Source organism: Microcoleus sp. F10-B2, from assembly GCF_036704965.1.
GTDB lineage: Bacteria > Cyanobacteriota > Cyanobacteriia > Cyanobacteriales > Microcoleaceae > Microcoleus.
Genome location: NZ_JAUBTB010000015.1, coordinates 57,672 through 102,398, shown reverse-complemented (window position 1 = coordinate 102,398; position 44,727 = coordinate 57,672). Strand labels below are relative to the sequence as shown.

General features: G+C 46.3%; 23 protein-coding genes and 1 pseudogene (1 of these 24 cut by a window edge). 6 read left to right on the top strand and 18 right to left on the bottom strand.

The genetic code is table 11. The annotated features are described in order from the left end of the window. Nucleotides 1-471 precede the first annotated feature (471 nt). Nucleotides 472-1,527: an IS630 family transposase gene (locus QUA99_RS08555; protein ID WP_333235642.1), complete on the top strand. Its 1,056-nt coding sequence runs from the start codon at nucleotides 472-474 to the stop codon at nucleotides 1,525-1,527. Between the two features lie 711 nt (nucleotides 1,528-2,238). Further along, complete coding sequence (locus QUA99_RS08550; RefSeq protein WP_333235641.1) at nucleotides 2,239-3,843, top strand: alkaline phosphatase D family protein; 1,605 nt, start codon at nucleotides 2,239-2,241, stop codon at nucleotides 3,841-3,843. A gap of 225 nt (nucleotides 3,844-4,068) precedes the next feature. On the opposite strand, the pseudogene QUA99_RS08545 reads toward QUA99_RS08550, so the two are convergent. Beyond that, nucleotides 4,069-4,458: pseudogene (locus QUA99_RS08545) on the bottom strand (ester cyclase); the annotation flags it as partial. Nucleotides 4,459-4,661: 203 nt separating this feature from the next. Continuing rightward, nucleotides 4,662-5,021, bottom strand: coding sequence for a group 1 truncated hemoglobin (locus QUA99_RS08540; RefSeq protein WP_333235640.1), 360 nt, complete (start codon nucleotides 5,019-5,021; stop codon nucleotides 4,662-4,664). Nucleotides 5,022-5,660: 639 nt separating this feature from the next. Here QUA99_RS08540 and QUA99_RS08535 point away from each other — a divergent pair. After that, nucleotides 5,661-6,272 (top strand): 2OG-Fe(II) oxygenase, encoded by a 612-nt coding sequence (locus tag QUA99_RS08535; RefSeq protein WP_333235639.1) that lies wholly within the window; start codon nucleotides 5,661-5,663, stop codon nucleotides 6,270-6,272. Nucleotides 6,273-6,735: 463 nt separating this feature from the next. On the opposite strand, the gene QUA99_RS08530 is transcribed toward QUA99_RS08535, so the two are convergent. After that, nucleotides 6,736-7,137 carry a biopolymer transporter ExbD gene (locus QUA99_RS08530; protein WP_333235637.1) on the bottom strand — a complete coding sequence of 134 codons (402 nt, stop codon included), beginning with the start codon at nucleotides 7,135-7,137 and terminating at the stop codon, nucleotides 6,736-6,738. Then, entirely contained in the window at nucleotides 7,121-7,780 is a 660-nt protein-coding gene (locus QUA99_RS08525; protein WP_333235636.1) for a MotA/TolQ/ExbB proton channel family protein, read from the bottom strand. The genes QUA99_RS08530 and QUA99_RS08525 overlap by 17 nt, the downstream gene beginning before the upstream one ends. 119 nt (nucleotides 7,781-7,899) lie before the next feature. On the opposite strand from QUA99_RS08525, the gene QUA99_RS08520 reads away from it, so the two are divergent. From QUA99_RS08520 to QUA99_RS08510, 3 genes are all read left to right on the top strand, one after another. After that, a complete protein-coding gene (locus tag QUA99_RS08520; RefSeq protein WP_333235634.1) occupies nucleotides 7,900-8,043 on the top strand; it encodes a hypothetical protein in 144 nt (47 codons plus the stop codon). A gap of 487 nt (nucleotides 8,044-8,530) precedes the next feature. Beyond that, nucleotides 8,531-10,174: a TonB family protein gene (locus QUA99_RS08515; RefSeq protein WP_333235632.1), complete on the top strand. Its 1,644-nt coding sequence runs from the start codon at nucleotides 8,531-8,533 to the stop codon at nucleotides 10,172-10,174. A gap of 168 nt (nucleotides 10,175-10,342) precedes the next feature. Then, nucleotides 10,343-11,347: a hypothetical protein gene (locus QUA99_RS08510; RefSeq protein WP_333235631.1), complete on the top strand. Its 1,005-nt coding sequence runs from the start codon at nucleotides 10,343-10,345 to the stop codon at nucleotides 11,345-11,347. Nucleotides 11,348-11,877: 530 nt separating this feature from the next. Here QUA99_RS08510 and QUA99_RS08505 read toward each other — a convergent pair. The 14 genes from QUA99_RS08505 to QUA99_RS08440 form a co-directional block, all read right to left on the bottom strand. Next, nucleotides 11,878-13,020 (bottom strand): aldo/keto reductase, encoded by a 1,143-nt coding sequence (locus QUA99_RS08505; RefSeq protein ID WP_333235630.1) that lies wholly within the window; start codon nucleotides 13,018-13,020, stop codon nucleotides 11,878-11,880. Between the two features lie 73 nt (nucleotides 13,021-13,093). Beyond that, nucleotides 13,094-17,500 carry an amino acid adenylation domain-containing protein gene (locus QUA99_RS08500; protein WP_333235629.1) on the bottom strand — a complete coding sequence of 1,469 codons (4,407 nt, stop codon included), beginning with the start codon at nucleotides 17,498-17,500 and terminating at the stop codon, nucleotides 13,094-13,096. Between the two features lie 236 nt (nucleotides 17,501-17,736). After that, nucleotides 17,737-23,370, bottom strand: a complete 5,634-nt coding sequence (locus QUA99_RS08495; protein WP_333235628.1) for an amino acid adenylation domain-containing protein — start codon at nucleotides 23,368-23,370, stop codon at nucleotides 17,737-17,739. Continuing rightward, nucleotides 23,371-29,397, bottom strand: a complete 6,027-nt coding sequence (locus QUA99_RS08490) for an SDR family oxidoreductase (RefSeq protein ID WP_333235627.1) — start codon at nucleotides 29,395-29,397, stop codon at nucleotides 23,371-23,373. Nucleotides 29,398-29,418: 21 nt separating this feature from the next. Beyond that, complete coding sequence (locus QUA99_RS08485) at nucleotides 29,419-32,670, bottom strand: amino acid adenylation domain-containing protein (RefSeq protein ID WP_333235626.1); 3,252 nt, start codon at nucleotides 32,668-32,670, stop codon at nucleotides 29,419-29,421. Between the two features lie 29 nt (nucleotides 32,671-32,699). Continuing rightward, the gene (locus tag QUA99_RS08480) at nucleotides 32,700-33,743 is read right to left on the bottom strand and encodes a TauD/TfdA family dioxygenase (RefSeq protein WP_333235625.1); all 1,044 of its coding nucleotides are present in this window, start codon (nucleotides 33,741-33,743) and stop codon (nucleotides 32,700-32,702) included. 11 nt (nucleotides 33,744-33,754) lie between these two features. Beyond that, nucleotides 33,755-35,332, bottom strand: a complete 1,578-nt coding sequence (locus QUA99_RS08475) for a condensation domain-containing protein (protein ID WP_333235624.1) — start codon at nucleotides 35,330-35,332, stop codon at nucleotides 33,755-33,757. A 59-nt stretch (nucleotides 35,333-35,391) separates the two neighbouring features. Further along, nucleotides 35,392-36,462, bottom strand: a complete 1,071-nt coding sequence (locus QUA99_RS08470) for an HAD-IIIC family phosphatase (protein ID WP_333235623.1) — start codon at nucleotides 36,460-36,462, stop codon at nucleotides 35,392-35,394. Between the two features lie 4 nt (nucleotides 36,463-36,466). Beyond that, nucleotides 36,467-37,651 (bottom strand): acyl-CoA dehydrogenase family protein, encoded by a 1,185-nt coding sequence (locus QUA99_RS08465; protein ID WP_333235622.1) that lies wholly within the window; start codon nucleotides 37,649-37,651, stop codon nucleotides 36,467-36,469. A gap of 13 nt (nucleotides 37,652-37,664) precedes the next feature. Next, nucleotides 37,665-37,916, bottom strand: a complete 252-nt coding sequence (locus QUA99_RS08460; protein ID WP_333235620.1) for an acyl carrier protein — start codon at nucleotides 37,914-37,916, stop codon at nucleotides 37,665-37,667. 10 nt (nucleotides 37,917-37,926) lie between these two features. Further along, a complete protein-coding gene (locus QUA99_RS08455) occupies nucleotides 37,927-38,781 on the bottom strand; it encodes a 3-hydroxyacyl-CoA dehydrogenase NAD-binding domain-containing protein (protein WP_333235618.1) in 855 nt (284 codons plus the stop codon). 36 nt (nucleotides 38,782-38,817) lie between these two features. Beyond that, nucleotides 38,818-41,973, bottom strand: coding sequence for a beta-ketoacyl synthase N-terminal-like domain-containing protein (locus tag QUA99_RS08450; protein ID WP_333235617.1), 3,156 nt, complete (start codon nucleotides 41,971-41,973; stop codon nucleotides 38,818-38,820). 14 nt (nucleotides 41,974-41,987) lie between these two features. Beyond that, nucleotides 41,988-43,271 (bottom strand): class I SAM-dependent methyltransferase, encoded by a 1,284-nt coding sequence (locus tag QUA99_RS08445; protein WP_333235616.1) that lies wholly within the window; start codon nucleotides 43,269-43,271, stop codon nucleotides 41,988-41,990. 260 nt (nucleotides 43,272-43,531) lie between these two features. Beyond that, nucleotides 43,532-44,727: the final stretch of an amino acid adenylation domain-containing protein gene (locus QUA99_RS08440; protein ID WP_333235615.1), read on the bottom strand. The gene runs 2,044 nt beyond the window's last position; only the last 1,196 of its 3,240 coding nucleotides appear in the window; the start codon falls outside the window, past its right edge; the stop codon is at nucleotides 43,532-43,534.

Genomic DNA, 44,727 nt, shown 5'->3' with positions numbered 1-44,727 from the left:
TCCCCCTCGGATGTCGGTGGTCAGGTACTGATTTAATTGCTTCAATTAAATTCATTGTTGATGCACGGCTTAGGATAGTCGAGCGCGAGCGGACTCGCTCCGCTCGCGCTCGACTATTATAATTTACTTGGGGACAATTAATCTACCCTGCTTGCCCCCCCTTACTAAGGGGTTGATATATAATTTCTTCCCCCCCTTGCTAAGGGGGGGTTTGGGAACATTCGCACTCGGATTAAATTCGGCGCGAGGATGCTGATTTTGAGAGAGGAATTGGTACAGTTGAAGTGAATTGTGCGTGAAGCGCAGCTATCCCGTAGGGAATCGGTCTTATTGATAGATTGTACTGAGCCGATAATTGACCAAGGCTGTTCAGTAGTTTGGAGTTTTCCGAAGTAAGTAGGTAGGTACAAAAAAACCAAAGTATGTGAAAATATGTAAAGATGAAGGTGTATCTACCAAGGTAACTCAGACATGGGCGCTCGTTTAAGAATATTTTTGACCGACCAACAGGATCAAACCCTATTAAAACTTAGAACTGAGGATGTACCACAGAAAGTCAAAGACAGAGCTTCTGTAATCAGGCTAAATGCAGATGGCTGGTACGTTGAGAAAATAGCCGTTCATTTTAATTGGACTCCACAAACAGTGAGAGAGGTGTTACATAAATGGCAAAAGCTAGGCATGGAAAGCCTTTGGGAATTGCCAGGTCGAGGGAGGAAGCCTCGATGGAGTGAAGAAGACATCGTATTTTTAGAAAAATGCCTAAAACAAGAACCACGTACATATAACAGTTCCCAATTAGCTCAAAAATTAGAGAGCGATCGTAAAATACATCTAAGTTCCGACAGATTAAGACGGGTACTAAAAAAAAGGGGATCATTTGGAAATTCGCTTAGAAAAAGTCATAAAGGCAAACAAGACCCCGTAGTACGAAAAATCAAGCAAACAGACTTAGATATGTTGGAGTTAGCGGCGGCGGCGGGAGAAATCGACTTAAAGTATTTAGATGAATCAGGATTTTGTGCTTGGAGTGAGCCTGGTTATACTTATTATCAACGAGGTGAACAAAAAAAGATCGAACAAACCTTACGTCGTGGTCGTAGGTTAAGCATTATCGGATTTTTTCAACCATTAATCAGCTTTGTTTACGGTTTGGTGATTGGGGGAGTCGATCGAAAATCTTATATTCAGATGATGGAGAAAGAAGCCGAAGAGTCGGCTACTCTTGGACGAATCAGGGTCATAGTACAAGATAACGGTCCGATACACCGATGTCTTGAAGTACAACAATTATGGTCGAAGTGGGAAGGTCAGGGTTTATACATCTTCTTTTTGCCTAAATATTGTTCAGAAATGAATCCAATTGAATTGGAGTGGCAACATATCAAAAAAAATGAATTAGCCGGAAAAATGTTTGAGGATGAATTAGATCTGGCTTATGCTGTAATTCATGGGGTAGAAGTTAGAGCAGAAAGAGGAAACCATACTGCACAACGTGTTAAATTTAACTCGAATCAGGTTAGTTAATATTTTGTTACATACTTAGGATTTTTTCCACCGACTTACTTATTGTGGCATACACTCTGACTCAAAATATTATCGATTTTGCTTTCACGAGTTAAGGGTTGTCATCTGGCAAAAGGCTGAACTACCACGCTCGCTCTCATGCAGCAAAACCCCAATATCTCCGATCCGTCCGGTCCACCGCCTGATTAACCCGATCGCCTGCGAGTATTGTACAGGTGAGATCTAAAGAACCTCAAATAGATGTAACCTAAGCTTATTAAACCTTTAACTTATGCCTCTCACAGAAATTTTATCCCTCCTCAAATAGTTATCTCACTCCGATAAACTGTTGCTACTAAATTTCGTGTAGCCGAATTATGGAATGAATCAGGTTTAATCCCATTGGATGTTCAGAACAAAATAGCTAGTCAAGGTTTATATGATTCCTTTGAAGCTGCTGCTGGTTTAGCGAAAGCACTAGCAGAGGAAAAAGCGAAGACACATGGTTAATATCGTGCTTTGGTAGTCTAGGTGGTTGCTTTTTGATTGACCGCCTGCTACCTTTATTTTGGGTACACTAAAACTTCATAGAAAACCTGCCTTTGTCTGTGGGAGTTGTTTTCCTTGTCACAGTTCGGGGCGTCTCAGGAACAGCGGTGAATAGGCTGATTGTTGCCTACATCACAAATTAGCCGAAGTACAGTCTCGGTATTTTTAAACATGAGGGTAGCCATGAAACGTAAAAAACAAGACCAACTCAGCCGCCGCCATTTTCTACTCGGTTCGGCAATTGCAGGTAGCGGTATTGTTGCCGCAAACCTGCGATCGAAATCTGGGTTAGCACAATCTTCTGCACCGGCAATTATCACCTCGGATCGGATGCGCCCCAGCATTCCATACGGTGTTGCTAGCGGTGATATTACCGGCAACAGTGCGGTGATTTGGAGTCGGTGCGATCGCTCCTCCCGGATGATAGTCGAATATGACACCGCCGAGTCCTTCGGCAACGTGCAGCGCATCATCGGACCTGCAGCCTTGGAAACTAGCGATTACACGGCGCGTATTAACCTGATTGACCTACCAGCCGACCGGCAAATATTCTACCGAGTCAGCTTCCAGAATTTAGCCGATCCAAACATCTACAGCGTCCCCGTTACCGGGAGTTTCCGCACACCTCCAAACAGCAAGCGCGACATCTTTTTTGCCTGGTCGGGAGACACCGCCGGACAGGGTTGGGGTATCAATTCTGACTGGGGCGGCATGAAAATCTATGAAACTATCAGGCAGCTTAAGCCAGACTTCTTCATTCATTCTGGCGATTACATCTATGCAGATAGTCCGATTAAATCTGAGGTAAAACTTGACGACGGTAGCATCTGGAAAAACATCACAACAGAAGAAAAGTCAAAAGTAGCTGAAACCTTGACAGAGTTTCGCGGAAATTACATCTACAACCTGCTAGACAACAACATCCGGCGCTTCAACGCCGAAGTGCCTCAGCTAGTTCAGTGGGATGACCACGAAACTACAAACAACTGGTATCCCGGCGAGATGCTAATGAACGATGACCGCTACAAAGTCAAAAGCAGTTCTTTACTGGCAGCGCGAGGCAAGCAAGCATTTATGGAGTATACGCCGATCCGCTTCGATGCCAACGACCCAGAACGGATTTACCGTTCGTTCAATTACGGTTCTTCCCTGGAAATTTTTATGCTGGATATGCGCAGCTACCGAGGAATAAACACTACCAACCGTCAGACAGCAGCAAGTGAAGAAACAGCGTTTTTGGGTAATGCTCAAGTTAGCTGGTTAAAGAAAAAATTGCAGAATTCAAAGGCAAGGTGGAAAGTAATTGCTAGCGATATGCCAGTCGGATTGGTGATTGAAGATGGCAAAAACAGCGGCAAATTTGAGAACCTCGCCAATGGAGATGGTCCTGCATTAGGACGCGAACTCGAACTTGCCCAATTGTTGCGCTTTATCCAGCAAAACAATATCCAAAATGTCGTTTGGCTGACCGCTGATGTGCATTATGCTGCCGCGCACTACTACGATCCCGGTCTAGCTCAATTCACTGATTTTAAACCGTTTTGGGAGTTTGTTGCCGGGCCGCTTCACGCTGGAACTTACGGACCAAATAAGCTTGACAATACTTTTGGTCCCCTTGTTAAGTTCCAAAGTTTGTCACTGCCAGAAGTAGAAAATCTACCTCCTACAAAAGGTTTTCAGTTCTTTGGTACGGTTAAAATTAATGGCGATAGCCAGGTGATGACAGTGGCGCTGCACAACCTTGAAGGCAAAATTCTCTACAGCGTGGACTTGCCGCCGGAGGTTTAAAACAGCTTCAAGGGCGCTGGACAAGTCGATCGGCAAAATTACAAAATGTACGAGTAATATCAAATTCTATCATCTGCGAGCAATCGGGGAGTAGTAACGCGCTCAAAGCGATATCTACTTATTGATCGAAAATAATTTTCTCAATGCTAGTCAAACGATCCTGTTGGGCGGCGATCGAATCTAAGCGAAGCGCAAAGACTCTGCACCTTAGCTGCAACAGGATTGTTATGCTGCGCCGTCACTTTCCGAAGTAATTGGTAGACCGATTTGAGTGAACCACGTTAACTTGTCGAAGTATCCACGCTGAAATTGAATTTTACTATCTACAACGTGGAAGAACCCGCACCCGCGCAGAGTATAACTCTTACCAGTCGGAGTAAAACCAGCAAATTCGCCGACAAATGTACCGGTGCCACTCCACTCCAAAATCGCCCACTCACCGTCTTCAAACAGATTCTCAATATGGGTGCAGTTGTCTGGAAACGCCTGAAAGAATGAGATAAAACTCTCAAGCATCACTTCGCGCCCGTGAAGGGGATCGCCAAGTGCTACCTGGATGTTCGTCGCATCTTCGTGGTACATGGCAGCGAGGATATATGGATCTCGTGCATTGTATGCTGCTACCCACTATGTCAGAACCTGTTTGGGTGTTTTCATGAGAAATGGATGTTCAACAACGATGCTGCATTCACTAGATAAAAACTTACGCATCAATACCTTCACCACCTTAGTTTTTTACGGCGATTAAAAATCTTTATGCATTATTTTCGGACAAAAACTCGCTTATGAAGGTATCCATGCGTCCGGGACTGTAGATATTACTTGTACAAAACAGCCTCTTTCAAAGTCGCGATCTTACCTAGCGCTGCTTCGAGATCCTCTTGGGACGCGCCGTGGGCAATGATGGCATCGGTCAAATGCTTCACAATTGCATCAAAGTGTTCTGGCTGTAAATTCAAACCTGCGTGTGCTTTCTCCATGGAACGGCCTGAGTATTGCTTGGGGCCGCCGAGGGCATAAGAGATAAAAGCAGTTTGATGGCGGCGCTGCTTTTCCATATCTGTATGATCGAAGAAGTGGCTCACTATCTCGTCAGCCAAAACATCGCGGTAAAAATCATCCACCATCTCTTTAATGGCTGATTCTCCACCCATTTTCTCGTACAATGTTGTTGCCATATCGTTTCAGCAAGTTGTTTTTTTTCACTTACTCTTTAATTCTAGCTGGCACCTTTGCTTTTTTCACCCTGTGAAATATTAATTTAATCTGAAATAATTACTTAGTAACTGTTGTAACTGCTGGTATGTTTTAGACCACCTTCTATAATTGTAAACTTTATTAACGTTCTCTCGCCAGTTAGATATTGTCGATCGCCCTCCCAGCATTTTGACCTAATGCACGGATTGCTTTTTTTAGCAAGATGTTTCCTACACAGCACCAACACGCATTGGTTTTAAAGCTAGCAAACTCAAGAAATTAGTGATAAAACAGAGACCGGATGCGATCGCAATTTACGCGATCGCCCCTGCAATTGGACAAGTTAACATCAATGGGCGATCGGTTGCTGAGCGGCATCATCATGTATAATGGAATTGCAAATATAATCTTCTCACCACAACGATCGCCTGTATACTGATATTCGGCAGTTGCTAGTCGGTTGCGACACTTCCGGGCGATCGCCCGCAGTTAAGAAAAACCTTTGACTTAAGTACGCGGACACAAATAAACATTATTATGTCATTGCGAGGAACGAAACAATCGCAAGTCTGAGCGATTGCTGCATTCCTATCTGCTGTTTCCTTAAACTTTGACGATTTTTGAGTGCCTTGAAATACTACACCCAACATCCTAACGCTTTCTCGATCGACTACCTCAACGACTTGCGAGGAGCAATTCTAGCATCCCCTTATCTAGCTATCAACAACCTCAACCGCGATTTCATTGGCACAAAAGGGTTTTCCGTGGTGTTTCAACGTGCGGAAATAGCCGAAGTAGAACGGCGGTTTCCTTTGTTCAAACCCTATCTAGACCAAGCATTACAGCATGAATGCAATGCTTTTTACCTCAACCCTTTGTTGCTGGGTGAAGGTTCCCGCGTCGATCCGCATATCGATCGATCTTTGCGATCGTACTGCAAAACGGTTGAACCACCCGCAGCCGTCAGCGTTTTGTACGTGCAAGTGCCGCCGAACTTGCAAGGGGGAGAGTTGATACTGCGGCGCAACAAACAGCAAGTCGGGCAGATTAAGCCACAAGCGAACTCGCTGGTCTATTTTCAAGGAGATTTGACTCACTCTGTCAACGCTGTTAAAACTACCGGAACTCGTTTGAGTTTGGTTTGCGAACAGTACAGTTTGAGCGCAACAGAATTGCAAGATATTCCAGGATTCACAGTGGAATCTAGGGCCGTGAAAGCCAAAAGCAAGTAAAGTCTATTCGATAAAAAGAATCCCCTTATTTCAAGGTCAATATAGTAGCAAAAAATATATATCTTTACCAAACATATGATTTATTAATTGTGTAGATATCAACCGGGCTATCCACCAATTCTGGGTAATAAATTACCGGATTTATGCTGCACTATTAGGACGGTAACAGCAAGCAATAATACGTTGCTGATCAAATCAAATATGTGAGTCAATTGTCAACAACTCCCTTTTTCCATTCCTGGACGCAAAAACCCGGTTTCTTCACGTGACAACGAGAAACCGGGTTTTTTGGTTAGCGTGCGTCCAGGACTGATAATCTGAAATTACAGAGGTACTAAAACCCGGGTAGTAAAGCCTGTATTCATTTTTGAATAAGGCTTACAGGATTATTTAGCACCTCTGCACGAGGTAATTTCAGTTTAAAGGTATGAGGGAATTACAAATGAGTAATTATAGGAACTCTCTACTTGGTGGTAGCAATCCCTAACTTAGCTCCCTTAATTCGGCGTAATTTATCCATAACTTCCACAACATTTCCGTGATTGACGCTTGTATCCGCATTCAGCACAATTAATGAGGTCTGATTTGAACCCATCACCTGTCGCACCGTACTCTCAATCTGCTCTAAGTTGACTAACTTTTTATCAACCATTAACTTGCCATTAGCATCAATGGTGACGGTAATTTTAGCAGGCGAGTCCTGAACTTGAGACGTTGATGCTTTCGGTAAATTTACGGGCAGACCCTCGGATTTGGATAAAGACAAAGAGGAAACAATTAGAAATGTCAATATGGCGAAGACCACATCAATCATTGGCACGATGTTGATCTGGGGAATATTATCAGGTTCATCGGGTAGGCGCATAATTAGATTCTCTTAGTAGTTGTTCGTAGCGGTGACGGTACAGTAACTCTAGCTGACCGGAGGCTTCCTGAATAAAAGCTATCTGCTGTAAGTAAAACCCGCGAAACATATTGGCAAAGAAAAGCGTAAAAATTGCCACTACTAACCCCAGTGCCGTAGAGATGAGGGCTTCGCTAATCCCAGCGGTAACGCCTGCGGCATTGGTGCCCGTGGCATCCCCCAGTTTGAGGGAACCAAAGGTAGTAATTAATCCTAAAACTGTTCCGAGCAAACCAAATAACGGGGAAAGGCTGATAATGCTGTCAAATATTGTATTGAATCGCTTCAGGATGGGGATTTCTGCCTGAGCCCCACTCTCTAGGGCCAAACGAAATTCTTCGATATTGGGCGAGTCTAATTCTAAAGCTTCTAAAAAAATCCGGGCTAGGGGCAAATCGCCGTTTACTTGTAACTTTTTGATGGCTGAATCAGGGTTTTGACTGTATACCTGTAGCACTTCTCGCACGACTCGCCGCTGCCGCCGATTTACCTTAAACCAAAAGGCAAGACGCTCTATGATCAGCGCTACTGCTGCGATTGATGAGGCAAAGAGCGGCCAAGCAACAATGCCTGCGGCGCGAAAAATGTAAATGAGACTATCCATTGGTTTGTACTCTCGCTAGCTCTGTTGAACGATCGCAAGCTGCCTAATGCTGCAATTAGCCCGATCGAAGGCTGGTAGAGTTTCTGCGTCAAGTCGGCATAAGTGATTCAGACTGCGAATTGTTTCACTCAAGCGCGATCGCGATCGCACAAACGCACTACCTGTATGTGACTATCTTCGTCTGTACCCAAAATGCTGCTACTGTTATCCCGACCGATTTTTCTGCCAGTGCTTCCTTGCTAACTATTGGCGTTAGGACTTGATAATAATCTTCAATAATTTAAAAGATTCTCAACTAGGTTTCCACAAAATTCCATCCTTGTCAAGCCATGACCCGCAATTTTTAATAAAAAAGAGTGATTGTTTAACAAAAGTTAATCAGAAAATGTTATTAAATTCTTCTCTAAAAAGCTTGAGAATGTTAAAATTTGTTGGTTAATTCCGGGCTAGAGTATAGCATTTAAGGCATTTTGGAAGCTGGCCCTGCCAGAATCAGAACATTGACAGCGCCCATGAGAGCAACGTCGGCCCACCCAAAGGAAATGCTGCATGGTGGCGTCTACTCGCTCTATCAAAATTAAATAAATGAAAATTAATAGCAAGAGTCTTGAACAGTTGACAGTCTTCTTATAGGATGGGTAAGTTCATCATTGATAGCAAGCTCAACCCGCAGTTGGTAAGTTGTTTCGGGTTATGTGGGGGAGCCAGCAAGGATGTTGCCAACCCATCCATAAAGGAGTTTCACAAGGCATGAGTTTTTCAAATGTTTCGGCGACGCAAAGACAACAACAAGAAGAAGCTCTCAAAAAAGTTCTGGCGATCAGTCTGTTAGCCTCAACCTTACTGCACGGCGTCGCGCTGCCGTTGAGCCTCAAGTTGGTCAAACCTGCTGAATTTGAAGAGGATGCAATTGAAATTGTTGTGCTTGATGAGCCCAAAGTAGAGGAAACCCAGCCAGAGCCGGTTATTCCAGAAAAGGTATCTCCCCCACCTGAGACGTTCAAACCAGAACCGCCACCAGAGCCCACTCCCCCAGAGGAGTCACCCGCAGCCGCAACGCCCCCGCCGATTCCAGAGGAGCCACCGGTAGCGGTAACGCCCCCGATTCCCAAGGAGCCACCGGTAGCGGTAACACCCCCGATTCCCAAGGAGCCACCCGTAGCGGTAACACCCCCGATTCCCAAGGAGCCACCCGTAGCGGTAACACCCCCGCCGATTCCCAAGGAGCCACCCGCAGCGGCAGAGCCACCACCAGAGATTAAGAAAGAGTTGCCCTTAACAGAAACTCCGCCACCAACTCCAGTGGAGCCTTCCCCCCTACCTCAACAGGATTTCAATTCCCCAGAAACTCCTAAAACCCCGATCGCCAACGAACCCAAAAACCCCTTGCCCGCTCCAAAAATTGATAGCCCCAGCACAACGGCGAGCCAGGAATCGCCTCAGAGCGAACCACCCGTTACCGCTTCCCGCCCCAAGGGCGCTGGGAGTTCGGCAGACTTGACAAAAGATGCTGAAAATCCCAAGTCCTCCGACAGTCCTGAAAAAAATAACCCGCTCTCGCCATCTGCTTCGGCGGGTAGCGGGGAGCCTTCCTCAGAGCCATTAAATCCTTCTTCCGGGCCCATCCAGCGATCGCCCGGGGCTGGATCGCCCGTCACGGCTACTAGGCCAGGAGGCGGTGGCAATTCAGGAAATGCGATCGGGGATGCAGGAAACCTCGCCTCTTCTGGAAGCCCCGGAGGCGGAAGCCCCGGAGGAAGTGCGTCGAACTCACCCTCTGGCGCTAGCCAAAATGGCGACCTACCTTCCTCAGAGCCATTTGGGGATGGTTCGGGCCGATTGGGGGGATCGTCAACGGCTGGCTCACCAGTCGCGGGCGGAAGCCCGGGAGGCAGAGGACCTGGAGGCGGAGGCCCTGGAGGCGGAGGCCCTGGAGGCGGAAGCCCGGGAGGCGGAAGCCCGGGAGGCGGAAGCCCGGAAGGCGGAAGCCCGGGAGGACGTGGCTCGAACTCGTCACGCGGTGGAGGTGGAAATGGCGGCGGGGGTTCGTCAGAGCCATTTGGCAGCGGTTCGGGCTCGGTGCCAAAACCGACAAATCCAGGAGGAGGGGGAGGTTCTTCGCGCCCTTCGGGCCCGCCTCCAGGTACTTGCATTAGCTGCGGTAAACCTGATTATCCGAGCGCAGCCAGACAACAAGGGCGGCAAGGCCAAGTGCAAGTCAAGTTTGACGTTGACCCCAACGGCAAGGCATTCAACATCGCAATCTTGGTTTCTAGCAACTACGATGACTTCGATCGCGCAGCGATTAAAACAGTAGAAAAATGGAAATTCGCCTCATCAGAGACTGGCATTCAAGGAAAAACAGCGTCCATTACCTTCCGGCTCAATGATTAGGGAATTGCTGGAAACATCAGTAATTTGCCGGGAAATTCAGTACCGGAAACGGAAGTGCAAACTGAAAAATTTAATTTTTTGTCAATTATGAATTTGGGAATATCGCCAGCAAAATTAAGTAAACTTCCGCGAATTGGACTCGCTTTATTACTTGGTTCCAACTTGGGAATGATTCACTTATTTGCGAACCCTGACAGCGCAATGGCAGCAGTGATTACTTTACCCGATGGCGGACGTTGCGAGGGAGAATTGAGTGACGGAAAACTCAGCGGCCCCGCCACCTGTCAATATGCCAACGGCGATCGCTACGAAGGTCAATTTCTCAACGGTCAACCTCACGGTCGAGGCGTCTATACCTTTAAAGAAGAAGGTCGATACCAAGGAGAATTTGCCTCTGGTGAATTCAACGGTCAAGGTGTCCGCGAATTTGCTAACGGCAACCGCTATGAAGGTAGTTTCAAAAACGGTGAGTTCGACGGTACAGGAACTTTTACCTCAACTAACGGCATTCGTTATGAAGGCACTTTTACGAGTGGTTCTCCCAGCGGTAGAGGGGCTTTTACATTCAGTAACGGCACTCGTTGCGAAGGAGATATTAAAGAAGGAAAAGTTAACGGCAAAGGCGTTTGTCAATATGCTAATAAGAACCGCTACGAAGGAGAGTTGCTCAATAACGCGCCTCACGGGCAGGGAATTTATACCTTTGCTGAAGGAGGCCGTTACGAGGGGCAATTTAGTGAAGGACAATTTCACGGTAAAGGGGTTCGCGAATATCCGAACGGGAACCGCTATGAAGGAGAGTTTGTGAAGGGCAACCCTCAAGGTCAGGGATTGTTTACTTTTAAAGAAGGGGGACGTTATCAAGGGCCGTTCGACAATGGAGAATTTAGTGGTGAAGGTGTCCGTGAGTTCGCCAATGGAAATAGCTATAAAGGCACCTTTGTCAATGGTAAGATGAGCGGGAAAGGAGTTTACGTTTTTGCGAATGGCGATCGCTGCGAAGGCGAATTTAGGGAGGGTCAGTTCAACGGGAAAGGTACCTGCATTTACGCCAATGGCGATCGCTATGAAGGTGAATTCCTCGACGGCAAGAAACACGGTCAAGGTTCATACATTTATAAAGATGGAACTAAGCTAGAAGGAAATTGGCAACAAGGTCAACTTCAAAAATAATCATTTTTATTTTTCCGCGCCTTCTAAAAAAGCAGCGAACAAATTTTAACACAATTGGGCTAGGTTTTTAGGCAATTTGGGTCTCAGGCGGAGTTAGATACTCCGCTATTCCTTGGACTGAGATTCAACGAAGTTCTGATACCAACTGCGGTAGCATCAGAATTAATATTACCCACAGTCAAGACACGGCAGTAGCGTCTCCCTACCCCGATTAATTGCAGTCCAAGGGCAGTGCCGTGTCCTCGGTATCATTCCGATACAACCGGAAACGATATGATACCATGTCCGGTCGATTACCCTGATTTCTGTAGGGGCGGGTTCACCAATAATATTTGCCAAAAACGGACAATCTCACAAACCCGCCCCGGCAATTGTATTATGGGCGATCGATCGGAAACGATATGATACCAAATTGGTGATAAAACCCCGATATAAAGTTACGGTGCGTGACTCAAAAAGCCTTCAACACAAGCCAAAATCTATTCACAGTCACGCACCCTACTACATCGCTAAATTTGATGAGGTGTACTTCAGTTTCGCTTTAACTCTTTCGCAATTAAATGAGAAAGTTTATGAAAGTTTGCCCGATCAAGCTGCGGGATAGCAGCAATAGCTAGATTTTCTCTAATATGTTTTGGTGTTTTCATCCCGACTAGAGCACTCAGAAGGCCAGGGGCGCTGCGGGTATATTGGAGTGCCCGCTGGCAGTCCGTCTGCAGGCGATCGTCCCCAAAGGCAGAAGCAATGTTTTCTGGGATCTTACCAGCAACCTGTGCTTGACAGATCGACTTGCTGGCGATCGCAGCAATGCCTAAGCGATCGGCTGCTTCCACCGTCGAAATTTGTTCTCCTTCAAGCGTCTGAGTTCGAGACAGCAGCACTTCTGGCATCGCCATGTTCAAAGGAAACTGAATGAACCGGAAGCGATCGTCTCTATTGCCAGCCACTTCACGGGCAATCGATTTCGCCCGCGACAGATCGATATTGTCACTTTGAGTCGGAGGTACGCGAAAAGCATTCCAAGTTGCTAAACCGTAATTGGCAATTTTTCCAGCTAAAACGGCGTCTTCCATTACCTCAAAAATTGTTCGCAACTGCTTGTAAAAAATATCAGGATCGACTTTGGCAAGTTGCTTTTCTGGATTGTGAATATAGTAAACATCGATTGTTTGAATACCGAGATTAGCGAGGCTTTTGTTAAGCTGATCTTGAATGTATTCTGGGTGGATGCAGTAACGTTCTTCAGCCAAATCATCCATACTGACAGTAGAGTTATTTGGCTCGACATAATGCCGATAGAACCAGTCTGCCGGGTTCGGGTTTGGGCAAGGCAGAACCCCTCCTTTCGTACAGATAATTAATTCATCTCTTGAAACATCTCCCGATGCCACGAGTTGCCGAATAGCCTTTCCTACACTTAGCTCTCCATGCTGATATCGATAGTTGATTGCTGAGTCGATTAGGTTTGCACCCTGCTGGACGGATTCAATTACCGCTGCCGTGACCAGGGTATCAGTACACTCATCCGGTTCGCCAAGATAAGTGCCAATTCCAATAGAACTCGCTACAAGTGAATTTGCTTCTCGAAAATAATCGGCTGCACAGTTTTGATTGTGCCTTTGCTTGTAACGCTGTGTTCCTTCTGCGGTAGCTCTACCTGCGATCGCGATCATCGTACTTTACCTATATCAGAATATGCTGGTTTCTTCTCAATTCAATTTCTGGTTTCACCGACTAACGATCGATCTAACTCGATTCCAAAGCATCTAGAAAACCACTCCGAATCAAATACGAGAAATAGGTACTAAACAATTGCCTATCTACAGGCGGACAAGCGATCGAAGTTCCTGCGAGTCCGGTCAGCGTGTTTTGGCAGTCAAAATGTTGCGCTGCTAAGTTAGATATGGGTTTTGGCGATTCAATTGGATTGGCGCTAGTAGATGCCTGTTGAGTAAAAATTGGCACAAGTGGAGTTAATGCGTTTTCTTGCGATCGCCCAGCAGCATCAAGGAGTTTTGCTCGCCAAATATCGTAGGGAACTGGTTCTAGCGGGTAGCCAAATGAGTGAATCCAGGTGATAATTTCACTCCAATGAGCCGGGTGCGAATTAACTAAGTGAAACACCTTTCCTAGAGATTCTTTTTGCCTTGATAAATGAACGATCGCTTGGCTAGTATAGTCTACAGGGATTAGATTCACCATCGAGTTGCGATCGGGAACGCTTTTGAGTTGGATACAGCCTCGAATCGTTCTGAATGTATGATCGTCTGGGTTGCAAACTCCCGTCTTACTGTCTCCTGATATCCGTCCCGGCCTGTAAATAGTGATAGGAAAACCGCGATCGCGAGCAATTGTTACTAGCTTTTCGGCAACCCATTTACTCTGAGTATAGCCACTGGAGAGCGCGTCGGCGCGAGGCAGGCTATCCTGTTCTTTAATGACTTTAACCTCAGAACTATCAACAGATTCAATAACGCCAGTCGTCGATCCAACAACACCAATTGTGGAAATGAAATGTACCGGCTTTAGTTTAATTTGACTAGCCAACCTCAAGACTTCTTGAGTGCCGAAAACGTTAGCTGCTTTGAGGGCAGCGTAGGGATAAGTAAAGTTAACCAGCGCACCATTGTGATAAATAGTGTCAATCTTACTAGCAAGCGCTCCAAACTCTTCCTCGGAAAGCCCTAAAAGAGGCATTGACAAATCTCCTAAAACCGGAATAATCCTAGTGGTAAAAGATTCATTCCACAGTAAATAAGCTTCAAGGCTATTTTGCAGCTTCTTTTTGCCTAGTTCAATATTAGGGCATCGCACTAAGCAGTAAATATCAGCAGCAGTTTTATGCAACAGTTCATCAAGTAAAAAAGCTCCTAAAAATCCTGTTGCTCCCGTCAAGAAAATAGCATTTTCTGAAACCGGAAAATTACAAGTAGCAGCATTAGGGTTAATTTCTGGATCTAAGACAGCTTCAGCATTTAGATCGAAAGTTTCTACGCCAGTTTTGACAGGAGAGATTTTTGTTCCCAAAGTAGTCTCAAGGGTTTCAGCTAAGCCGGCGACAGTGGGCATTTCAAATAAGCTCCGCAAAGGTAAATCCACCTCAAAAACACTTCGCACTAGGGCAAGAAGCTGAGTTACGAGCAAGGAATGACCGCCCAATTCAAAGAAGTTGTCATGAATGCCTACCTGTTCAATATCAAGGACTTTTCTCCAAATCTCAGCCAGTTTTTCCTCTATCGGGGTACGCGCTGCTACATAGACAGCTTCGAGTTCCGGGCGAGATTGATCGGGGGCTGGTAATGACTGGCGATCCACCTTTCCATTGGGAGTTAGAGGCAGAGATTTCAAGATCGTAAAAGCTGAAGGAAGCATATATTCAGGCAGCTTTTCTTTCAAGAAAATTCGGAGTTCATTGGAGTTGAGTGCTAGTTTGTTGTTGGGAACAACATAGGCTACTAAGCGTTTATTTCCTGGCTCATTTTCCCAAACTGAAATCGCAGACTGCCATACTCCGGGATGTTGATTTAGTAATGCTTCAATTTCTCCCATTTCAATCCTAAAACCTCTAATTTTTACCTGATTGTCGGTGCGTCCTAAAAACTCAAGGTTTCCATCCGGTAAATAGCAGGCTAAATCCCCGGTTTTGTACAGCATTGTTCCGGGAATAAAAGGGTTGTCAATAAAACGCTCTATTTGTTCTTCGGGTCGGTTTAAATAGCCCCTAGTTAATCCCGCTCCGCCGATATATAATTCCCCTGGTAGATTTATTGGTACGGGTTGCAGTTGTTCATCTAGCACGTAGATTTGCGTATTAGGTAGAGGTAGTCCGAGGGGTACACTTTTGGAAAGAGAGGCTAACTTTTTAATTGAATAAGTGAGTACACCTACAGTTGTTTCTGTCGGGCCATAATGATTGAAAATCTGGCATTTAGGTGCTTGCTGATGGATAGTTTCAATTAACTCCCAGGTAGCAGCTTCACCGCCAAGGATGAGGTGAGTCTGGGGCAAGATAAACTGAGTTGGGGAAGAGGCTAAAAGAGCGGCGAGGTGGGAGGGAACAATCTTGAGACAGTCAATAGGATTGCGGTTAAAGTAATCTGCTAGTGCTACTGGGTCGGATGCCCGCTCCTGAGATATTATATGCAAGCATCCCCCCGTACATAAAGCTGGGAAAATTACCGTGTTTCCCAAGTCAGCAGCGAAGGTAGAAACGGTAGCAAAACTGTTAGCAATCCGCAAGTCTAATCTGTCTAAAATACCGTACAAATAATTGAGGAGTTGTCGGTGTTCAACCGCTACACCTTTGGGTTTGCCTGTAGATCCAGAGGTGAACAGTAAATAGACTAAGTTTTCGCATTTTACCTCGCTAGCTGGAGTGGCGTTGCTTTCTCGATCGATTACGTGCCAATCTGTATCTAAGCAGATTACTTGGGCGGGGCAATTTGGTAGCGTTTGAACAAGCGAATGCTGTGTTAAAAGTATCGAGACCTGGGCATCTTGCAACCGGTTTGCTAAACTTTCTGCTGGTAATGCTGGATCTAGAGGCAGATAAGATCCACCTGATTTTAGAATACCGAGTAAGGCGACGATGGTATCGAGCGATCGCTCTGCATATATCCCCACTGGCATATCTGGGACAACACCTAATTTTTGTAGGTAATGAGCTAATTGATTGGCGCGTGCATTAAGTTCAGCATAAGTCAACTGTTTGTCTTCAAAGACGACAGCAATTTTGTCTGGTGTTTGTTGTACTTGTTCCTCAAAAAGCTGGTGGATGCACTTACCTTGCGGGTAATCAGTCTGAGTATTGTTAAATTCGACAAGCAGTTGATGGCGATCGCGATCGCTCAAAATCTCTAATTCGCTGACTTTAGCTTCTGGGTTACTCACAGCACTTTCTACCAAAGTCTGAAAGTGTCCTGCTAAACGTTTGATATCTGCTATCGAGAATAATTTGGCATCGTAGTGAAACTCTGCGATCGTAAATTGTTCTCTTTGCAAGCAGGTTAGCTTAACTTTGAATGGCTCAAAGCAGGCGTATTGTTTATCAACGGAAAACACAATACCGCCAGCCTCATATTTATTCGCGCATTCTTCAAACTCAAAACTAATTGGGAAGTTAACACCGCTAACAGTTGTTTCTTGCTCTTCTTCCCCTACGAAATATTCTTCCCATTTGCGGTTATTGCCGATTGTTTCGGTAACTTGCCCCAAGATTTTAGTGAATTTAAAGTCTCGCTCAAAAGAACAACGCACAGGCAGGAATTTCGCAAGCAATCCCAGCATCTCATGCAGTTCATCATATTTTCTGCCATTACAGACAGTGCTAACGATAATGTCTGACTGTTTTGTGAATCGCCAGATTAAAGTCTGCCAACAAGCGAACAAAAATTCAGCAACTGTGGCATGATGTAAAGCTGCGACCGCTTCCATATTTGCCACTAAATCTGGCTCAATATTCAAAGCAAAAACATTAGGCTCAAATATGATCTGATCCTTTAGCTTGGCCTCAAAAGGAAGAGTCAGCGGTGGAAAATTGCAGACAGCTTGCTGACTCCAATAAGCTTTTCCCTGCTCTGTATCCTCTCCCTCTAGCAATTCATTCTGCCATTCGGAAAACTGGACATATTGTATCGGTTCCTCAGATAGCTCTTTGCCTTCCAAGCAAGCAGCATAGGCATTACCGATTTGGTAAAATAAATTCTTGAGCGTCCAACTATCTGCACAGAGTGATGGCACAGTCACTAGCAAAATGTGCTTGTTAGCTGACAAATAAATTAGGTTTGAACGCAACAGAGGCCCCGTCTCCAACTTGAAAATAAAATGCCTTTCTTCCTGAAACAATTCTTCTATTCTGATTGATTGTTCATTTGGGGATAAATGGGTGAGATTAACCTCATGCCAGGAAAGGTTACTGCGCTCGGTTACTACTTGAAGAGGAATTTTGATTCCCGGTCGTCTGTAAAAAATCGTGCGGAATATTTCATGCAAACTAACAACTCTTTCTAAAGCTGTTTTTAGGATTGCGATATTCAGCGAACCCTCAAGCTGGATAGCAGACTGGGCGCGATAAGCACAACTTTCTTTCTGCCACAGCCAAAGACGTTTTTGTTGGGGTGAAATCCGAAACCCTTCGACAATTGTGTTTTGCATTGTTGCTAGTTTAATATTATAGAATGGACTCGATTATTGAAGAGAAAAAACCAGGTTATATCAATTCCGGTTGCATTGGAATGATTAAACCGCAGAGTACGCAGAGAACGCAGAGGAAGAGAACAGAGAGATGAATAATTCCGATGAAGGGCGGATTTGATATTACAGGCTAGCGATATCCCTAAATTCCCCTTAAAAAAAGAAGTTAGAGAGTTGCTAGTTTTTTCCATTTGATATTAGATGTTTTGGCTGCAAATCATTTCTCCCATTGCTACTAAAATTTTGCGATCGCCCGCGTAAGGATTCCGACCGTGTGCTGCTAGCATATTGTCTAGCATCAGCACATCTCCTTGCTGCCAAGGAAAACTGATTTTAGCTTTCTCATAAACCGCTCCAACTTCTTCCATGACAGAATTTTCAATGGGAGAACCGTCTCCGTAATAAACATTCCGTGGCAGATTTTGCTCGCCAAATACTGACAGCATTGATTGGCGGCTATCTAAGTCTAGGCAGGAGATGTGGTGTAACTGAAGCTGATTAAAAAATACCCACTCTCCGGTTTTAGGATGCTTTGCGATCGCTGCTCGCACTTTGCGAGTTTTTAAGCTATTATCTTCCCGCCACTCAAAGTCAATATCTGCTTGCCGACAATAATCTTCCACCTCTTTTTTATCATTGGTACGAAAGAACTCTTGCCAACTGACATCTAAACCTTCAGTGTAGTTGCGGACATACATTAATTGCTTTTGCTCAAATCTTTCTCGCAACTTCGGATCGAGAAGTTGGTACATTTGCCGACAGTCAACAATTGGTGTTTCTCCGCCTGCTTGAGCTGGTTGTACGCAGAAAAACCAAATTTTTAGCGGCCATCGGTGTAAGTGGGAACTTTCATTATGAAACAAAATTGCGCGGTCGGACGGATAAGGAGTAGAACCGTAAACTTTACCGCTAGCAACTTGCCGAGGTAAATCGCCATACTCGCTAAACAACTCTGGACAAATCGCTAAAGCAAGGTTTTCAAAGTCTACTACTGATTTAATATGAAAGCCTCGAAACAGAATTGCTCCGTGTTTTAACAATTTTGTTTCGATAAGTTCCCGCTCGTTTTTAGCCCAGTCAGCTAAGTCCAGTTCAGGGACATCAGGTTGAATGACTAAGGGAAATGTTTGCCCGGGATTGAGGTAATCTGTTTTGATTAATTGTCCTTGGGGCAAACTTGTAGCCTTGGGTTTAGCCTGAATAAATTTTTTGAACTTAGTCTCCTCGCGTTTAACTGTTTCTGCAAGTTGTTTTTCCTTTTCAGTGTTCATAGGTATTTCCAGCGTATCGATTCCGGCGTCAGGCTGCCCGACAATGCTATTCAGCAGCGCTTCTAAATTATTTGACAAGTGAGCGATCGCTTGAGAGGAAAAAATCTCGGGATTATACTTCCATTTAGCGACAACTCCTTGCTTTGTTTCCTCCATAAATAAAACCAAATCAAACTTTGCCTTTCCGGTGTCAAACTCTAGGGGAGTCAGGGTTAGGTCGGAAAATTCCCAAGCCGGCATTGGGGTATTTTGGAGGACAAATAATACTTGAAATAGCGGCGTTGTGCTCGCACTGCGATCGGGCCGCACAGCTTCTACTAACTTGGCGAAGGGTAAGTCTTGATGAGCATAAGCATCTAAAGCAACTTGGCGCACCCGTCGTAACAGTTCCCGAAAACTAGGGTTGCCAGACAAGCTGGTACGCAAAACTAAGAGGTTGACAAAAAAACCGATTAGCGGTTCTGTTTCGGCTCGGTTGCGATTAGCAACATCCGTACCAACTACAATATCATCTTGATTTGTGTAGCGGTACAATAGCGTCTGAAAAGCAGCCAACAGCGTCATAAATAAAGTGACTTCCTCTTGTCTGCTCAAGGCCTTGAGTTTTTCTGATAATTTGGTGGGAAGTAGGAAGGAATCTCCGGTATTTTTTTCGGGCAAATTCGGCAATTTTGTTGCTATTGTTTTGAGGTTCAAAACAGGAGGAGCGCCGGCTAACTGTTGCTGCCAATAAGACAACTGAGTTTGCAATACTTCTCCCTGTAGCCATCGGTGCTGCCAGTCGGCAAAGTCGGCGTACTGGATCGGAAGTTCCGGTAACGGCGAAGGTTTATTGTTAGAAAAGGCTTCATAAAGCGTCGCTATTTCTCGGAGGAGTACGCCAGCAGACCAACCATCGGAAATAATGTGGTGCATTGCGAACAGTACCACATATTCGGCTTCGCTTAATTTCAGCAACGTTGCTCGCAATAGTGGGCCTTGGGCTAAGTCAAAAGGCTGCTGAGCTTCAACTTCTGCTAGTCGCAAAACTTCAGCGTTTCGCTGTGTTTCCGGGAGATGTTGCAAGTCGAGTACAGGTAACTTTAAGGTCAAAGTTGGGGCAATAATTGCGATGGGTTTGCCATCTATGGCTGTAAAGGTAGTTCGCAAGATTTCGTGACGCTGCACGATTTCGTTGAGAGATTGTAAGAGTACCGCCACGCTGAGGTTGCCGGCGATCCGCACCGCTGCTGGAATGTTGTAAGCGGCGCTGTTTGGTTCCAATTGATCCAAGAACCACAGCCGTTGTTGAGCAAAGGAGAGGGGTAGATGCCGATCGCGCGAAACCCTTTCAATCGGCAGGATTTTCAAGCCAGCTTTTGCTTTCAGCGCCACCTCAATCCGATCGCTCAACGAAGCAACAGTCGGCGACTCAAACAGCCACCGCATCGCCACATCCACCTGAAAAGCCGATCGCAGGCGCGAGATGACTTGGGTAGCCAGCAGTGAATGACCGCCCAACTCGAAAAAGCTATCATATATTCCCAGTTGGTCTAACCCTAAAATGTCCAGCCAGATAGCCGCTAACACTTCTTCTACAGGGGTGCGAGGCGCAACAAAAGCTTTTTCTAACTCAGGTCTAGCTGTATCGGGCGCTGGTAGGGCACGGCGGTCAACTTTACCGTTGGGTGTCAGGGGTAAGGTAGACAGCATTACGAAAGCCGAGGGAATCGTGTATTCTGGCAGTTTCTGTTTGAGAAAGTTCCGCAGTTCGGTAACGGTAGGCGGACGTTTGTAGTCAGGGACGATGTAAGCAACTAAGCGCTTGTTGCCGGCTTCGTCTTCTCTCGCTAAAACTGCGATCGCACTTACTCCTGGATGTTGGTTCAAAACTGCTTCAATTTCTGCCAACTCAATGCGGAAGCCTCGGATTTTCACCTGATGGTCAAGCCGACCGAGATATTCAATGTTACCGTCGGGTCTGTAGCGAACGAGATCGCCTGTTTTGTAGAGCACGGACACGGGGGCGGGCACGGGGGCACCGCCCCTACAAGGCGATCCTTTTGAATCAATCAAAGGGTTGGGAATGAATTTCTCAGCAGTTAGATCGGGACGGTTGAGGTAGCCGCGCGCTAGTCCGTCACCACCGATGTGCAGTTCGCCTGCAACACCGATGGGGACGGGTTGGAGATGGCGATCGAGAATATAAACTTGGGTATTGGCGATCGCGCGTCCAATCGAAATCGGTTTATCCTCAGAGTCAATCGGTTGAATCATCGACCAAATTGTGGTTTCTGTAGGGCCGTACAAATTCCAGAGAGCAGAGCCTTTTTGGTACAATTGACCAGCCAATTTCGGAGAGAGAGCTTCACCGCCACAGAGGATTTTTAATTGTTTGTTACCTTGCCATCCAGCGTCATGCAACATCTGCCAAGTCGCCGGCGTTGCTTGCATAAAAGTAGCGCCAGATTTAACCAGTTGTTCTGCTAAAAGAGTTCCTGAAGCAGCGACTTCCCGGCTGGCTACAACGGTGGAAGCGCCTGTAATAATTGGTAAGAAAAGTTCTAAGGCTGCAATGTCAAAAGACAAAGTAGTGACGGATAGAAGAATATCTCGCTCCGTCACTTCCAAAGAATGGCGCATCGAAGTGAGAAAATTGACGACAGCGCGGTGCCGAATTTGAACGCCTTTAGGCTTCCCAGTTGAACCGGAAGTATAGATTGTGTAAGCCAAGTGAGAAGAGTTAGTCTCGCTAATCGAGTTAAAATCGTTCTCACAAGCGATAGTTTCCCAGTCAGCGTCCAGATAGACGATCGCCAAAGGTAAGATTTCAGTCAAATTAGTAAATTCGGCTAACTGCTTCTGAGTCAGCAACACTTTAACTTGAGCGTCTTCTAGCATGAAAGCTAGGCGCTCTTGGGGATAGGCGGGATCTAAGGGAACGTAAGCACCGCCGGCTTTGAGAACGCCCAGCACTGCTACTAACATTGAGAGCGATCGCTCCACGCAGATGCCGACAAGTACATCGGGACCGACGCCTAATTTTCGCAAGCGGTGCGCTAACTGATTCGATCGCCGATTTAGTTCCTTATAGCTGAGGTGCGTATCCTCAAAGATTACCGCAGTTGCATCGGGCGATTTCTCCACTTGTTCCTCAAACAGTTGGTGGATGCACTTATCTTTCGGGTAATCTTTGTGAGTGTTATTCCATTCCACCAACTGTTGATGCAATTCTGCTGCTGTCAACAGCGAAATCAGCGCTAAGCGCTGATTTTGATTAGCCGCCATACCTTCGAGCAAAGTCTGAAAATGCCCTAGCATCCGAGCGATCGCAGCAGCATCAAAACGGCGGGTATCGTAGGCAATCTCCAGCTTTAACTGCGAACCTGGCTCTACCAAAACCGTCAGCGGATAGTTCGTTTTTTCATAAGTCTGATAATTGCTAGCCCCAATGCTTGCACTCAATTGCCATTTTGAAGCATCCATCGGATAGTTATTAAAAACTAGAATGCTCTCAAATAAAGGCTGACCGCTAGGAATCTCGCTCACTTGATGGATTTGTACCAGCGTACTGTATTCGTACTGTCGCGCCTCCACTTGTTGAGATTGAAGTTGCTTCAGCCAAGGCACAACAGAAAAATCGGGAAGCACTTGCACTCGCAGCGGTAGCGCATTCAGAAATAACCCCACCATAGATTCTACCCCCGCCAGTTCCGCCGGCCGGCCAGAGGTAGCCACTCCAAAAACAACATCTTCCTCACCGCTGTAGCGACTCAAAAGCAGCGCCCAAGCACCCTGGACGACGGCGTTTAAGGTAAGTTGATGCTGTCGCGCTAGGGATTGTAAGGCTACTGTCGCAGTTGCCGACAGCGAGATCCGCTGTTTATCATCTTCGCCCACCTTTGGTTGTAGGGGCGGTGCCCCCGTGCCCGCCCCCTCGGTCATCAGCGGCGTGGGTGCAGCGAATCCTTTGAGCTTTTGGCGCCAGAAGATCTCAGTTTTAGAGAAGTCTTGCTCCTGTAGCCAAGCAATATACTCTCTATAAGGTCGGGGTTGTTCCAAGTTTAAATCCCGATTTTGGGAGAAAGCTTGATAGAAAGCGTGAACTTCTTTCCAAAGCAAAGACCAAGACCAGCCATCAAGTAGGATGTGATGGTGGCTGCGGACAAATTGATAGGTATCGTCAGCTAGCCGGATTAAGGCTAAACGCATTAGCGGTGCTTGGGAAAGTTCAAAACCCCGATCGCGATCGCTTTGCAAGAAAAATTCTAGCCGCTCTTGTTGCTCGATCGCAGATAGTTCCCGCCAGTCTTGCTGGGCGATCGGCAAATCAACTTGCCGGTACACTACTTGATACGGGCGATCGAGATCCTGCCAATAAAAAGCAGTCCGCAAAATTGGATGCCTTTCTACAACTTTCTGCCAAGCGCTCTTAAAGGCTGCGACATCAAGATTGCCTTGCAAAGTGCAGCTTAGCTGCTCGAAATACACCCCCGAATTTGGGGCAGCAAGCGTGTGGAAAAGCAGGCCGTGCTGCATCGGTGAAAGTTCGTAAATATCTTCAATGTTTTCGCCGTTCATTTAAGAATTCCTCCGATCGAGTTGAGTGACTTGAGCGAGTAACTTACTAAAATCTTTTTGGCTGATTTTGGCTGCGGGAAAATCTGAAGGCGTGTAGCCGCCGGCCTCTTTTGACTGACTGCTGGCGATCAGTTCGCGCACAGCCTCTGCAAATCCTTGAGCCAAGTCCAGGACTGTATCGCGCCGGTGTACGTTCTCGCTGTACGTCCACTCCAGGCGCATTTGACCGCCAGTAACAAAGGCGGATATCTGTAGTAGGTGGGGGCGAGTACCGCGCGGGCTGCGATCGCCAACCTTAAACTCGCGGTTAAGCTTAAACAGAGAAGATAGAGGCAAACTATCTTCAAATTGACCGAGATAAAGGAAAACTACTTCCGCTTGGGGAAGCGCTGCCAATTTTGAGGTAATTGCCGAATCCCCGCTCAAGTAGCGCAATACACCGTAGCCAATGCCCTCATTGGGAATCCGCCGCAGTTCCTCCTTAACCGCCTTCAGCGTCTCTCCCGGAGTGTCAGATTCCCGTAACTCCAAAACTACCGGAGAAATAGTAGTAAACCAACCCACAGTCCGCGATAAATCAACGCCTTCAAAAATTACCTCCCGCCCGCGCCCTTCCAAATCGAGCAGCAGCGACGGTACGCCTGTCCATTGGGCAAAAGCCTTTACCACAGCAGCAAGCAGCACATCTTGAACCTGAGCGCGGTAAACTGTCGGCACCTCCTGCAAAAGTGCCTGAGTCTCTGCGGCGCTGAGCACAGCCGACACGGTTTGAGCCGAGGCTACAGTATTCGCGCCACCGGCACAGTCCACCGGCAAAGGTAATACCTGAGTGCGGTCTGCCAGCCAGTAGTCCAACTCTCCTTGTAATTTTTCTGACTGAACCCAGTTTTTTAATTGTTCTGCCCATTGTTTGAAGGCAGTTGTCTTAAGTGGAAGCTGAATTGCTTTACCCTGCGCGAGTTGGTGATAAGCCGTTTGGAAGTCTTCGAGCAAAATCCGCCAAGATGCAGCATCCACGGCTAGATGGTGGATAACAATTAGCAGGAGATGAGGCCGATTCATACCTCGATCGAACAAACCAACCTGCACCAGCGGCCCGCTTGTCAAATTTAAGCTGGCTTGCAATTCTGCTGCTGCTGCCTCCAGAGCTAATTTTTGGTCAATTTCTGATAGCGGCGACAGATCCCGCCGCGTCAATTTCACAACTAAATCATCAGCGCAACTGATTTGTTGCCAACCTGACTCAGAAGGGGTAAATCTCAGGCGCAGGGCATCGTGGTGCATCGCCAATTGCTGGAAAGTCTGCTCTAACAAGCTGGGATCGAGAGGTTGCATCACCTCCAACAAAACTGACTGATTCCAGTGATGCGGCTCGGGCTGATTTTGTCCGAAGAACCAGTGCTGAATCGGTGTCAGAGGCAGTGCTCCAGTCACTAAACCTTGTTCGGCTTGACTGATATTTGTGCCGGCGACTGCTGCTAATTCCGCGATCGTTTGGCGCTCAAAAATTAGTTTGCTGCTCAGTTGAATACCAGCTTTACTCGCTCTAGCAATCAACTGAATGCTGAGAACTGAATCCCCGCCCAACTCAAAAAAGTTATCGTCGATGCCCACTTCTTCAATACCGAGCAATTGTTGCCAGATTTCGGCAAGTGTTTGCTCAATTTGATTTCTGGGAGCAACATAACTATTGCTCAGTTGAGGTCGCGGGTGCGTTGGCTGAGAGCGGCGAGAATTCTCTACTTTTTCTAGGAAACTAGATACTGTAGATGCAGCATTTTCGTACTCGATTCGGGCGTGCAAATCTTCCGGCGATACTATTACTTGAGGCAGAGAGTTGCCAAGTATGCGACTGAAAGCATCAACACCTTCTGTCGATAACATTCCTTCTTTTAAGGCTGTTTCTGGTTGAAGATTAAGTCGGCGCAGTGTGTCTACTGACATCCCCACTTCTCGCCAAGTCCCCCAGTTAATCGATACGGTGAAAGTACCATTTCTGGAATTATTTTTGTGAGCGACAGCATCCAGAAAAGCATTGGCCGCGCAATAGTCTACCCGTCCCGGGCCGCCTAAAAGCGATCGGCATGACGAACAGAGTACAAAAAAGTCTAGCTGGCTCTCTTTGAAGATTGCCTCTAGCACTTGCGTTCCTTTGATTTTGGATGCAAAACTCTTGGCTACCATTTCTGGGGTTTGCCGTTGAATTAATCCGCCGCCCGCAATTCCTGCTGCATGAATTACACCGTGAATACTGCCAAAACGCTCGACCGCTTGTGCGACCTGTGCCCGCATTTCTCCTTCATTAGCAATATCGGCGCTGCCAACTAAAACTTCAGCACCTAATTCCTCTAATGCCTGCACTTTGCGGATTTTGCAGCTAATCTTATCCTCATCGCTGTGAGCAATCAGCCATTGCTCCCACTCTTCTCGATCGGGAATAGTAGAACGCCCTATCAAGATTAGTTTTGCCCGTACCGCCTCAGCGAGATATTCTGCCAGCGCTCCGCCAATCCCTCCAAGTCCGCCCAATATTAGATAAACTCCTCCTTCCCTCAACCGCGTTTTCCCAACATTTGCTCCCTCTAAGCGGACTGCTTCAAATGTCTGTAGCCAGCGATGTTTGCCCCGGTAAGCAATACATAAATCAGGTGTTTTTGCAATAAATTCCGCGAAAATTTGGTCGATTAGTTTCTCTTCGGGCGAAGTTTTGGGAGTAGGAGGAATAACAATATCAACGGTGCGGCAAGTGATATGAGGATATTCTTGGGGAATAACTTTGCACGGCCCTAAAACAGTAACTTGTTCGGGAAATAATTCCTCATCTCCGGTCACGTCGTGTATGTTACTTGTGACGACTAAGAGATCGACAGGATTGCTAATCTCGTGTTTTTCTAAAGCTTGTGCTAGGAATAGCAGGCTGTAAAAACCTATATTTTGAGCTGCTTCCGTTCGCGTTTGCTCGTAAGGCGCGAGGCTCCAAAAATGGGCAATATGCCAAGAGTGTTTGGCGATCGCATTTGGGATCTGATGCTGCGCCTGGATTTCTGCAACTAAAGTGTCGTAGTCCTCCCGCTGTTGGGGATTAATTGCGTAGGCCCGATCGCCCACAATAGCAAACTCTTTGCCAGCAGTTACAGTAATGACATTTTTGCCCTGAAGTTGCAAGCGTTTCACCACTTCGGCTGCGATCGCCCAAGCATCAATAAAAACTAGCCAGCACGACTCTTGTTCTGCTTCCGACGCCATAGATAGCCCCTTTTCAGGGAGAGGAGAACGCTTCCAAGAAGGCAGATAAAACCAATCTGCAAGATCCGGTTTTTTCTCTAACTTAGTTTGAATATCGCTGGCATTTCCGCCTTTCAAATGAGGTTCGATCCAGTAACGCTGACGCTCAAACGGATAAGTCGGTAGGGGGATGCGGAAGCGCTGTTCGCGGGCATAAAAACTCGGCCAGTCAATCTCAACTCCTGTTAGCCACAGCCGCCCCAGCGCCTTCAGCAAGAATGCGATATCTGATTGTTGCTCGTTTGGGTGGCGCATTGAAGTTACGATCGCGCGATCGCGATCGCGATCGCGAACCTGATGCCGTTTAGCGAAGGTACTCAAAACCCGCCCCGGCCCGACTTCCAGCAGAATTCGCTCTGACTCTTGCAGCAGTTCGGCAATGCCATCACTAAAGCGCACTGTTTGCCGCAGGTGTTTCACCCAATAAGTCGGATCGGTGGCTTCTGCATCTGCGATCCAAGTGCCGGTGACGTTGGAAATAAAAGGAATCTGGGGCGGTGTCAGTTTGACTTTTTTTACTTTCTCTGCAAACAGTTCCAAAATGGGATCGGTCATTTGGGAATGAAAGGCGTGAGAGGTATGCAAGCGCTTATAGTCTAAACCTCGCTCTGCTAAACGATTTTCTAGGTCATTTACAGCGCTGAACGAACCTGACACCACGCAGGAAGACGGTGCATTGCTGGCAGCTAGAGATAGTTCTTCGTTGAGTAGCGATCGCACTTCGGCTTCTGGAAGCGAAATGGAGACCATCACACCAGCGGGTAGCTGCTGCATCAGCCGGCCTCGAATTGCTACCAGTTCCAGTGCTGCTTCCAGGGGAAAGACACCAGCAAGACAGGCAGCTACATACTCGCCGATGCTGTGACCGATCGCAGCCACTGGCCGCACGCCCCACGCCATCCACAATTGAGCCAAGGCGTATTCAATGACAAACAAAGCCGGCTGAGCAAGATAAGTTTGTTTAAGCTGTTCGGCAGCCGTTTCTGCTTGTGCTTCACTGGGATAAAGCAGCGATCGCAAATCGAAATTGAGGTGAGGTTTGAGCAGTTGCGAACACCGATCGACTTGCTCGCGAAATATCGGTTCGGTTTGATAAAGTTCCCGACCCATGTCGATATACTGAGATCCTTGACCGGGAAACATAAACGCGATCGCCGGGTTGCACGGTTCTTGGTAGTGGGTCAAAACTTGTTGCGGTTCCAGGGTTTCCAGCGTTTTCACTGCACCGCTGAGGTTCTGGCAAATAGCGATTCGGCGGTGGTTAAAAGTGCGCCGGCCCACTTGCAAAGTATAAGCAACATCAGCGAGGTTGCCATTGGGCTCTTGTTTGAGGTACAAAGTGAGATTGGCTGTAGCCGCATCCAGTGCCGATTCTGTTTTCGCAGAAAGTACCAACAACTGCCAAGGGCGGGAAACTTCCGATACTTCGACTGTTGGCGCTTCTTTGAGAATAACGTGAGCATTTGTGCCACCAATGCCGAAGGAACTGACGCCGGCCAGGCGCGATCGATCTGCTTTCCACTCGGACAGGGAACTGTTGACGTAGAAAGGGCTGTTGGCGAAATCTATTTCGGGATTGGGCTGCTCGAAATGCAAGCTGGGTGGTATCAGCTTGTGTTTGAGAGCTAAAACCGTCTTAATTAAGCCGGCAACGCCTGCTGCTGCGCCTAGATGCCCGATATTGGTTTTGACTGAACCGATCGCGCAAAAGCCTTTTTTGTTGGTACGAAGTGAGAACGCTTGCGTGAGAGCGGCGATTTCCACTGGATCGCCTAAAGCAGTGCCGGTGCCGTGAGTTTCGATGTAACTGATTGTTTCAGGATCGATGCCGGCTATGGCTTGAGCTTCTGCGATCGCTTTTGCTTGACCCTCAACGCTAGGGGCCGTGTAACCAATTTTTAAAGAGCCGTCATTATTGATGGCAGAACCGAGGATGGTTGCATGAATGCGATCGCCATCTTCTAAAGCATCTTTTAATCGCTTTAAAACTACAATTCCCACACCACTACCGCCAACAGTTCCCCTAGCTTGAGCATCAAAAGCTCGGCAATGTCCGTCGGGAGATAAAATTCCCCCTTCTTGATATAAATACCCTGCTTTCTGTGGCACAGAAACGGAAACACCGCCAGCTAATACCATATCGCATTCGCCAAACAGCAAGCTTTGGCAAGCTAAGTGAACTGCAACTAATGAAGTAGAACAAGCGGTTTGAATGGTGATGCCGGAGCCTTGGAGGTTAAGTTTATACGCGGCTCGCGTAGTCAGCAAATCTTGATGGTTGCCAAATTTAATTTGGTCGAGTCCGACTGTTGCTAACAAGTCAGGGTTAGCAAAAAGATTGAATAGTAAGTAGGTGTTGACACTTGCACCGGCGTAAATACCAATCCGACCTTGATAAGTGTCAGTATTGTAGCCCGCATTTTCCAGAGCTTCCCAAGCAGACTCTAAGAAAATGCGGGATTGCGGGTCCATAATTTCGGCTTCTCTGGGAGAGTAGCCGAAGAATGAAGCATCAAAGGATTCAATGCCTTCTAGTACGGCTGTTGCTTTTACGTAATTGGGATTGTTCAGCAGATTTTTGTCTATATTTTGCAGTTCGGCATCTGAAAAGAATGAGATGGACTCAATGCCGTTTTGCAGATTTTGCCAATATTCATCGAGATTTTCGGCTTGGGGGAAACGGCCGGCCATGCCAACAATGGCTATTTCATTAATATTGTCAAGTGCTTCTAAGTTAGTCATTATTTTTGTTTTAATTGCAGATTAACGCAGGTTTTTTCTAGATTGCATTTGTTGTTTGATTAATTGTCTTCGCAAATCGGCTCTGTCTTGGCTTTGTTCGTCGAAAGTAGGCTGTAAATTTTGGTCTTGATTGAGATATTTAGCTAGAGAGTTGATGGTGGGATATTTAAAAATGTCGGTGATTGAAATAGTGCGGTGAAAGACTCCTTGCAATTTGCTGTAAAGTTGGACGATAAGTAATGAATGACCGCCGAGATCGAAGAAGTTGTCGTGGATGCCAACGCGATCGAGGTGAAGCATTTCTTGCCAGATGGTCGCGATCGCGCGTTCTATTTCTGTCTGGGGTGCGACGTAAGCGGCTGCTAGTTCTGGGCGCAGACAATCGGGAACCGGGAGCGATCGGCGATCGATTTTGCCGTTAGCTGTTAGCGGTAAACTTTTCAACAGCACGAAGGCTGACGGCATCATATATTCGGGCAACCGCTGGCGCAGAAAGCTTTGCAGGTCATTCGCAGCGAGGGATGCAGAGCGATCGCTATCGGGAACCGCGTAAGCGACTAGACGCGGGTTGCCCGGTTCATCCTCTCTAAGTGAGACGATCGCCTGTCTCACTTGTGGATGTTGACTCAGCACTGTCTCAATTTCTCCTAATTCGATGCGGAAGCCGCGAATTTTGACTTGGTGGTCAACTCGCCCCAAGAATTCTAGATTGCCGTCTGGTAAGTAGCAGGCTAAGTCGCCAGTTTTATACAACCGCTCTCCGCTGACAAAGGGGTTGGCAATAAACCGCTCTGCTTGTTCTGCTGGTCGGTTCAGATAGCCCCGCGCTAACCCAGACCCGCCAATGTATAACTCACCTGGTATACCGATCGGTACGGGTTGGTGCTGCCGATCTAGCACGTAGGTGTAGCAGTTGGGCAGCGCGCGTCCCAGGGGAACCGTCTGGGAACTCGGTCGATTCTGAACTGTAAAGGTTGTTGTGCCTACGGTAGCTTCTGTAGGCCCGTAGTGATTGAGGATGCGACAGTTGGGCGCGTGCTGCTGAACCTGCGAAATCAATTCCCAACTGGCTGCCTCACCGCCGAGAACTAAGCACTGGCGGGGCAGAATTTGCTCGGGAGGGGCAGCGGCGAGAAGGGCTGCGAGGTGGGAAGGTACAATTTTGAGGCAGTCGATCGCATGGCGGTTAAAGTATTCTGCGAGGGCGGCGGGGTCTGTTGTGCGATTGGAGGATACTACGTGCAAGCATCCTCCGCCACATAGAGAGGGAAAGATCGCTGTGTTGCCCAAGTCGGCAGCCAAGGTGGAAACAGTGGCGAAATTAGCGCCCGTTGGCAGTTCTAGTTTTTCCCAAATGCCGTTGAGGTAGTTGAGAAGTTGTCGGTGTTCGACGGCTACGCCTTTGGGTTTGCCGGTGGAACCGGAGGTGAACAGCACATATACTAAGTTTTTGGTTGTTACCTCGCTGTTGGGATTTCGATCGGGAAGCTTGGCGATCGCATCCCAGTCTCCGTCAAGACAGATTACTTGCGGCGGGCGATCGCTTAGGTTTGCCGCCAGGTGCGTTTGGGTCAGCAAAACTGGCGATCGCGCATCTTGCCACCGGAAAGCTAAGCTGGCGGCTGGTAAGGCCGGGTCTAGGGGTAGGTACGCGCCACCGGCTTTGAGGATGGCCAGCAAGCCGACGATCGCATCTAGGGATCGATCGGTGTACAGCGCTACCACAACTTCTGGCCCTACGCCCAGCTTTTGCAGGTAATGGGCTAAACCATTAGCTTTTTTGTTTAACTCTCCGTAGGTTAGTTGCTGATTCTCAAAGACAATCGCAATGCGATCGGGTGTTTGTTCTGCCTGTTTTTCAAATAATTGGTGGATGCACGAGTCATCTGGAAATTTAGGATTGGGGATTGGGGATTTGTTAAACTCGACTAGAAGTTGGTGGCGATCGCGATCGCTCAAAATTTCTAACTCGCTAATGGCAGTTTCTGGTTCGCTAACCGTGCTTGCTAATAAAGTCTGAAATTGTCCTGCCAAGCGCGAGATATCCTCGCTCTGAAACAAGTTTGAATCGTAGTGGAACTCTGCGGTTAGCGAGTCATTTTGGTGAAGGCAAGACAGTTTAACTTTGAACGGCTCCAAACAAATGTACCGCTTGTCAATAGAAAAAGATAAGTTTGCCTCAGAAAAATCTGCCTGCTGTTCCTCAAAATCAAAACAAACTGGAAAGAAGCATCCCCGATTTTTCTCGGTTAATTCTGTTACTTGTTCCCAAGTAAAAGACTCTTGCCATTTGAAAGCTTTGCGTACCGACTCGCTAACCTGCTTCAGGTTCTCAGAGAATTTAAGTTGTTCTTCAAAATGATTGTAAACAGGTAAGTATTTGGCAAACAGACCTAAAGCTGACTCCAACTGTTCATAACTCCTGCCGTCGCAATATGTGCCAACAACAATATCTGAGTTGCCAGTGAGCCGCCACAGTAGAACTAGCCAGCAAGTCAGAATAAATACAGAAGTTGAAGAGTTATATTTTTGAGCGACATTTTCAATTTTAGCTACAACTTGAGTGTCGAGTTTGACTGCAACAAAATTTGGTTTAAATTCTACCTTTACCTCATTTTTTTTCTCCCTTGGTAATGATAAATCTACCAAATTTAAAATATTATTTTTGCGCCAATACTCTTTACCTATTTCTGCATCTGCCCCTTCAAAAAGTTCATTTTGCCATTCGGCAATATCTGCATACTGCAAGGGTTGGTCAGATAATTCTTTGTCCTGCAAATTGGAGGCATAAAAACGGCTAATTTCATGCACAAAATTCTTGACAGTAACCCGATCTGCAACCAAAGCAGGCATCCCAACCAGCAAGAGGTGCAAATCTTGGGAAATAACAACCAGACAAATATCTAAAACATGACCGCATTCTAAGTCAAAAACGCGATTACTCACTTCAGCAAAAAGTGTCTCAATTTGAGCTGCTTGTGCTTCAGAATCTCTACCGCTTAAGTTGTGGTAAACCATCGCCGGCCCACTGCGATCGTTAATGATTTGCAGCGGCAGCGCCATTCCCTGTAAACATTGAAAATTCGTGCGAAGAATTTCATAGTTACTGACCAGGTTTTGCAAAGCTGTTTCTAATACTTTTAGATTTAGATTACCTGCAATTTTAACAGCGAAAGTAGCGCGATAAGGTTGGTTGGATGCAGATTGTTGCAACATCCAAAGGCGCTTCTGCTGAGGTGAAATCCGAAATCCTTCTAAAGACTGTTCTTGCATATTTTTTACTCCATCGATCGGGTTTTATTTTATTGATTTATAAAAGGTTCTGCCATGCCAACTACAACCTTCCGCAAGCCGGAAAAGGGCATCCGCCCGTGGGCAGTCAGCATATTATCTAGCATTAATACATCTCCCTCTTGCCAAGGAAAGATAACTGCTTCCTGCTGATACAATTCCCGAATTTCATCTAACACAGACTTTTCAATCTCAGACCCATCACCGTAATACGCATTGCGCGGCAAATATTCCTCTGGAAGGGCTGAAAGCAGTATTTGACTTGTCTCCTGTTCTAAACTCGATACGTGGAATAAATGAGCTTGATTGAACCACACTTTTTCACCTGTTTTAGGATGTGTAGCAACAGCTTGACAGACTTGGCGAGTTCTCAAATAATTGTTATCTTTCCACTCAAATTCAATGCCAGCTTTTCGGCAATAATTCTCTACTTCTAATTTGTTGTCTGTCTGAAAAACATTTTGCCATGTTAAGTCGAGTTGAGTGTCATAGTTTCGGACATACATAACCTGCTTTTGTATGAACTTTTCTTTGATTTTTGGATTGAGGCGCTGAAAAATTTTCCTGCTGTCGGCAATAGGCGTTTCTCCACCTGTTTCTGCTGACTTAACGCTGAAAAATCCTATCTTCATCGGCCAACTGCGAGAGTAAGCCATTTCGTTGTGCAAAGGAATAGATTGATCTGCTGGATATTCAGTTGAGGTATAGATTTTGCCACTTACTTGACTGCGTGGCGTTGAACGATAGGAATAGTCTAGTAAGTCGACAGAAATTGCCCTGACTAACTGCTCAAATTCGGTTATTTCTCTGATGTCGAAGTTACGAAACAAAATACCGCCGTTTTGACACAGCCATTTCTCGATTTGTTCTCGATTCTTGGCAGCCCAATCGACTAATTTTATACCTTCTACGGCGGGTTGAACTACTAAAGGCAGTGGCTGTTCTGCTTGAAGTAAATCAGTTTTGACTAGCTTGGCATCCGATAGCTTGACTGCTTTCCGTCTAATAGTTGTTAGCTGGTTGCTATTTGTTAGTTTTGACTCTATATTGCTCATATGTTTGCTGTTTAACTGATTTCTTGAATAGTGTTTGTAACTACCTTGCGCTGGATATTGCCGAGCTTTTGGCGGCGTGCTTCCTGAAACTCTTTTTCTTTAGACAACTGCTGTTGTTTTTCGGCGATCGCCAATGTTTCTGCTAGTGCATCCAACTGAATGTCTTGCTGTTCAACAACTCGATTGAGTAGAAGTTGAAAGAGCTCTGCCATTCGCGCGATCGTCGCTGCTTCAAACAAGTCTGTTTTGTATTCAAAAAATCCTTTAATTCCCTCCGGTGTTTCCGTTAAATCCAGCTTTAAATCGTTGCGTGCTTCCCCAATATCGAGTTCTGAGAGAGTCAAAGTCACGCCCGGAAGTTTTAGGGCTGGAACGGGTGAATTTTGGAGAACAAACCAGACTGGAAATAAGAGAGGATGACCGAGATTCCGTTCTGGCTGCATTTCTTGCACTAGCTTTTCAAATGGCAAATCTTGGTGGGCGTAAGCGCCTAAACACAACTCTCGCACCCGCTGCAAAATTTCCCGAAAAGTCGGATTACCTGATAAGTTAGTCCGCAAAACCAGCGTATTAACTAAAAATCCAATTAACCCTTCTGTTTCAGCTCGATTCCGATTAGCAATGGGCGAGCCTACTACAATATCTTCTTGACCTTTATAGCGGAAAAGCAGAGCTTTAAAAGCCGCTAACAAAGTCATAAACAGCGTGACACCTTCTTGCTGGGAGAGTGTTTTAAGTGCCTCAGTTAAAGCTGGTGATAGTGCTAAGAGTTGTTTGGCACTGCGTGTTGTTTGGGTAGCTGAGCGCGGTCGATCTGTGGGTAATTCTAAGATGGGGGGAGTGCTACCTAATTGCTGCTTCCAGTAAGCTAGTTGTTTTTCTAAAATGTCCCCTTGCAACCACTGTCGCTGCCAAATTGCAAAATCAGCATATTGGATGGGAAGTTCTGGCAGTGGGGAAGGTTGATTTTGAGAAAAAGCACTGTAAAGGGCTGCAATTTCTCGAATCAATACTCCGGCAGACCAACCATCAGAAATAATGTGATGAATGACGAACAGCAGCAGATGTTCTTGCTCGTCTAATTGTAACAGCTTCGATCGCAGTAAGGGGCCACTAGCTAAGTCGAAAAGCTGTTGGCACTCCTCAGTTACTAAGCGCTGAACTTCGCGATCGCGCGCAGTTTCTGGCAACTGTCGCAGGTTCACTACAGGTAGCTTCATTGCTAGCGCTGGGGCGATGTCTTGAACAGGTTGCCCGTCCACTATTTTGAAAGTAGTACGCAGGATTTCGTGACGGCGCACGATCTCGTTGAAGGTTTGCTCGAGCGCGGCTGCATCGATCGCACCTGTGAGGCGCACAGATACGGGTATGTTGTAACAAACGCTCTCGGGATCTAACTGGTGAAGAAACCACAGCCGCTGCTGGGCAAACGACACGGGTGCTGGGCCGGCGTTGGAACGGCGAGGAATACTTTGCAATGAGTGGGTTTCTATTTTAAATTTACCGCTCAACCGCTGTTGGAGAAGGGCTTGTTTTGCTGGTGAAAGCTGAGACTGTCGCTGCAAAATTTCGTCTTTTTTACTATTCATGATGCCGTTTTCTAGTGATGGTTATATGAAAAAAAAGTTCCGATCAAAAATGTTGTTTTTCAGTCAATTACCTGTACTTTCATATAGTCAGGCGGGGGTTGAATCCGCATAAAATTATTTTCCAGAATCACCAAATCGCCTCTCTTTTCAATTTCCTTAAAACCCGCAAACTTATAAGTGATATACATCATGCGATTTCTCTCAGTTGAAACAAAGTCAGCCAACAAGCGCACGTTTCGATCTTTAGCAAGGCTCGTAATATAATTAAGCAAGACTGCGCCTACACCTCTGGACATCACGCGACAAGACATTAGCAATAGTTTTAGCGTCCATACACACTCATCGCATTCCACAAGTGCTAACCCGATTTTTCCATAACTTCCATACTTGTCATCCAAACCTGCAATTAGCAGTTTGTGCTGGTTGGAGAGCCGAAATTGATTGAGTTCGCTGTAGGAGTAGGTGTAACCAGTTGCATTCAGTTGATTTGTCCGTACTGTTAATTCTTCGGCTCGCTGCAAATCCTCTTCTTTTGCATAGGAAATAGTCAAAGTCATGTTGAGTGTGGCTAAAAACTCTTCTTGAGCTCCGACAAATTCTTTCTCGGCATTTTGGCGTTCTATATCGTTGATATACATTAGCCTTCTCAGTTGTGAATCTTCTGTAATAAAACGGGGATTCATTTCCGGCATATCTAGCACTTCGTCTAGCTTTACTGCATCAATACACAACACTTCTGGTAGGGAAAAGTTGACTTCTTCTAGCTCAAATTGCCCGTCGTCAATAAAGGCGATCGCGTCGAGACCGATATTGAGCGATTTAGCGATTTCCTTAATTGAAGCCGCCTTTGAATTCCAGTTGATTTGGGGATACAAAAAATACTCGTCCAATCCCATCTCTCGGAGTTTTGCCATTGCTAAACTGCGTTCATTCTTGCTAGCAATAGATTGTAAAATGCCTCGACTGTCTAAGGTAGTGATGATGCTGATTGCATGGCTGTGCAGGGAAATTTGGTCATTTTCTAAGAGTATACCATTCCACAGGGTATTATCCAGATCCCAAACTACACATTTGATAGTTTTTTGATCTTGTTCTTGGCTCTCTATTCGTTCGGATGTTAGGTTGACCATAGCTTTATATTCTTGCCACTAAATTTTGCTGCGTAACGTTGCGTTCCGGTAATACTCCGTACTCTTGATAACCAGATTCGGCGATGGTAATTTGTTGAATTTGGGTACTGCCTTCAATAATTTCCATGATTTTTGCGTCTCGGAAATACCGTTCCACAGGGTAGTCGCTACTGCAACCGTTACCCCCGTGAATCTGTACGGCATCGCTTGCTACTTTAACTGCCATTGTGGATGCAAAGTATTTAGCAATTGAGGTTTCTGAAATAGATCGCGGATCGCCAATTTCTTGGAGATAGCCGGCTTGATAGCATAGCAATCTAGCTGCTTTCACGTTAACGATTGCATCGGAAATCATTTGTCTAATTATCTGGTGTTCTTTCAGATAAACGCCAAATTGCTGGCGTTGACTGGTGTACTGAAGGCAAGCTTCTAAGCAAGCTTGACCGATGCCTACGCAGCCCCACGCTACGCTGTACCTGCCGCGATCTAGGGCCGAGGAAGCGACATGAGAGAAGCCAAAACCATGCCGGCAAACGAGATTTTCCTGGGGAATTTTGCAGTCATCTAGGTGAAGTTCTGCTAGCATAGAAGCTCTCGTTCCCAAGATTCCCACAATGGGTTTTATTGAGAGTCCCGGTCTATTTTTTTCAACCAAAAAAGCAGTGGATTTTCCTTCACACTGGGTGAAAACTAAGAATAAATCCGCAATTTGTCCGTAAGTAATCCATTTCTTTTTGCCATTTAATATGTAGAAATTGCCTGCCGGAGTTGCAGTTGTTTCTACACTTTTAGCGTCGCTACCGGCGTTAGGTTCGCTCAGTGCAAAAGCTGCGATCGCTTCACCTGATGCTAGCTTGGGAATCCAATGTTCTTTTTGATATTGACTTCCCCACTTGCAAAGAACGTGAGCAACCATACTGTGAACTGTTAGCAAACTCCGCAATGAAGAACACCCCCGCCCAATTTCTTCGTTAAGCAGGCCATAGGCGATCGCATCCATACCGCTACCGCCGTTTTTTTCGGGTATTGAAGCACCCAAAAAGCCTCGCAGAGCTAGCTTTTTAATGAGTTGTGGGGGGGTATGCTCTTCGCGATCGCACTGGCTAGCATAAGGTATTATTTCCTCATTTACAAAAGCTCTGAATTCTGATTGAGCATCTTTTTGTTTGGCGGTTAATTCGAGTTTCATTGCATTCCTTAACTCAATTGCTTGTAAGTACAGCAGTTTTGCGTTCGACTAGATTAACCAGAGCATTTATGGTATTGAAATTATCAATTTCCAAATCTTCATTTTCAATGGAAACTTTAAACTCTTGCTCCACAAATAAAACCAGTTGCATTGCAAACATTGAATTGACAAAGCCCAGACCAAAAATATCTTCATTGTCCTGCAAATCGTAATCGCCGACAACGCGCGCCAAGAATGCTTTGATTTTTTCTCGATTTTCTTTCATCTTAAATAACTCACTGATAAACGTAGAAACCTTGTTTGCTTTTCTGACCGTATAACCCCGCCTCTACCATCTGCTTTAACAGAGGACACGGCCTATATTTGCTATCTTTGAAGCTTTCATACAAAACTTCGATAGACAGTAGAATCGTATCTAGTCCGATCAAATCTGCCGTTTCTAGCGGCCCCATTTTGTGACCAAAGCAGGTTTTGAAAATTTTATCCACGTCAGACGCTGAAGCTACTCGCTCTTGCAATAAGAAAATCGCTTCATTAATTGTCAACATCAACACGCGGTTAGAAACAAATCCCGGTGAATCGTTGACAATAATACATTCTTTGCCCATTTGGGCTAAAAAACTTTTGGCTATCTCAATTGTTGCGTCAGAGGTGTGATACCCGCGAATCACTTCTACCATTGACTTCATGGGTACTGGGTTCATAAAGTGCATCCCAATCACATTTTTAGCTCGCTTGGTCGCTGAAGCAATGCGGGTAATGGGAATGGCAGATGTATTAGCTGCAAAAACAGTTCTCTCTGGGCAAATGGCATCTAGCTGCGCGTACACCTCCTTTTTAATATCCCATTTTTCGGTGACATTTTCAACCACAAAGTCTGCACTGTCTAGCAACTTGTAATTAGTGGAAAATGTAATTTTTTTTAAGATATCGTCTGGACTGCCAACCTTTTTTTCTTTGTTGAAAAGAGTGTGAAACCGGATATTCTTTTTGATTTCCTGCTCGGCATTTTCTAGAATCGCTTCCGAAATATCTACAAGAATTACCTGATAACCAGTTTGGGCGAGGTTTTGCGAAACCCCAATTCCCATAACCCCTGCTCCCACAACACCGACTACTTGAATGTTCATAATTGATGCTTTATCCTTTGCAATTTCAGATGAAGTTTACCTTTCTCCAACTAAGACAAGCTTTTTAGCTTCCTCTTCGGTTAATTCTTCTAACTCTGCTACAATTGCTTCCTCGATCGCTAATGCAAATTCAGCAACAGTGGGTGCTGCAAATAGGTAGCGGAGAGACAGTTCAATTTGAAATAATTTGCGAATCTGGGAAAGTAACTGAATACCGATTAGAGAATTTCCTCCCATTTCAAAAAAGTTGTCATGGATGCCGACTTGCCCAATTCCTAACAGTTCTTGGTAGATATCGGCAATTGTCTGCTCGATTTCATTACTGGGAGAAATGTAGGCATTTCGCAGGTTTGGTCGAGCAAAGTTATGAATCTTTGACTCTACAATTTTGGAATTTTCCTGTTGCTGTTCGGTTCCTTTTTCCGAAGAAGTTAATACTTGTTTCTGTGGCTCAATCCAGTAACGCTGTCGCTCAAATGGATAGGTGGGTAAAGGGACTCGATGCCGATGTTCATCAGCGTAAAAACCTTGCCAATTTATCTGTACTCCCGCTAGCCAAAGTTGACCTAGTGTATTGAGCAAAAATGCTACATCGGATTGCCGATCGCAGGAATTTCGCAGCGTTGGCAGCACAGTCCAATCTACGGTTAAATCGCTCGGCTTGCACTGCACGGCCAAGCTGCTCAACGTTTGTCCGGGACCAACTTCTAACAGAATTAAATTCTGTTTTTTCCACAACTCTTGCACGCCATTTGCAAATAGCACCGGCTGGCATAAATGCTTAGCCCAATAACTCGGATCGGTGGCTTGACTAGCGGTAATCCAAGTGCCCGTAACGTTTGATAAATAGGGAATTTTGGGCGGCTGAAGATTGAAGGTTTTAACTAATTCGATAAATGGTAGCGCGATCGCATCCATCATCTGAGAATGAAAGGCGTGAGAAGTTGGAATCGGCCGACAAGCCAAACCGCTTTCAGTTAACTGGCGTTCCAATTTATCCACAGCATCAGGAACACCCGCGATCGCGCACAGGTACGGCCCGTTAACTGCTGACAAAGAAAGACCTTTTCCTAAAAGCGGTCGCACTTCCGCTTCTGAAAGCGGAACAGCAAGCATTTTCCCAGCCGGCAAACTTTGAATCATCAACGCTCTTTTGGCAACGAGAGCGATCGCATCTTCCAGAGAAAACACCCCCGCCAGACACGCGGCCACATATTCGCCGATGCTGTAGCCGATCGCCGCCCCAGGGCGAATTCCCCAGGAGATCGATAATTGAGCCAAAGCGTACTCGATCGCGAAAATAGCCGGCTGAGTGAGAAAGGTTTGATTTAGTTTTTCAGCAGCAGGATCGGGCTGTTCTTGGCAGCGACCGAGCATTTTTCGCAGGTCGAGGCCGGATTTGGAAGCTGCATTTGTCTCAGGCTGACTGGGATACAGCACCGATCGCAAATCGAGATCGAGGTAAGGTTGGAAAAGTTGGCAGCAGCGATCGAGTTGTTCTCGAAATACCGGCTCCACTTCGTAAAGTTCGCGGGCCATGTTGGGGTAATGAGTTCCCAGGCCCGGAAACATAAAGGCGACAGTGCGATCGCCGGCCTCGCGGTACAAAGTGAGAACTCGTTTCGGATCGGAAAGCGCGATCGCAGCATCTTGAATGTCTTTGCAAACAACCGCCCGTCGGTGGTCAAAAACTCGCCGGCCAACTTGCAGGGTGTAAGCAGCATCCGCGAGATTGAGATCGGGATTTTGCTTGAGGCGATCGCTCAAATTTACTGTAGCCGCATCCAGTGCCGATTCCGTTTTGGCAGACAGTACCAACAACTGCCAAGGGCGAGAAGGCCCTGAAATTTCGACTGTTGGGGCTTCTTCCAAAATCGCGTGGGCGTTAGTACCGCCAAGACCAAAAGAACTGACTCCCGCGCGACGCGGAGTGCCGTTTGCGGGCCATTCCGACAAAGCGGTATTGACGTAGAAAGGGCTGTTGGCCAAATCAATTTCCGGGTTCGGCTGCTGGAAGTGCAAGCTGGGCGGTATCAGCTTGTGTTTGAGAGCCAGAACAGTTTTGAGCAAGCCTGCGATCCCAGAAGCGACATCAAGATGCCCGATATTGGTCTTGACTGAACCGATCGCACAATGTGCAGGCGGCGCGATCGCTGTTTTTGTCTGAGTGCTAGCGCGAAACGCTTTTGTCAAGGCCTTAAATTCGATCGGATCGCCCAAAGCCGTTGCAGTTCCGTGAGTTTCTACATAAGTCACTGTTTCCGGCTCGATGTCGGCGATGGCAAAGGCTTCCGCGATCGCCTTTGCTTGCCCCTCCAAGCTGGGCGCTGTGTAACCAACTTTCCCAGAACCGTCGTTATTTATAGCCGAACTTTTGATCACAGCGTGAATGCAATCGCCATCGGCGATCGCCTCTTCTAACCGCTTCAAAACTACAATTCCTAAGCCGCCCCCCGGTACAGTGCCTTTCGCACCAGCATCAAAAGCACGGCATTGACCGTTAGGAGATAAAACCCCTCCTTCTTGATACAAATAGCCAGCTTTTTGCAAGGCATTTACCGTCACGCCTCCGGCTAAAGCCATATCGCATTGGTAACTTAACAAACTTTGGCAAGCTAAGTGAACGGCCACTAATGATGTCGAACAATTCGTTTGCACGCTAATGCTCGGACCTCTTAAATTTAACTTATAAGAAGTGCGCGGAGCTAAATGATCTTTCTCGTTTCCAATCAGAGTTTGATAATCAATAACAGTGCCTAGAAAACCCCGGTTTGAAGCTAAATTGAACAACAAATAGCTGTTCCAACCTACACCCGCGTAAACCCCAATCTGACCTCGGTATCTTTCTGAATCATAGCCGGCATTTTCCAGGGCTGACCACGCCTCCTCCAAAAATAAGCGGTGTTGGGGATCTGTAATCGCTGCTTCTCTGGGATTAAAGCCGAAGAATGAAGCATCGAATAAATCCATGTCTTCTAATATAGCGCCAGCTTTGACGTGATTGGCACTATGAAACATAGTAGGGTCAATTCCTGAAGAAAGCAATTGTGCTTCACTAAGAACAGAGATTGACTCCACTCCTTCTCGCAGATTCTGCCAAAATTTATCCAGATTTTTGGCTTGAGGAAAGCGACCGGCCATGCCGACAATCGCAATTCCTTCTATAGACTTGTCTGTTTCTGAATTACTCATTAACCTTTCCCCTTTTATACTGCCTGAATTGCCTTCAAATAAGGGAAGGCTGACGTAGTAAGTTTAAGCCGAAGTTTATTAACTTTCTGAAACTCAGTCTTTATGCCTTGCCGCTGAAAGTTGTCCCGCATGGAAACTTTGCTGTCGAAGGAATCGAGCATTTTTTTGACAGCAGTATCTAAGGTAGATTTTGGAAAATGGGAATTAGGCGCAAGTTTATATTTGCCATTACTTCCCATCAGATAACTTTGCTGCGTGGTACTGTTTTTTTGAAACTTGGTGTCGAGAAACTCTTCACATATCTGCTGTTCCGATTTTATAGGGCGATCGCAGTCTTTCCGCTGGACGTAGAACCACAGCATCGGGGATCTTTCAAGCTGCAAAAGGTTTGACAATTGCCAGCGAGATAAATCGGGCAGAGAATCGTAGCGTTCTTGCAAGTCAGGTTCGCTAAATTCCGTATTCCAAGAAAAGGTATCATTCGCCATATCAAATATATTAATACGAGGTGATACTAACTCTAAGCCACATTCGTTTGTTAACTCAGATAAAGATTCAACTGTATAGCTGTGTTCGACAGGTTGAATTAAAGTATCTGCTAACTTAGATTCCGAGCCATCTTTGTATTCATTTAAGAAACTCGTCATTAAACTTTTTGTAGAAAATCCCCCATTGACCAACTTAAGCGCCAGTGCTAGTTCTGACTCAAAATCCCCCAATGAATCTGTGCTTTTGCTAAAAATTCTCACAGCTTTTTGAAAGCTAGAGGTGATGATTCTATGGAACCGATTGTAAACCATTAATTCCATAATTCCCTGCGGTTTCAGAGCAGTGACTAATTTAGCTAAAGTTTCTTGAGGATGGGCGTTGTGGTGGATAACCCCCGTACAGATTATATAGTCAAACTGCTCTTTGTAAGTAATTTGATTGAGGCTTTCTTGTTTGAGCTGCAAGTTAGAGATTCCTAGCTCTTCAGCAGTCTGAGAGGTTATTTCTAGCGATTGAGCTGACAAGTCTGAGCCTAATACAGTAGCATTGGGAAATTTCAATGCGGTAAAAACTGCTTGGTTAGTTCCGCATCCCGCCACCCAAATTTTCGGCTGGTTAGGAAGAGTGTTGTGCTGCCAGTTACCGAGGTCTTGATTGAGCATGATGGTTTCAAAATCTGGATCGGAGAGCCGATCGAGCTTTAAAGGCCGCCAAGGATAAGGAAATCTGCCGTAGAATTGAGAGTTTAAGTCATCTACTGACTCTGTTGATGTTGCGAGAATTAGATTTTCGTCATCAGTTTTAATCATGTCATCCTCAAGTTGGTAGTTGGGCTTTATGACGAAGAAAGCAGGAAGAGGGATTGAGAGAGAGGACTGAGGCACTTCCGAGGGGAAACCAGGTTTCTTTGTAGATATCTAGTTGAGAGTCATATCAAATCCGTTGACATCGGAATTATGCCTCTCTCTCTTCTCTTTCTCTGTGTCCTCTGTGCCCTCTGTGGTTTAATCATTCCGATATAACCGGAATTGATATCAGGGAATTTTCTAAGAAACCCGGTTTCTTTGCGTCACGTCTGCATTCGGAGTTGTTTTTGCCGATTGGCAACCGATTTTTGCTTGTCAACTCGGTCGCGAACAGACTGAAATTCAAGTTCTGGCTCTTGCTCCTCACTTAAATGTTTTGCTAGGGAGTATATTGTTGGATATTCCAATAGTTCAATCAGTGATAAATCTGCCTTATTCAAAATTTCCCGGAGTTGACGGTGAACTTCTGCAAGCAGTAATGAATGACCGCCAATATCAAAAAAGTTGTCGTGAATGCTTACCCTTTCTATTTGCAGCACCTCTTGCCAAACATTGGCGATCGCGCTTTCGACAGAGTTACTAGGCAAAACCAGCGCAACTTCCGATCGCAGCGAGACGGCTTCCATTGCTAAAAGCGATCGCCGATCGACCTTACCGTTAGCAGTCAGCGGTAGCAGGGGTACTGTCAGGACAACTGACGGGATCATGTATTCCGGCAATTTTTCTTTCAAAAATTCACTTAATTCGCCGATCGCAGCCGGTGACTCCTGGTTTAAAACGATGTACGCCGCTAAACGGCGATCGCTACCATCTTCTTGAACCAAAACTACAGCCTCCTGCACCCCTCGGTGCTCTAGGAGAACCGCTTCAATTTCCCCTAGTTCGATCCGGTAGCCGCGAATTTTCACCTGATCGTCTAGGCGGCCGAGGAATTCCAGAGTGCCATCTGGCCGATAGCGCGCGCGATCGCCCGTTTTGTACAGTCTGCTTCCAGGCTCATCGCTGAACGGATTCGCGATAAACTTTTCAGCAGTGAGATCCGGTCTGTTCAGATAGCCTCTTGCCACTCCTAAACCGCCGATATGCAGTTCGCCCGCAACACCGATGGGTACTGGTTGCAAGTGCCGATCGAGCACGTAAAGCTGAGTATTCGCGATCGGGCGACCGATCGGAATTGACCCTGAAAGCTTTTCGCCGCCTGGAACCCGATAAACGCAGCAGCCAACTACCGTTTCCGTTGGCCCGTATTCGTTCACCAGCAACGTATCGGGAGCATTTTCCTGCCAAAAAGCGACGCTGCTAGCCAGCAGATTTTCGCCACCGATAATGAAAGCGCGGGTCAAACCGGCGGCGGCTTGGGGCGGTATTTGCTGGGCCAGTAACTCCAAGTGCGCGGGGGTAATTTTGACTAAACTTAAGTTAGAACTGCGGCGCAAGGCAGTGCAAAGCGTCTCTATGC

Bases quoted from the DNA above. Each gene is read 5' to 3' on its own strand.
- QUA99_RS08555 (WP_333235642.1), top strand. From the start codon at position 472: ATGGGCGCTCGTTTAAGAATATTTTTGACCGACCAACAGGATCAAACC.
- QUA99_RS08495 (WP_333235628.1), bottom strand. From the start codon at position 23,370: ATGAACGGCGAAAACATTGAAGATATTTACGAACTTTCACCGATGCAG.
- QUA99_RS08510 (WP_333235631.1), top strand. From the start codon at position 10,343: ATGATTCACTTATTTGCGAACCCTGACAGCGCAATGGCAGCAGTGATT.
- QUA99_RS08550 (WP_333235641.1), top strand. From the start codon at position 2,239: ATGAAACGTAAAAAACAAGACCAACTCAGCCGCCGCCATTTTCTACTC.
- QUA99_RS08525 (WP_333235636.1), bottom strand. From the start codon at position 7,780: ATGGATAGTCTCATTTACATTTTTCGCGCCGCAGGCATTGTTGCTTGG.
- QUA99_RS08450 (WP_333235617.1), bottom strand. From the start codon at position 41,973: ATGAGTAATTCAGAAACAGACAAGTCTATAGAAGGAATTGCGATTGTC.
- QUA99_RS08505 (WP_333235630.1), bottom strand. From the start codon at position 13,020: ATGATCGCGATCGCAGGTAGAGCTACCGCAGAAGGAACACAGCGTTAC.
- QUA99_RS08475 (WP_333235624.1), bottom strand. From the start codon at position 35,332: ATGAATAGTAAAAAAGACGAAATTTTGCAGCGACAGTCTCAGCTTTCA.
- QUA99_RS08485 (WP_333235626.1), bottom strand. From the start codon at position 32,670: ATGCAAGAACAGTCTTTAGAAGGATTTCGGATTTCACCTCAGCAGAAG.
- QUA99_RS08470 (WP_333235623.1), bottom strand. From the start codon at position 36,462: ATGGTCAACCTAACATCCGAACGAATAGAGAGCCAAGAACAAGATCAA.
- QUA99_RS08540 (WP_333235640.1), bottom strand. From the start codon at position 5,021: ATGGCAACAACATTGTACGAGAAAATGGGTGGAGAATCAGCCATTAAA.
- QUA99_RS08500 (WP_333235629.1), bottom strand. From the start codon at position 17,500: ATGCAAAACACAATTGTCGAAGGGTTTCGGATTTCACCCCAACAAAAA.
- QUA99_RS08490 (WP_333235627.1), bottom strand. From the start codon at position 29,397: ATGACTAACTTAGAAGCACTTGACAATATTAATGAAATAGCCATTGTT.
- QUA99_RS08530 (WP_333235637.1), bottom strand. From the start codon at position 7,137: ATGCGCCTACCCGATGAACCTGATAATATTCCCCAGATCAACATCGTG.
- QUA99_RS08515 (WP_333235632.1), top strand. From the start codon at position 8,531: ATGAGTTTTTCAAATGTTTCGGCGACGCAAAGACAACAACAAGAAGAA.
- QUA99_RS08460 (WP_333235620.1), bottom strand. From the start codon at position 37,916: ATGAAAGAAAATCGAGAAAAAATCAAAGCATTCTTGGCGCGCGTTGTC.
- QUA99_RS08480 (WP_333235625.1), bottom strand. From the start codon at position 33,743: ATGAGCAATATAGAGTCAAAACTAACAAATAGCAACCAGCTAACAACT.
- QUA99_RS08455 (WP_333235618.1), bottom strand. From the start codon at position 38,781: ATGAACATTCAAGTAGTCGGTGTTGTGGGAGCAGGGGTTATGGGAATT.
- QUA99_RS08465 (WP_333235622.1), bottom strand. From the start codon at position 37,651: ATGAAACTCGAATTAACCGCCAAACAAAAAGATGCTCAATCAGAATTC.
- QUA99_RS08445 (WP_333235616.1), bottom strand. From the start codon at position 43,271: ATGATTAAAACTGATGACGAAAATCTAATTCTCGCAACATCAACAGAG.